General features: G+C 73.0%; 54 protein-coding genes (2 of these 54 only partly in view). 24 read left to right on the plus strand and 30 right to left on the minus strand.

What is annotated here, in order from left to right:
• On the minus strand, positions 1 to 1,804 hold the 5' portion of the coding sequence (locus ACFQRF_RS02340; protein ID WP_379868372.1) for a molybdopterin-dependent oxidoreductase. Its footprint begins 545 nt before the window's first position; only the first 1,804 of its 2,349 coding nucleotides appear in the window; the start codon lies at positions 1,802 to 1,804; its stop codon lies off the left edge, out of view.
• A 252-nt stretch (positions 1,805 to 2,056) separates the two neighbouring features.
• Here ACFQRF_RS02340 and ACFQRF_RS02345 point away from each other — a divergent pair, with 252 nt between their 5' ends.
• The gene (locus ACFQRF_RS02345; protein ID WP_379868373.1) at positions 2,057 to 3,013 is read left to right on the plus strand and encodes an HpcH/HpaI aldolase/citrate lyase family protein; all 957 of its coding nucleotides are present in this window, start codon (positions 2,057 to 2,059) and stop codon (positions 3,011 to 3,013) included.
• Here ACFQRF_RS02345 and ACFQRF_RS02350 read toward each other — a convergent pair.
• Positions 2,994 to 3,455, minus strand: coding sequence for a hypothetical protein (locus ACFQRF_RS02350; RefSeq protein WP_379868374.1), 462 nt, complete (start codon positions 3,453 to 3,455; stop codon positions 2,994 to 2,996). The genes ACFQRF_RS02345 and ACFQRF_RS02350 overlap by 20 nt on opposite strands.
• Positions 3,456 to 3,703: 248 nt before the next feature.
• On the opposite strand from ACFQRF_RS02350, the gene ACFQRF_RS02355 reads away from it, so the two are divergent.
• Together ACFQRF_RS02355 and ACFQRF_RS02360 are read left to right on the plus strand one after the other, a co-directional pair.
• Positions 3,704 to 4,402 carry a response regulator transcription factor gene (locus tag ACFQRF_RS02355; protein WP_379868375.1) on the plus strand — a complete coding sequence of 233 codons (699 nt, stop codon included), beginning with the start codon at positions 3,704 to 3,706 and terminating at the stop codon, positions 4,400 to 4,402.
• Between the two features lie 111 nt (positions 4,403 to 4,513).
• Entirely contained in the window at positions 4,514 to 5,890 is a 1,377-nt protein-coding gene (locus tag ACFQRF_RS02360) for a sensor histidine kinase (RefSeq protein ID WP_379869012.1), read from the plus strand.
• Between the two features lie 19 nt (positions 5,891 to 5,909).
• Here ACFQRF_RS02360 and mnhG read toward each other — a convergent pair whose 3' ends face one another.
• From mnhG to ACFQRF_RS02390, 6 genes are read right to left on the minus strand one after another with little or no spacing between them, the layout of a single operon-like run.
• On the minus strand, positions 5,910 to 6,266 hold the full coding sequence (gene mnhG / locus ACFQRF_RS02365; protein ID WP_379868376.1) for a monovalent cation/H(+) antiporter subunit G: 357 nt from the start codon (positions 6,264 to 6,266) through the stop codon (positions 5,910 to 5,912).
• Positions 6,263 to 6,610, minus strand: a complete 348-nt coding sequence (locus tag ACFQRF_RS02370) for a monovalent cation/H+ antiporter complex subunit F (protein ID WP_379868377.1) — start codon at positions 6,608 to 6,610, stop codon at positions 6,263 to 6,265. The genes mnhG and ACFQRF_RS02370 overlap by 4 nt, the downstream gene beginning before the upstream one ends.
• A complete protein-coding gene (locus ACFQRF_RS02375; protein WP_379868378.1) occupies positions 6,607 to 7,194 on the minus strand; it encodes a Na+/H+ antiporter subunit E in 588 nt (195 codons plus the stop codon). Before ACFQRF_RS02375 ends, ACFQRF_RS02370 begins: the two co-directional genes overlap by 4 nt.
• Positions 7,194 to 8,864 carry a Na+/H+ antiporter subunit D gene (locus ACFQRF_RS02380; protein WP_379868380.1) on the minus strand — a complete coding sequence of 557 codons (1,671 nt, stop codon included), beginning with the start codon at positions 8,862 to 8,864 and terminating at the stop codon, positions 7,194 to 7,196. The genes ACFQRF_RS02375 and ACFQRF_RS02380 overlap by 1 nt, the downstream gene beginning before the upstream one ends.
• A 3-nt stretch (positions 8,865 to 8,867) precedes the next feature.
• Positions 8,868 to 9,698 (minus strand): Na(+)/H(+) antiporter subunit C, encoded by an 831-nt coding sequence (locus ACFQRF_RS02385; protein WP_379868382.1) that lies wholly within the window; start codon positions 9,696 to 9,698, stop codon positions 8,868 to 8,870.
• Complete coding sequence (locus tag ACFQRF_RS02390; RefSeq protein WP_379868384.1) at positions 9,695 to 12,649, minus strand: Na+/H+ antiporter subunit A; 2,955 nt, start codon at positions 12,647 to 12,649, stop codon at positions 9,695 to 9,697. The genes ACFQRF_RS02385 and ACFQRF_RS02390 overlap by 4 nt, the downstream gene beginning before the upstream one ends.
• Positions 12,650 to 12,953: 304 nt before the next feature.
• Between ACFQRF_RS02390 and ACFQRF_RS02395 the strand changes: the two genes are divergently transcribed.
• Both ACFQRF_RS02395 and ACFQRF_RS02400 read left to right on the plus strand, forming a co-directional pair.
• On the plus strand, positions 12,954 to 13,400 hold the full coding sequence (locus tag ACFQRF_RS02395; RefSeq protein ID WP_379868386.1) for a MarR family winged helix-turn-helix transcriptional regulator: 447 nt from the start codon (positions 12,954 to 12,956) through the stop codon (positions 13,398 to 13,400).
• A gap of 327 nt (positions 13,401 to 13,727) precedes the next feature.
• The gene (locus ACFQRF_RS02400; protein ID WP_379868387.1) at positions 13,728 to 14,657 is read left to right on the plus strand and encodes a DMT family transporter; all 930 of its coding nucleotides are present in this window, start codon (positions 13,728 to 13,730) and stop codon (positions 14,655 to 14,657) included.
• Between the two features lie 34 nt (positions 14,658 to 14,691).
• On the opposite strand, the gene ACFQRF_RS02405 is transcribed toward ACFQRF_RS02400, so the two are convergent.
• From ACFQRF_RS02405 to ACFQRF_RS02420, 4 genes are all read right to left on the minus strand, one after another.
• A complete protein-coding gene (locus ACFQRF_RS02405) occupies positions 14,692 to 15,339 on the minus strand; it encodes a DUF6518 family protein (protein WP_379868389.1) in 648 nt (215 codons plus the stop codon).
• Positions 15,340 to 15,427: 88 nt separating this feature from the next.
• Positions 15,428 to 15,829 carry a nuclear transport factor 2 family protein gene (locus ACFQRF_RS02410; RefSeq protein ID WP_379868391.1) on the minus strand — a complete coding sequence of 134 codons (402 nt, stop codon included), beginning with the start codon at positions 15,827 to 15,829 and terminating at the stop codon, positions 15,428 to 15,430.
• A 487-nt stretch (positions 15,830 to 16,316) separates the two neighbouring features.
• On the minus strand, positions 16,317 to 18,188 hold the full coding sequence (locus tag ACFQRF_RS02415; protein ID WP_379868392.1) for a S1C family serine protease: 1,872 nt from the start codon (positions 18,186 to 18,188) through the stop codon (positions 16,317 to 16,319).
• A gap of 1,669 nt (positions 18,189 to 19,857) precedes the next feature.
• Positions 19,858 to 20,451 (minus strand): TetR/AcrR family transcriptional regulator, encoded by a 594-nt coding sequence (locus ACFQRF_RS02420; RefSeq protein WP_379868394.1) that lies wholly within the window; start codon positions 20,449 to 20,451, stop codon positions 19,858 to 19,860.
• Between the two features lie 238 nt (positions 20,452 to 20,689).
• Here ACFQRF_RS02420 and ACFQRF_RS02425 point away from each other — a divergent pair, with 238 nt between their 5' ends.
• Positions 20,690 to 21,895, plus strand: a complete 1,206-nt coding sequence (locus tag ACFQRF_RS02425; protein ID WP_379868396.1) for a DUF418 domain-containing protein — start codon at positions 20,690 to 20,692, stop codon at positions 21,893 to 21,895.
• A 380-nt stretch (positions 21,896 to 22,275) separates the two neighbouring features.
• Here ACFQRF_RS02425 and ACFQRF_RS02430 read toward each other — a convergent pair whose 3' ends face one another.
• On the minus strand, positions 22,276 to 23,142 hold the full coding sequence (locus tag ACFQRF_RS02430; protein ID WP_379868397.1) for a sulfurtransferase: 867 nt from the start codon (positions 23,140 to 23,142) through the stop codon (positions 22,276 to 22,278).
• A gap of 176 nt (positions 23,143 to 23,318) precedes the next feature.
• Here ACFQRF_RS02430 and ACFQRF_RS02435 point away from each other — a divergent pair, with 176 nt between their 5' ends.
• Positions 23,319 to 24,080, plus strand: a complete 762-nt coding sequence (locus ACFQRF_RS02435; RefSeq protein ID WP_379868399.1) for a DUF998 domain-containing protein — start codon at positions 23,319 to 23,321, stop codon at positions 24,078 to 24,080.
• On the opposite strand, the gene ACFQRF_RS02440 is transcribed toward ACFQRF_RS02435, so the two are convergent.
• Entirely contained in the window at positions 23,987 to 24,430 is a 444-nt protein-coding gene (locus ACFQRF_RS02440; protein WP_379868401.1) for a hypothetical protein, read from the minus strand. The genes ACFQRF_RS02435 and ACFQRF_RS02440 overlap by 94 nt on opposite strands.
• Positions 24,423 to 24,788 carry a hypothetical protein gene (locus tag ACFQRF_RS02445; RefSeq protein ID WP_379868402.1) on the minus strand — a complete coding sequence of 122 codons (366 nt, stop codon included), beginning with the start codon at positions 24,786 to 24,788 and terminating at the stop codon, positions 24,423 to 24,425. The genes ACFQRF_RS02440 and ACFQRF_RS02445 overlap by 8 nt, the downstream gene beginning before the upstream one ends.
• A 126-nt stretch (positions 24,789 to 24,914) precedes the next feature.
• Here ACFQRF_RS02445 and ACFQRF_RS02450 point away from each other — a divergent pair, with 126 nt between their 5' ends.
• The 3 genes from ACFQRF_RS02450 to ACFQRF_RS02460 all read left to right on the plus strand — a co-directional run bounded on the left by ACFQRF_RS02450 (position 24,915) and on the right by ACFQRF_RS02460 (position 25,968).
• Positions 24,915 to 25,157: a ribbon-helix-helix protein, CopG family gene (locus ACFQRF_RS02450; RefSeq protein WP_379868404.1), complete on the plus strand. Its 243-nt coding sequence runs from the start codon at positions 24,915 to 24,917 to the stop codon at positions 25,155 to 25,157.
• On the plus strand, positions 25,154 to 25,588 hold the full coding sequence (locus ACFQRF_RS02455; RefSeq protein WP_379868406.1) for a PIN domain-containing protein: 435 nt from the start codon (positions 25,154 to 25,156) through the stop codon (positions 25,586 to 25,588). The genes ACFQRF_RS02450 and ACFQRF_RS02455 overlap by 4 nt, the downstream gene beginning before the upstream one ends.
• Before the next feature lie 176 nt (positions 25,589 to 25,764).
• Complete coding sequence (locus ACFQRF_RS02460; protein ID WP_379868407.1) at positions 25,765 to 25,968, plus strand: hypothetical protein; 204 nt, start codon at positions 25,765 to 25,767, stop codon at positions 25,966 to 25,968.
• Positions 25,969 to 26,044: 76 nt separating this feature from the next.
• Here the strand turns inward: ACFQRF_RS02460 and ACFQRF_RS02465 are convergent, their stop codons facing one another.
• On the minus strand, positions 26,045 to 26,764 hold the full coding sequence (locus ACFQRF_RS02465) for an MIP/aquaporin family protein (RefSeq protein WP_379868409.1): 720 nt from the start codon (positions 26,762 to 26,764) through the stop codon (positions 26,045 to 26,047).
• A gap of 617 nt (positions 26,765 to 27,381) precedes the next feature.
• On the opposite strand from ACFQRF_RS02465, the gene ACFQRF_RS02470 reads away from it, so the two are divergent.
• Entirely contained in the window at positions 27,382 to 29,493 is a 2,112-nt protein-coding gene (locus ACFQRF_RS02470) for a HelD family protein (protein ID WP_379868410.1), read from the plus strand.
• A 128-nt stretch (positions 29,494 to 29,621) separates the two neighbouring features.
• Positions 29,622 to 30,206 (plus strand): DUF3800 domain-containing protein, encoded by a 585-nt coding sequence (locus ACFQRF_RS02475; protein ID WP_379868412.1) that lies wholly within the window; start codon positions 29,622 to 29,624, stop codon positions 30,204 to 30,206.
• Positions 30,207 to 30,693: 487 nt separating this feature from the next.
• On the opposite strand, the gene ACFQRF_RS02480 is transcribed toward ACFQRF_RS02475, so the two are convergent.
• Both ACFQRF_RS02480 and lysX read right to left on the minus strand, forming a co-directional pair.
• A complete protein-coding gene (locus ACFQRF_RS02480; protein WP_379868414.1) occupies positions 30,694 to 31,398 on the minus strand; it encodes a DUF998 domain-containing protein in 705 nt (234 codons plus the stop codon).
• A complete protein-coding gene (gene lysX, locus ACFQRF_RS02485) occupies positions 31,395 to 34,829 on the minus strand; it encodes a bifunctional lysylphosphatidylglycerol synthetase/lysine--tRNA ligase LysX (protein WP_379868415.1) in 3,435 nt (1,144 codons plus the stop codon). Before lysX ends, ACFQRF_RS02480 begins: the two co-directional genes overlap by 4 nt.
• Before the next feature lie 248 nt (positions 34,830 to 35,077).
• On the opposite strand from lysX, the gene ACFQRF_RS02490 reads away from it, so the two are divergent.
• Together ACFQRF_RS02490 and ACFQRF_RS02495 are read left to right on the plus strand one after the other, a co-directional pair.
• The gene (locus ACFQRF_RS02490) at positions 35,078 to 35,986 is read left to right on the plus strand and encodes a universal stress protein (RefSeq protein ID WP_379868417.1); all 909 of its coding nucleotides are present in this window, start codon (positions 35,078 to 35,080) and stop codon (positions 35,984 to 35,986) included.
• Between the two features lie 1,146 nt (positions 35,987 to 37,132).
• Complete coding sequence (locus ACFQRF_RS02495) at positions 37,133 to 37,945, plus strand: dioxygenase family protein (protein ID WP_379868418.1); 813 nt, start codon at positions 37,133 to 37,135, stop codon at positions 37,943 to 37,945.
• A 32-nt stretch (positions 37,946 to 37,977) separates the two neighbouring features.
• Here ACFQRF_RS02495 and ACFQRF_RS02500 read toward each other — a convergent pair whose 3' ends face one another.
• Positions 37,978 to 38,340, minus strand: a complete 363-nt coding sequence (locus ACFQRF_RS02500; protein ID WP_379868420.1) for a MerR family transcriptional regulator — start codon at positions 38,338 to 38,340, stop codon at positions 37,978 to 37,980.
• Between the two features lie 129 nt (positions 38,341 to 38,469).
• On the opposite strand from ACFQRF_RS02500, the gene ACFQRF_RS02505 reads away from it, so the two are divergent.
• Complete coding sequence (locus ACFQRF_RS02505; RefSeq protein ID WP_379868422.1) at positions 38,470 to 39,180, plus strand: SDR family oxidoreductase; 711 nt, start codon at positions 38,470 to 38,472, stop codon at positions 39,178 to 39,180.
• Between the two features lie 985 nt (positions 39,181 to 40,165).
• Here ACFQRF_RS02505 and ACFQRF_RS02510 read toward each other — a convergent pair.
• The 5 genes from ACFQRF_RS02510 to ACFQRF_RS02530 form a co-directional block, all read right to left on the minus strand.
• Complete coding sequence (locus ACFQRF_RS02510) at positions 40,166 to 41,791, minus strand: peptide chain release factor 3 (RefSeq protein WP_379868424.1); 1,626 nt, start codon at positions 41,789 to 41,791, stop codon at positions 40,166 to 40,168.
• A 159-nt stretch (positions 41,792 to 41,950) separates the two neighbouring features.
• Positions 41,951 to 42,259 (minus strand): hypothetical protein, encoded by a 309-nt coding sequence (locus ACFQRF_RS02515; protein ID WP_379868425.1) that lies wholly within the window; start codon positions 42,257 to 42,259, stop codon positions 41,951 to 41,953.
• 231 nt (positions 42,260 to 42,490) lie between these two features.
• Positions 42,491 to 43,054, minus strand: coding sequence for an ester cyclase (locus ACFQRF_RS02520; RefSeq protein ID WP_379868427.1), 564 nt, complete (start codon positions 43,052 to 43,054; stop codon positions 42,491 to 42,493).
• Positions 43,055 to 43,260: 206 nt separating this feature from the next.
• Positions 43,261 to 43,599 (minus strand): hypothetical protein, encoded by a 339-nt coding sequence (locus tag ACFQRF_RS02525; protein ID WP_379868429.1) that lies wholly within the window; start codon positions 43,597 to 43,599, stop codon positions 43,261 to 43,263.
• Positions 43,600 to 43,703: 104 nt separating this feature from the next.
• Positions 43,704 to 44,174 (minus strand): ATP-binding protein, encoded by a 471-nt coding sequence (locus tag ACFQRF_RS02530; RefSeq protein WP_379868430.1) that lies wholly within the window; start codon positions 44,172 to 44,174, stop codon positions 43,704 to 43,706.
• A gap of 174 nt (positions 44,175 to 44,348) precedes the next feature.
• On the opposite strand from ACFQRF_RS02530, the gene ACFQRF_RS02535 reads away from it, so the two are divergent.
• From ACFQRF_RS02535 to ACFQRF_RS02555, 5 genes are all read left to right on the plus strand, one after another.
• Positions 44,349 to 45,221, plus strand: a complete 873-nt coding sequence (locus ACFQRF_RS02535; protein ID WP_379868432.1) for a helix-turn-helix domain-containing protein — start codon at positions 44,349 to 44,351, stop codon at positions 45,219 to 45,221.
• Entirely contained in the window at positions 45,218 to 45,403 is a 186-nt protein-coding gene (locus tag ACFQRF_RS02540; RefSeq protein ID WP_379868434.1) for a DUF397 domain-containing protein, read from the plus strand. Before ACFQRF_RS02535 ends, ACFQRF_RS02540 begins: the two co-directional genes overlap by 4 nt.
• A gap of 63 nt (positions 45,404 to 45,466) precedes the next feature.
• On the plus strand, positions 45,467 to 45,700 hold the full coding sequence (locus ACFQRF_RS02545) for a DUF397 domain-containing protein (RefSeq protein WP_379868436.1): 234 nt from the start codon (positions 45,467 to 45,469) through the stop codon (positions 45,698 to 45,700).
• Entirely contained in the window at positions 45,697 to 45,957 is a 261-nt protein-coding gene (locus tag ACFQRF_RS02550; RefSeq protein ID WP_379868437.1) for a DUF397 domain-containing protein, read from the plus strand. The genes ACFQRF_RS02545 and ACFQRF_RS02550 overlap by 4 nt, the downstream gene beginning before the upstream one ends.
• The gene (locus ACFQRF_RS02555; protein ID WP_379868439.1) at positions 45,954 to 47,120 is read left to right on the plus strand and encodes an anhydro-N-acetylmuramic acid kinase; all 1,167 of its coding nucleotides are present in this window, start codon (positions 45,954 to 45,956) and stop codon (positions 47,118 to 47,120) included. Before ACFQRF_RS02550 ends, ACFQRF_RS02555 begins: the two co-directional genes overlap by 4 nt.
• A 44-nt stretch (positions 47,121 to 47,164) precedes the next feature.
• Here the strand turns inward: ACFQRF_RS02555 and ACFQRF_RS02560 are convergent, their stop codons facing one another.
• Entirely contained in the window at positions 47,165 to 48,181 is a 1,017-nt protein-coding gene (locus ACFQRF_RS02560; RefSeq protein WP_379868440.1) for a 1-aminocyclopropane-1-carboxylate deaminase, read from the minus strand.
• Between the two features lie 30 nt (positions 48,182 to 48,211).
• On the minus strand, positions 48,212 to 48,937 hold the full coding sequence (locus tag ACFQRF_RS02565) for a GntR family transcriptional regulator (protein ID WP_379868442.1): 726 nt from the start codon (positions 48,935 to 48,937) through the stop codon (positions 48,212 to 48,214).
• A 67-nt stretch (positions 48,938 to 49,004) separates the two neighbouring features.
• Between ACFQRF_RS02565 and ACFQRF_RS02570 the strand changes: the two genes are divergently transcribed.
• Complete coding sequence (locus ACFQRF_RS02570) at positions 49,005 to 49,463, plus strand: TIGR03668 family PPOX class F420-dependent oxidoreductase (RefSeq protein ID WP_379868444.1); 459 nt, start codon at positions 49,005 to 49,007, stop codon at positions 49,461 to 49,463.
• On the opposite strand, the gene ACFQRF_RS02575 is transcribed toward ACFQRF_RS02570, so the two are convergent.
• A complete protein-coding gene (locus tag ACFQRF_RS02575; RefSeq protein WP_379868446.1) occupies positions 49,358 to 50,440 on the minus strand; it encodes a helix-turn-helix transcriptional regulator in 1,083 nt (360 codons plus the stop codon). The two genes, ACFQRF_RS02570 and ACFQRF_RS02575, sit on opposite strands and share 106 nt — an antisense overlap.
• Positions 50,441 to 50,576: 136 nt before the next feature.
• On the opposite strand from ACFQRF_RS02575, the gene ACFQRF_RS02580 reads away from it, so the two are divergent.
• Positions 50,577 to 50,972, plus strand: a complete 396-nt coding sequence (locus ACFQRF_RS02580; RefSeq protein WP_379869013.1) for a RidA family protein — start codon at positions 50,577 to 50,579, stop codon at positions 50,970 to 50,972.
• Between the two features lie 344 nt (positions 50,973 to 51,316).
• Complete coding sequence (locus ACFQRF_RS02585) at positions 51,317 to 51,877, plus strand: carboxymuconolactone decarboxylase family protein (protein WP_379868448.1); 561 nt, start codon at positions 51,317 to 51,319, stop codon at positions 51,875 to 51,877.
• Positions 51,878 to 52,042: 165 nt separating this feature from the next.
• Here ACFQRF_RS02585 and ACFQRF_RS02590 read toward each other — a convergent pair whose 3' ends face one another.
• Together ACFQRF_RS02590 and ACFQRF_RS02595 are read right to left on the minus strand one after the other, a co-directional pair.
• Positions 52,043 to 52,408 (minus strand): DUF742 domain-containing protein, encoded by a 366-nt coding sequence (locus ACFQRF_RS02590; protein ID WP_379868450.1) that lies wholly within the window; start codon positions 52,406 to 52,408, stop codon positions 52,043 to 52,045.
• Positions 52,409 to 53,199: 791 nt separating this feature from the next.
• A complete protein-coding gene (locus tag ACFQRF_RS02595; RefSeq protein ID WP_379869015.1) occupies positions 53,200 to 53,856 on the minus strand; it encodes a response regulator in 657 nt (218 codons plus the stop codon).
• A 134-nt stretch (positions 53,857 to 53,990) separates the two neighbouring features.
• On the opposite strand from ACFQRF_RS02595, the gene ACFQRF_RS02600 reads away from it, so the two are divergent.
• Entirely contained in the window at positions 53,991 to 54,122 is a 132-nt protein-coding gene (locus ACFQRF_RS02600; RefSeq protein ID WP_379868452.1) for a hypothetical protein, read from the plus strand.
• 12 nt (positions 54,123 to 54,134) lie between these two features.
• On the opposite strand, the gene ACFQRF_RS02605 is transcribed toward ACFQRF_RS02600, so the two are convergent.
• A protein-coding gene (locus ACFQRF_RS02605; protein WP_379868454.1) for a sensor histidine kinase crosses the window boundary here: on the minus strand, positions 54,135 to 55,168 show its 3' portion. The gene runs 199 nt beyond the window's last position; the window shows 1,034 of its 1,233 coding nt (coding positions 200–1,233); the start codon falls outside the window, past its right edge — the gene reads right to left on this strand; the stop codon is at positions 54,135 to 54,137.

Below are 55,168 nucleotides of genomic sequence, written 5' to 3' on the forward strand. Positions count from 1 at the left end.
AGTACAGCTCGATCCGGCCGCTCGGCGTGCCCAGCGGGTGGGCACCGGGGTCGGCGCGGAACTCGCCGAACAGCGTGGTGGGCTCGATCCGCCCGGGCATCGGCACGCCACCGGCCGCCCAGAACTCGGCGAACGGCGGCGGCACCTCCACCCCCGACGCGCGCAACCGGCCGCGCCACTCCTCGTACAGGTGCGTCAGCCACTCGGCCGACGTGCGCCCCTCGGTGAACTCCTTGCCGACGCCGAGCCGTTCGGCCAGCCCGGCGAACATGTCGTACTCGTCGCGGGCCGCGCCGTGCGGCGGCACCGCCCGCGGCATCGCGCGCAGCCGCAGGTCCCCCTGGCTGGCGGCGATGTCGTCCCGCTCCAGGGAGGTGGTCGAGGGCAGCACGATGTCGGCGTGCCGGGCGGTCGCCGTCCAGTGCGTCTCGTGCACCACCACCGTCTCGGGGCGGCCGAACGCGCGGCTCAGCCGGTTCAGGTCCTGGTGGTGGTGGAACGGGTTGCCGCCGGACCAGTACACCAGCCGGATGTCGGGGTAGCGGAGCCGGCGGCCGTCGAAGTCGAACGGCGCGCCGGGGTGCAGCAGCATGTCGGAGACCCGGGCGACCGGGATGACCGAGTCCACCGGATTTGCGCCCTGCGGCAGCGTGGGGAGCGCGTCCGGCGTGGCACCGCCGCCGTAGCTGCCCATCGACCCGTACCCGGTGGCGAAACCGCCACCGGGCAGGCCGATCTGGCCGAGGCAGGCGGCGAGCGCGATCCCGGCCCACAGCGGCTGCTCGCCGTGCCGGGCCCGCTGCACCGACCAGCCGACGTTGACCAGGGTGCGCCCGGCCGCCATCCGGCGGGCCAGGTCGCGGAGCGCGTCCGCGGGCAGGCCGCTCAGCTCCGCGGCCCACTCCGGGCTCTTGGCGATCCCGTCCACGTCGCCCGTCACGTACCCGCGCAGCTCGGCCGCGCCCACCGTGTAGCGGTCGAGGAAACCGGTGTCGGCCAGCCCCTCCTCGAACAGCGTGTGCATCAGGGCGAGCAGGACCGCGGTGTCGGTCCCCGGCGAGATGGGCAGCCACTCGGCCGCCGCCCCCGCGGGTGTGTCGTCCCGCAGCGGGCTCACCGAGACCATCCGCACGCCGCCCCGGGCCGCCACCAGCAGTTCGGGTTCGGCCGTGTGCGCCGCGCGGCCGCCCGAGGCGTTCCACATGTTCGAGACCCGCAGCCCGCCGAAGGAGACGAGCAGGTCGGTGTGCTCGGCGATGGCCCGCCACGTCGGCGGTCGCCGCAGCAGCTCGTAGCCGCCGCGCGCTCCCACCACGTGCGGGAACAGCACCTCGACCGCCGCGTGGCTGTAGGTGTTCCGGGACCGGGTGTAACCGCCGATGATGTTGAGGAAGCGGTGCAGCTGGCTCTGCGAGTGGTGCAGGCGGCCCGCGCTCGCCCACCCGTAGGAGCCGCCGTAGATCGCGGTGTTGCCGTGCTCGCGCCGCACCCGGTCGAGTTCGGCGGCGAGCAGGTCCAGTGCCGTCTCCCAGCCGACCGCCACGTACTCGTCATCGGGGTCGCCGCGCCGGTCGTCGGGGCCGGGGCCGTTCTCCAGCCAGCGCCGCCGGACCACCGGCTGCGCCACCCGGGTCGCGTGGTGCTGCGCCGCCGGCGCGTTGCGGATCATCGGCGAGGGGGCCGGGTCGGCGGGGTCCGGCCGGACGTCCACCACCGTGCCGTCGCGCACCAGCACCTCGTAGGTGCCCCAGTGCGAACTGGTCGGGTACGCGGTGACAGCGGAACGGTCCTCCCGGTGCGCCATTGCGGGTCCTCCTCAGGCCGGCTCAGCGCCAGCCTACGCGGGGCACCGCCGCACCCAGGGCGCGCCTTTGGGAGACTGGAGCCTCCGTGGCGAGTGAACGGAGAGGTGTGCTCCGTGGCGAGTGAACGGAGAGGTGTGCTCCGTGGCGAGTGAACGGAGAGGTGTGCTCCGTGGCGAGTGAACGGGGTGTGCCCCGTGGCGAGTCAATGGAGGAAAGCGGATTCGTGTCCGGCAACGGGGAGGGAACGGTCGATGAGTAGGGTGGCGTCGCGGTCGCGCAGGTCGGTGCTCGCGGTCCCCGGGTCGAACCCCCGGTTCATCGAGAAGGCGCGCGGGCTGCCGGTCGACGCGTTCTTCCTCGATCTGGAGGACGCCGTCGCCCCGCTGGAGAAGGAACGGGCGCGTGACGCGGTGGTCGCCGCGCTGAACGAGGGCGGCTGGGGCGACAAGGTGCGCACGGTGCGCGTGAACGACCTCAGTACCCAATGGACCTACCGCGACGTCATCGCCGTGGTGGAGGCCGCCGGCGGCAACCTCGACTGCCTCGTGCTGCCCAAGGTCGCCGACGCCGGGCATGTGCGGTGGCTGGACACCCTGCTCACCCAGATCGAGCGCTCCGTCGGCCTGGAGCCCGGCCGTATCGGCATCGAGGCGCAGATCGAGGACGCGCGCGGCCTGGTCAACGTCGACGAGATCGCCGCCGCGTCACCGCGCCTGGAGAGCCTGGTCTACGGCCCGGCCGACTTCATGGCGTCCGTCAACATGAAGACGCTGGTCGTCGGCGAGCAGCCGCCCGGCTACGACGTCGGTGACGCCTACCACTACGTCCTCATGCGGATCCTCATGGCCGCCCGCGCCAACGGCCTCCAGGCCATCGACGGCCCCTACCTGCAGGTGCGCGACGTCCCGGCGTTCACCCGCTCCGCCCGGCGCACCGCGGCGCTCGGCTACGACGGCAAGTGGGTCCTGCACCCGGCCCAGGTCGACGCGGCCAACGCGGTCTTCTCCCCGAGCCAGGACGACTACGACCACGCCGAACTCATCCTGGACGCCTACGAGCACGCCACCACGGTGCGGCGGCGCGGTGCGGTCATGCTCGGCGATGAGATGCTCGACGAGGCCTCGCGCAAGATGGCGCTCGTCGTCGCCGCCAAGGGCCGCGCCGCCGGTCTGCGCCGCACCCGCACCTTCACCCCCGACCTGGAGTGAGCCGCCACGACCGGGGTTCCCCCGCCACGCGTGGCCGCGACCGGTCCACCAGCAGGCTGAGCCCGATCGCCAGCAGCCAGCTGTCCTTCGCCAGCGCGATGCCCTGCTGGCTCGGCCGGATGCCGTCCTTCTCGCGGGCCTCCGGATCGGTGAAGTACAGCCCGAGCAGCCCCGCCGCGAACCCGGTCAGCCCGGCCCCCGCCAGCGCCGCGGGCACGGCGGGCACCAGCAACGCGGTACCGAGTGCGATCTCGGCCGAACCGAGCAGCTTGGTGAACCGCTGCGGATCGATCCCCTTAAGGAAGGGGTAGGCGCGCGCCGCCTCGCCGTGCACGTACTCGGCGGTGGCGTCGTCGGCCCGGCGCTTGCCGAGCCCGGAGTTGAGGATGAACGCGCCCGTGATCAGGCGCAGCGGAAGCTGGTGTGGGCGGTTGACTCCCATGAGCGCCGTCCCTTCGTGTCGTCGACGTCGCCCGGTCCGGACGGACCGGCGAGGGCGCCCGAGCACGGACGCCCGGAAAGGAACTACCCGCTGTCGGGGGGACAACCGCGCGCCGGCTGCCCACCGGCCGCGCGGGCCGCGGCTCCCGCGGGTCCTCGCACCGTTCGGGCATGGGGATGGGCGCCCACACTCCTGACATGGCATGTCCTCTTACCGATCACTTACCGACATGCGTCACGATGGTCGACATGAACGCTCCCAACCGCGTCCTGCTCGCCGACGACGACCGCGCCATCCGCGAGTCTCTCGAACGCGCCCTGCAGCTTGAGGGGTACGAGGTCCGTACCGCCGCGGACGGCGTGCAGGCGCTGGCGTTGGCCCACCGGGAGCCGGTGGACCTGCTGGTGCTGGACGTGATGATGCCGGGCGTCGACGGTCTCGGGGTGTGCCGGGTGCTGCGGGCCGAGGGGGACCGCACGCCGATTCTCATGCTCACGGCACGGGTGGAGACACCGGACCGGGTCGCCGGGCTGGACGCGGGGGCCGACGACTACCTGCCCAAGCCGTTCGATCTGGACGAACTGCTCGCGCGGCTGCGCGCGCTGCTGCGCAGGGCCGCGCCGGTGGCCGAGGGGGAGGGGGCCGAACCGCCCATCCGGGTCGGCGACCTGCGGATCGAGCCGGGCGCCCGGCGGGTGTGGCGGGGCGAACGGGAGATCGACCTGTCCAAGACCGAGTTCGACCTGCTGGAACTGCTGGCTCGTAACGCCGGAATCGTGCTGGACCACGCCACGATCTATGACCGCATCTGGGGGTACGACTTCGGTCCGGAGTCCAAGAACCTCGCGGTCTACATCAGCTATCTGCGCCGCAAGCTGGAGCCGGCCGGTTCCACGCCCCTGATCCAGACGGTGCGCGGGGTCGGGTACACCGTCCGGCCGCAGTAGGGAGCCCCGCAGGACATGATCGGTACCACCGCCGCCTCCGGCGGGCCCGCGGACGGCAGCCCCGGGCGGGGCGTGCCGGGGCGGCCGGCGTGGCCGCGCCGCTTCGCGGACATGTCGCTGGGCACCCGGTTCGCGCTGTCGTTCGCGCTCGTCGCCGCCGCGGTCATCATCGTGGTCGGCTCGCTCGCCTACAACGCCGCCGCCCTGCTCATCCGCACCGACGCCCAGCAGGAGTTCGACTCCACCGTCGCCGGTCTCGCCGGCGACCTGCGCTCCTCGGCGCTCGGCGAGGGCGGCATCGGCCAGCTCGGCCTGCTGCACTCGGAGACCTTCACCTTCCAGCTGCTCTCGCCGACCGGGAACGTGTCCGTCCCCGTCAACGACCGCAATCAGATCGAGGTCCTCCCGGTCAACGGCTCCGATCGCGCCGTGGCCGCCGAGTCGCCCGCGGGTATCGTGCGGACCCGCGAGGATCACGCCAACGGCGAGACGTACCGGATCGCCACCATCTCCTATGGCGGCGGACGCGGCGCCGTGCAGATCGGCCAGCGGCTCTCACCGATGGAGCGCATGCTCGACTCGATGGCCTGGCAGATGGTCGCGGTGGGCACCGTCGTCCTGCTGTGCGCCGGAGGCGCCGGGTGGCTCATCGCCCGGCGGGTCACCGGCCGTCTGGTGCGGCTGACCGAGGCAGCGGAGTACGTCGGCTCCACCGGGCGGATCGACGTGGACGCCACGGACACGCGCGACGGCGCGCGCGACGAGGTGGGCCGGCTGGGACGGGCGTTCGGCGCCATGCTGTCCCGTCTCGCCGCCGCCAAGGAGGATCAGCGCCGCCTGGTGCAGAACGCCTCCCATGAGCTGCGCACGCCGCTGACCAGCCTGCGCACCAACGTCAGCGTCATGAAGCGGTTCGAGCAGCTGTCACCGGACGCCCGGCGGCGGCTGATCGACGACCTGCAGGGCGAGACACGGGAGCTCACCGACCTCGTCAACGAGCTGGTGGAGCTGGCCACCGAGACCCGGGAGGACGAGCCGCCGCAGGAGGTCGCGCTGCGTGAACTCGCGCGGGCCGTCGCCGCGCGCACCGGGCGGCGGACCGGCCGGGAGATCGTCGTGGACGCCGACGACAGCGTCGTGTTCGGCCGCGCGCACGCGCTGGAGCGCGCGCTGTCCAACCCAGTGGAGAACGCCGCGAAGTTCGACACCGGGCGCGTCGCCCCCATCGAGATCTGGATCCGGGCCGGCCGGGTTGAGGTCCGCGACCGCGGCCCCGGCATCGACCCCGACGAGCTCGGGCACATCTTCGAGCGCTTCTACCGCGCCACGTCGGCCCGCAGCATGCCCGGCTCGGGGCTCGGGCTCTCGATGGTGCACGATATCGCCACGGCGCACGGCGGCCACGTCTTCGCCCACAACCGGCCGGGCGGGGGTGCCGTGGTCGGCTTCCAGGTGCCGGTCGTGCACCCCGGCGGCGCGCACCGGTGAGGCCGGGACGGCGGAACGGTCAGCGGCCCGGGCCGGGCTCCTCCGCCAGTTCGTCCCGCAGCTCGTCGATCGCCAGCAGGTCCCGGCGCACCCGGCCGGTGCGGTAGGCGGCCCGCCCGGCGATGTGCCCGGCAACGGGCACGGTGAGGATCTGGAACACCGCCACCAGCACCAGGACGCCCACCCGTGGGTCGGGCGCCATCCGCAGCCCGATCCCGACGAGGATGAGCAGCAGCCCCAGGATCTGCGGCTTGGCGGCGGTGTGCATGCGCGACAGCAGGTCGGGGAACCGGACCAGCCCGACCCCCGCCGCGAACGACAACAGCGCACCGATGAGCAGGCAGCCCAGCGCGATCCAGTCCAGCACGGCGGTCACCGGCCGCTCCCTCTCTCGTTCTCCGGCCCGGACTCCGGCCCGGGACCGGCCGCCGGGTGCGGCGCCTCCGCCGGCGGTTCCGGCTCGGGCGTGCGCCGGGAGACGAACCTGGCCACGCTGACCGAGCCGACGAACCCCAGCAGCGACACCACGAGCAGGACCGGCAGCAGCGTGGGGTCGCGGTGGAACGCCGCGAACGTGCCGACACCGGCGATCGTCGCGGCGAGCACGACGTCCACCGACAGCGCCCGGTCCAGGATGGACGGCCCCATCACCAGCCGCGCCATGCTGAGCAGCGCCGCCGCCCCGAGCAGCACCTCGACCGCGATCCAGATGGCCGTCATCGGGCACCTCGCTCTCCGCCGGCCGCCTCCAGGCTCCGGATGTCCTCGCGGGTCCCGAACGCGCGGACCACTCGCTCCTCCAGCCGCAGCACGTCGGCGCGGGCGGCGTCCGCGGCGGCGGCGTCGGCCGCCCCCAGCACGTGGACGAACAGCGTCCGCGTCGCGTAGCGGACCTCCACCAGCACACTGCCCGGCACCACCGACAGCGCCACGGCGGTGCCGGTCAGCATCAGGTCGGACTCGGTGCGCAACGGCACCCGGATGACCGAGCTGCGCGGCACCCGGCCGAACGCGAACGCCTGCAGGATCACCCGGGCGCTCGCCACCACGATGTCCACCGCCATGCCGGCCAGCAGCCGCACGCACGCCCATGGGCGCGGACGCAGGGCGGCGTCCACCGGCGGCATCGGGAACGCCAGCAGTACGGCCAGAGCGGCCAGCACGCCCGACGCGAGCACGCCCGCCGAGACCTCGCCGTACAGCATCGTCCACACCACGACCAGGACGGCCAGCGTCGGCAGGTGCACCGCCCGGCGGGCGGTCCGCGGCCGGTCGCGGCGGCGGGGCGTTGCGGACGGCGCCATCATGACGTTCCTCCCGGGAAGACCGCGGTGATGTAAGGGGTGCGCGCGAGCAGTTCGGCCGCGGCGCGGTCGCAGTACCCGATCAGCGGCCCGGCCAGCAGCGTGAACGCGAGCCCCATGACGACCAGGCCCGCGGTGGCGCCCACCATGGTCGCCGGCAGGGTGGCCGAGGTGACGATCGTCCGCCCGCCGAGGGTCGCCGCCCGCGCCACGGGCCGCGCGACCGGCGCGCGCACCCGCGACGACGGGCCCACGGCCTCGCCGGGCCCGAACGCCGAGGTCGGCGACTCCTCCTCCGCCTCCTCCAGGACGGTCCCCGGCTCGGCGACCGCGCCCGCGATCGGCGTCCGCCAGAACGCGTGGTTCCACACGCGGGCGATCGCGTACAGCGTCAGCAGGCTGGTCAGCACCGACCCCGCCACCAGCGTGTACGCCAGCGGCGTCCCGGCCTGTACCCCGGCCTGCATGAGCCCGAGCTTGCCGAGGAACCCCGACAGCGGCGGGATGCCGGCCAGGTTCATGGCCGGGATGAAGAACAGGACGGCGACCAGCGGCGACAGCCGGGCCAGCCCGCCCAGGTCCGTCATCGAACTGCTGCCCCCGCGCCGCTCGATCAGCCCGGTCACCAGGAACAGGCCGGTCTGCACCGTGATGTGGTGCGCCACGTAGTAGACGGCCCCGGCCATCCCGTGCGCACTGCCCAGCGCGATCCCGAACACCATGTAGCCGATATGGCTGACCAGCGTGAACGACAGCAGCCGCTTGATGTCGGTCTGCGCGACCGCGCCGAGGATGCCGATCACCATCGTGGCCAGCGCCGCCCACATGAGCACGTCGTCCACCCGGCCCTCCGGGAACAGCAGGGTCTGGGTGCGGATCATCGCGTACACGCCCACCTTGGTCAGCAGGCCGGCGAACACCGCGGTCACCGGCGCCGGGGCGGTGGGGTAGGAGTCCGGCAGCCACGCCGACAGTGGGAACACCGCGGCCTTGATCGCGAACGCCGCCAGCAGCAGCACCTGGAGCACCAGCCGCAGCTCCTCGGGCACTCCCGGAAGCCGGACCGCCAGTTGCGCCATGTTCACCGTGCCCGCCGCGGCGTAGGTGAGGCCGACCGCGATGAGGAAGACCAGCGACGACAGCAGCGACACCACCACGTAGGTGGCGCCCGCGCGGATGCGCGCCTGCGTGCCGCCGATGGTCAGCAGCACGTAGCTCGCCGTCAGCAGGATCTCGAACCCGACGTAGACGTTGAACAGGTCACCGGCCAGGAAGGCGTTCGACACCCCCGCCACCAGGATCAGGTAGGTGGGGTGGAAGACCGCGAGCGGCGCCACCTCGTCCTCGTCGGCGAGGCCCTGGCCGATGGAGTAGACGAGCACGCCCAGCGTGATCGCCGCGGAGACCGTCACCATCAGCGCCGACAGCCGGTCGGCCACCAGCGCGATCCCGATCGGGGCGCCCCAGCCCCCGATGTGCACGACCTGCGGGCCGTAGGCGTCCACGCCGAACAGCAGCACCAGGCCGATCACCAGCACCACCGAGAGCGCGATGACGCTCATCGCGCGCTGCAGTCGCGTCAGCCGGGTGCCGATGGCGAGCTTGAGGCCCGCGGTGAACAGCGGCAGCACGACCGGGAGGGGGACCAGGTAGTGCAGGAAGTCGGCCATCTGCTACTCGCTCCCCTGGAGGTCGCTGTCCTCGGCGCGGGCCAGCCGTTCGCGCTCGGCCCGGATCGCGGCACGCAGCCGCCGCTTCTGCGAGCGGATCCGCCGCCGCAGCTCGCGGCGCATCTCCCGCTCGGTCTCCCGGTCGATCCGGCGGTGCTCGCGCAGGCCCTGACGGCAGCTCTCGACCTCCCGGCGCAGCTCCTCGACGCCCTCGATGTGCGCCTGACGCGCGTCCCGGAACCGCCGCGCCATCTCCGCGTCGTCGGCGCCCGCGCCGCCCTCGGTACCGCTGCGCAGCCAGGCGCGCAGCTCGCGGTCGGCGGCCAGCATCCGGGACCGCAGCTCGGCGCGCTCCGCCGCCTCCTTGCGGTCCTGTGCCGCCATCCGGTCGCGCAGGTCGGCGCGCTGCGCCCGGATCTCGGCGCGGAGTTCCCGCCGCTGCCGCCGGATCTCCGCGCGCAGCTCCCGCCGCCCGCCGCCGAAGGCGATACGCCGGTCCTCCGCGTCGTCCTGCACATCGTCGTTGCCCTGGAGCTGCCAGCTCCGGTACGCCATGGCGAGCAGGAACGCCGTGACCCCCAGCGTGATGACGATCGCGGTGAGGATCATCGCCTGGGGCAGCGGGTCGGACATCTCCGGTTCCGGGGTGAGCCCCAGCAGCGGCGGCCGGCCGGCGGTGCCCCCGGTGGACAGGATCATCAGGTTGACCCCGTTGCCCATCAGGATCACGCCGAGCAGGATCCGGGTGAGGCTGCGTTCCAGCAGCAGCACCACGCCCACCGCCACCAGCACGCCGGTGACCGCGATGAGGAGCAGGGTCGGGGTGTCGTTCACGGGGTGATCTCCTCGGCCTGCCGCTCGCTCACGATCTCCTTCTCCAGCTGTTCGTCGACCCGCGCCCCCAGACTGCGCAGGATGTCGAGCACCAGGCCGATCACCAGCAGGTAGACGCCGAAGTCGAAGAGCAGCGCCGATGTCAGATGCACGTCCCCGACCAGCGGGACGTGCAGGTCGAGCGCGCCACCGGCCAGGATCTCGGTGCCGAACAGCGCGCCGGCCAGCGCCGTCCCGGTGGCCGTCACCAGCCCCAGCCCGATGAGCGCGCCCGGCTGCGCCCGCACGGCCGCGTACAGCTCATACCGGCCACCGGCCAGGTAGCGCACCATGAGGCCGAGCCCCGCGACGATGCCGCCGGCGAACCCGCCGCCCACGTAGCTGTGGCCGACCAGCAGCAGGTAGATGGAGAGCAGCATGACCACGGGGAACAGCGCCCGGGCGATCACCTCGAAGACGATGGAGCGCCGTTCCCGGGACAGCGCCTGCGCCCCGGGCAGCCAGAGCGGGTTCCAGCGCGGCTGCACCCGCAACTGCCGCGGCGCGGTGGCCAGCGCGGTCGGCTGCCAACCGGCGCCGGTCCCGGTGGCGGCCGTGCCCCCGTTCGGCGACGGCCCGGCCGTCGGCAGCGGCACGGCGCGCTCGCCGACCCGGCCGCGGACCGGCTGCGTGCGGCGGCGCAGGAACATCAGGCTGGCCACGCCCGCCGCGGCGACCGCCAGCACCGAGATCTCGCCCATCGTGTCCCAGGCCCGCAGGTCCACCAGGATGACGCTGATGATGTTCTTCCCACCGGCTTCCCGCGCGGCGTCGGGGAACCCGGCCGAGATCGTCTCGGCGCGGCGGCCCGCCAGCGCGAAGTAGGCCATGGCCGCCACCAGCAGCCCCGTCGCCGCGCCGATCAGCAGGTTGCCCAGCCGACGGCCGCGCAGCGCCGGGGTGCTGAACCTGCTCGGGAACCGGCGCAGCACGAGCACGAACACCACCATGCTGACCGTCTCGACGAGGAACTGGGTGAGCGCGAGGTCCGGGGCGCCCTGCAGCGCGAACAACGTCGCGGTCCCGTAGCCGGTCAGCCCCACCAGCACCACCGCGAACAGCCGGCGGCGCACCGCCAGCACCCCGAGCGCCGCCACGATGATGACGATGGCCGGCACGATCTGCACGGGGGAGTCCCACACCCGGATCGGCGGTGCCTCGATCGTCCACAGCTCACCGCGGATGATCGGGACGGCGCTGACGACCACGACGGTGACCAGGGTCGTGCCGAGGTAGAGCGGCAGGGAGCCGCGCTGGGTGAAGCCGGTGACCTGGAGGGCGAAGGAGTCGACGGCGGCCAGCGCGCGCCGGTACACGCGGTCGGCGTCCACGAGCGCGAGCCGGTGGCCGAGCCACGCCACCCGCTCGCGGGCGGCGAACAGCAGCAGGCCGCCGGCGACGCAGAACAGGGACAGGACGAGCGGGAGGCCGAGCCCGTGCCACAGCGCCAGGTGCTGCGGCTCCCCGCCGGTGGTCCAGCGGACCGTGTCGGCGTATCCGGCCAGGACGGGGTCGGCCGCGGCGGCCAGCGGGCCGCCGGCCAGGCCGGCCAGCGCGAGCAGCGCCGCCGGGGCGACGAACAGCGGGCCGGGCCGGTGCACCGGAGTGGGCGGGACGTCCCGCTTGTCGGCGAAGGCGCCCCACAGGAACCGCAGGCTGTAGCCGACCGTGCACACCGACCCCAGGACCACCCCGGCCAGGACGATCGTCCAGGGCGCGCCGCCGTGCTCCAGCGCCGCGAACGCCGCCTCCTTGGCGGCGAACCCGGCGGTCGGCGGGAGCCCCGCCATGGAGGCCAGTGCCAGCACCGAGATCCAGAACACCACGGGGAGCCGGCGGCGCAGTCCGGAGAGGTCGCGCAGGTCCCGGGTGCCGGTGCTGTGGTCGATGATGCCCACCACCAGGAACAGCGGCGCCTTGAACAGCGCGTGGGCGGCCAGCATCGCCAGACCGGCCAGCGCGGCGTCGCGGGTTCCGGCGCCGAGCAGCACGGTGAGGAAGCCGAGCTGGCTCACCGTGCCGTAGGCGAGCAGCAGCTTCAGGTCGTACTCGCGCAGCGCCCGCCAGCCGGCGAGCACCATGGTCGCCGTGCCCACGGTCACCGCGACGACCTGCCAGAGGGCGACGTCGCCGAAGGCCGGGGTGAGCCGTGCGACCAGGTAGACGCCGGCCTTGACCATGGCGGCGGCGTGCAGGTAGCCGCTCACGGGGGTGGGCGCCTGCATCGCGGCGGGCAGCCACAGACTGAACGGCAGCAGCGCCGACTTGGAGAGGGCGCCGACGAGGATGAGCGCCAGGGCGGCGGTCACCATCGCTCCGCGCGGCGGGTCGGCGAGGATGTCGGAGATCAGGTAGCTGCCGGCCGCCTCGCCGAGCATGATGAGGCCGACGAGCATCGCGAGCCCGCCGAGCGTGGTGACGACGAGCGCGGTCATGGCCGCCCGGCGGCTCTCCCGCAGTTCGGCGCGGTGGCCGATCAGCAGGTAGGAGAAGACCGTGGTCAGCTCCCAGTAGACGAAGAGCTGGATCAGGTCGTCGGCCAGCACGAGGCCGAGCATCGCCCCGGCGAAGGCGGTCAGCACACCGGCGAACCGGCCGAGGCCCGGCTCGTCGTCGGCGAAGTAGCGGGCGCAGTAGACGAGGATGAGCGTCCCGATCCCGGCCGCGATCAGCGTCATGACCAGGCCGAGCACGTCCATCCGGAACGCGAGGGTGAGCGAGAACTCCGGCGCCCACGGGACGGCCACCTCGACCGGGTGGCCGGCGACGACGCCGGGTGCCCGCAGCAGCGCCCAGACGGTGGCGGCCCCGGGGACCGCGGCGAGCGGGAGGAAGGCGTTCCGGCCCCAGCGGCGCACCAGGAGCGGTGCCGCGAGGGCTGCGACGAGGTGCGCGACCAGAAGCGCTACCACGCCGCCCCCGGCCGGGACGCTCGGACGGCCGGCGGCACCTCCACGGGCACGGTCGACTGGGACCCCACCTTGCTCCTTCCTCCGCACACGCGGCGGCGATCGCTCTCCTCGGCGCCGCGCGACGCGCTCGCCAGACCGACCCTAGGCACGGCGCGCCGGGATTCGGCGGCGGCGCGGGGCGGGTGGCCGGGGGAGCGCCCCTGGGTTTACTCGGAATTTATGTGTTGTCACTATTAGATGTACATGCTACTTAAGTGTCGAAGGCCGGGAACAGGCGGGGTGGGACTGCCGGATGGAACGGGACGTGGAACAGGACTCGGCGGCGACGTTCGCCGAGTTCACGGCCGCCTGGGGTGACCTCGTCGGCGCGGTCGTCCGTGCCCGCGGCCGGGAGACGCATCTGGGCGAGGACGGTCTCACCATGGCGCAGGCCATGCTCATGCGGGCCGTCGCCGCACTGGACCGCCCTACGGTCGGCGCCATCGCGCACGCGCTGCACATCGCCTCCCCGTCGGCCACCCGGATGCTCCAGCAGCTCGAACGCAAGGGAATGGTCGAACGCCACCGCGACCCGGAGGACGAGCGCACGATCCTCGTCACCGTCACCCCGCGCGGGGAACAGACCCTGACGCGGTGGCGCGCCCACGTCACCGAACGGCAGCGCCGGCTCTTCGACCGGATCGACCCGGCACAGCGTCCGTTGCTCATCGCCCTGCTGCGCGAGATGGGCGCGGCGATCGAGGACTCCTGACGGCGCCGCCCTCCCGCGCCGACCCGTACCGTGGGCGGCGGCACCGGGCCGGTGCCGGGAACGGCCGGCCCGGAGGCGGCGCCGTCCCGTGGCACCGAGGCGGCGCCGGTGCCGCCCGCCCTGGCTACCCGCGCCTTTGCTCTGAGACGGCCACACGGTTACCGGACGGGCAGTAATCTCGGTTCGGCCCGTTCCGGAGTCCGGCCGGTTCCGGCCACGGGCGGCCCGACATGCCGTCCCGCCCGGCGGGCGGGACGGTGCCGGCCGCCGGAGCACGGACACCGCGGGCGACGCGGAGCGCACATGGTCCGGCGAAGGGGCTGATACATGACGTGGGCCATTGTCGCGGGCGTGGCGGGAGCACTGGCGTTCGCCGCGGGAGCCGCGCTGCAGCAGCGCAGCGTGCTGCACCTCTCGGCGGGCGGCACCGGCCAGGCGCGGCTGCTGCTGCGGCTGGTGCGGGACCCGGTGTGGCTGACCGGAACGCTGCTGACGGGCTGTGGCCTCGCCGGGCACCTGCTGGCCCTCAGCCACGCCCCGCTCACCATCGTCCAGCCCATCGGCGTCAGCGGGCTGCTCTTCGCGGTGCTGCTCTCGGCCCTCTTCCACCGGCGCCGGCCGCTGCCGGCCCAGATCTGGGGATCCCTCGCGATCACCGGCGGCCTCGTCGCACTGCTGAGCGCCCTGCCCTTCGATCCCCACGAGCCGGAACCGTCCGGCCGCGCCCTCGTGTCGCTGCCGGTCCTGGCCGTGGCGATCATGCTCGCCTGCGCGTGGATCGCCCGGCGCGCCGGTGACGCGGCACGCGCGCTGATGCTCGCGGTGGCCGGCGGGGTGGGGTACGCGGTCACCTCGGCGCTGGCCCGGATCGTCGGCGTCGACGCGCTGGCGCACCCGGTGAGCGTGCTGCGCCCGCTCACTTTCGTGGCCATCGCCATGGCCCTGATCGGCGCGGTCGTCATCCAGAACGCCTACCGGACGGACCATTTCACGCTCGCCTACGCCACGCTCCTGATCAGCGATCCGGTCGCGGCAACGGTGATCGGGGTCCTCTATCTTGACGAACCACTGCCCTCGCACCCCGGCGCGGCGGCCGTCGCCGTCCTGGCGGCGGTGCTGGTCGGAGTCGGCACCGGGATTCTGGCCCGCTACTCCCGGCCACGCGCCGCCCGCACGGAAACGGGGCCGCCCCCATCCGGGGCAGCGGACCGCCGTGCCGGGGACGGCGCGCGCGAGACGGAGCCCGTGACGCGCTGACCTCCGGTGCGGCACCGGCGAGGACCGGCGCAGGTCAGATGGCCAGCAGCACGAGCGGGGCCGCGGTGTAGGCCACGACGAACCCACCGGCGACGAGCGCCGTGGTCCCCACCGCCACGAGGGCGGGGCGCACCCAGGGGAATCGGCGGACGACCGCCCACGCCGGCACCCCGACGCCCACGGCGATCGAAGCCCACCAGTACTCCGGCGAGGTGGTGTCCGCGATCACGGTGAGCCCGTACACGCCCTCGCCCACGAGCACCCCGCTGATCGCGCCGATCGCGGCCGGAGCCATCCGGGAACGGGTGCGGACCGCGTTCCCGCCCAGGCCGAGGAAGGGGCCCACCACGACCGCGGCGACCAGCCAGAAGGCCGAACTGGCCAGCGACGTGGCGTAGCCGCGCAGTTCGGAGGCGACGTCGTAGCCGGCCACCATCGCGAGCAGCGTGACCACGCCCATCACGGCGGCCACACGCGGCCGTGGACAGAGCATGGCCAGCAGGAACGCGATCAGGCTCCAGGAGCCGGAGGAGTTCGCGAGCGAGTGCAGGATGCCGGGGAGCAGTCCCTGGGCGACGGATGTCGCCATGCCGACGAGCAGACCGCCGGCCAGTGCGACCCCGGGGTACACCAGTGGGGATCGGGTCGTCACCTCGTCGGTCGAGGTGGCCGCCGTCGGCATAGGGGTCCCTTCCGGGCAGGGGCACGGTCGCCGCACACCGTACCGGACTCGGGACCGTCCGCAGCCGCGGCTGCGCCGCACTGCGGTGTCACGCCGCGCGCTGGAAGGCGACCGCGATGTGGGCGGTGTCGAAGCGCCAGCCGTCCGGCGTGCGGACGGCCGTGTAGCGCAGCCGCACGCCGGACTCGCGGTGCGGAGGCCGCCCGTCCCGGTAGAAGTAGACGAGCTGGTTCGCCGAGGCCGACGCGTGGTCGCCGTCGACGGTCACGAGGATGTCGCCGTGCACGTGCTGGGTGCGTTCGCCCGGCAGCTGGTGGGCGCGCAGGTGGGCCGTCACCTCGTCGACGCCGCGCAGCAGGCCGCGCGGCGAGCGCACCACCACGTCGTCGGTGTAGACGGTGCCGGCGTCGTCGTGGCGGGCCTCGTCAAGGAGCCGGGACAGCCGGGCGAAGAGCTCGGCGATCTCCAGGCGGTCGGTGATCTCGGACATGCGGCGACCTCTTTCATTGGCGTATCCAATGTTGGCGCGACCAATTATATGGGTTCGTGGGTGCGGCCAACAGTCCGGTGAGGCTCGCCGCGGTCCAGAACGCGCGACGCTCGCGCCGTCTGTTCGGAGAACCGTCGGTGCCTGGGGGTACCGTCTCCGGCGAGCGGTCGGTCAGGTGTCCACCGGGGCCCGCGACCAGGGGGGCGGGCTGGGAAGGGTCCCGCAGGGCCGGATCCGGAGTGCGTAAGCGTGACCCCCGCCCCCTCGACCGCTCCGAGCCGCCCGGCCCGGACACGAAACACCCCGGGTGGCGACCGTGCAGTGGGAAGGTTCGCACGGGCACCACCCGGGGCGGCCCTGGCGGGGTCCCTGAGATCGGGATCCCGGGTTCGTCATCGTCGTCGGGTCATGGTCCGCGGGCCGATCACCCGCGAGGTAGGCGCCCCCGTCCTCCGCATCCCCCACACGGAGGACGGGGACGGGTCCGTCATCCGCCGATGCTGTCGGCGGACTGCGCCGAGAGCGTCACCTCCGCCTCGTGGGTCCGGCCATCCCGTTCGTAGGTGATGGTGACGGTGTCGCCCGGTTGGTGGGAGCGTATCGCGGCGATGAGCACATCGGGGTCGGTCACGGTGCGGTCGTCCACCTTGGTGATGACGTCGCCCTCGCGCAGCCCCGCCTCGGCCGCCGCGCCGTTCGAGCCGACCTGGACGATCCCGGCGCCCTGGCCCTCGTCGGCCGTCCGGGCGGCGGTGATCGTCGCGTCGATTGCGGCGTAGTCCGCCCGTCCGTCCTCGATCAGCTGCTCGGCGATCGGCCGGGCCTGGTTGATCGGGATGGCGAAACCCAGCCCGATCGACCCCGACTGGCCGCCGGCCGGGTCGCCGGTGCCGGCGATCGCGGTGTTGATCCCGATGACCTCGCCGTCCATGTTCATCAGCGGACCACCGGAGTTGCCGGGGTTGATGGGCGCGTCGGTCTGGATCGCGTTGATGACGGTCGAGGTCTGCGCCGAGGTGGGACCCTGCTGCCCCTGCAAGCCCTGTCCGTCCTGCTCACCGGGCAACCCGAACGGCAGTCCGCGCTGCTGCTGTTCCGGCTGCTGCTCCTCGGAGACGCCGGTGTTGACCGGCCGGTCGACGGCGCTCACCACACCCGACGTCACGGTGCCGGAGAGGCCGAGCGGCGAGCCGATCGCGACGACGTCCGCGCCCACCTCGACCTTGTCGGAGTCGCCGAACTCGGCCGGGGTGAGACCCGTCTTGTCCACCTTGATGACCGCCAGGTCGGACACCGGGTCGGCTCCGAGCACGGTGGCGGTGGCCTCGCTGCCGTCGTTGAACTGCACGTTGATCTCGTTATCGCGGGCACCGGCGACCACGTGGTTGTTGGTCAGGATCTGGCCGTCCGAGCTGATGATCACGCCGCTGCCGCCGCTGCCCGTGCTGGTGGAGATGGAGACCACGCTGGGCAGCGTCTTGGAGGCCACCGTGCTCACCGAACCGCTGGAGACCGAGCCGGACGGCTGGGCGGTCAGCGAGCTGGAGGTGCTGCTCCCGTCGCCGGACAGCACCTGGGTGGTGATCACCGCCGCGGCCGGGCCGACGATGAGGCTGGTGACGAGCGCGGTCGCGCCGGCCACGAGCAGCAGCCGTTGCTGCCCGGGGCGCTTGCCGGCCGGTGGCTCGGGCGGTCCCGCGGCGAACGCCCCGTGCGCGTGGAAGGGCGGCTGGCCGTGTCCGCCGCCGGAATGCCCGCCCGCCGGGTGGGCGCCGAAGCCGTAGGGGTCGGTCGGCTGCGACGACGGGTCCGCGCCCGCGGCACCGGGATGGCCGGGGGCCGCCGCGGCGAAGACGCCCGGCCCGCCCGGATCCGGGCGGCCGGTGGGCGCGTCGGGCCAGTGTCCCGGCGGCTGCGAGGGGGACGCGGCCGGTCCGCTCCAGGCGGCCGCCGCCGGGGCGGCGTCCGGCTCGGCCGGCCGCCGCTCGCCCGCGGAGCGGCCGAACAGCCGGCGCCAGCGCGGCCGGCTCGGCAGGGACGACCGCTGGAGAAACGGTGCCGCCGGAGACTCGGGCGCCGTTGCGGGCCGCTGTCCCGCGTCGCCCGCACCGGTGGCGGTGGGATCGGCGAAGGCCGGGCCGGGCACCGGGTCCGTGGCCGCCGGGCGCTCGCTCTCGGGGGCGCCGGACGCGGGGGCGTGGGGGAAGGGGTCGGTCTGCTCGGCGTCGGCCCTGGAGGGGGACGCGGCGCCGGCCGGGGTGGGGACGGCACCGGCGGCTTCGATCCGCGTCTCGTCGGCGCGGTCGCCGCCCTGCGGCCCCTCGCTGGAAGTTCCGCTGGTGGGATCGGTTGCGCTCATGTGCTCCTCCGGGCGGGGCTCGGTTCCGGTGGGCGGAGCCTCCTGGGGATCCGCCCTCGGCGGAGGACGTCGCCCGCCGATATCTCGTGGTTCGCCAACAAGACTCGGCGTGGAAGGTTAGAGTGCGGTGAGACGGCGGATAGGCCGGGTTTCGAGTTGAAGGAGGCTGTTGCCGGCCGGTCCGCGACGATCACCCGTAACGCGGCGTACGAGCCGGTCGCGCCCGTCTGACGAGGAACAACGCGAACGTCCTCGAACGCCCTCCCCGCCGGTCGCGCGGCCGAGGGATACGCCGGCCCGACGGGTCACCGTGCCGGTCGCCCCGACCGGCAGCCCCCACGATCCGCACCTCGGACCGTGGCTCCTCACGCCGACGCGCGGACTCCGCCGGTCGCCCTGATACGGCGCGTCGCCCACCTTCCGGTCCCGGCGTGCCGCACCATTGAGCCGTGCCGACCCACGCCTCTCACACGAACCCACCGCGTGGCCGCCCACTAACCCAAGTCCGCAGGCCACGCGGTGTCCAGCCAGGGTAACCCTTGGTCCCGCGCGCCCACCCACCGGTCCGCGCGTGCCGGCCCTTCGAGGCGACACGCGCGGTCCTCGGTGATCCGGCTGGCCGCGCGAGCGGAGATCCGGCGATGGCGTCCCGTGCCGGTTCGCACCGGCTCCCACGGCCGGAACGGGACCGGCCCGGAGCCGCGACGTCGCTGGAAGCCGGACCGGCCGGACTCGTGCGGTACTCGGCGAGGGCGCGACCGGCGTTGGCGCCACCGGGGCCGTGGCGGGCGTTCGGGCACCGCGGCGCTCCGGACGCAGGTCGGGGAGCACACCAACGGCCGGGAGGGCCGTATGGTCGACGATGCCGGGGGCGCCCAGCGGTCCGCCGGTGGCGGAGCGCTTGATGAGGGCGGGCGGGCGCTGGGCCGGTCGAGGGGGCGAGCCCACCACCAAGACGCGTCCGCTGATGGAGGATCACGGCGGCCGGTGCCGGTGCTCCGCCCGGTGGGCGGTGTCGGCGACTCCGTGGATTCGAGCCGGTCACGAACCAGGCACGCACGGCCCGTTTGGGCGGTGGGCGCCCGCGCGGCACGTCATCCGTGTGCGGCCGGATTCCCGGCGCTTGGTCGCCCCCGGGCATCGAAGCCGCCCTCAGCGCTGTGCCCGATGATCGGCGTGCGTCGGGTCATGACCTGTGCTGATGTTCGCGCCGTGCGGCCTGGTCCAGCACGCGCCGGTCCTCGGTTAGCCGATGTCCGCCGCCACGGCGATGGGCCGCCACCCGGCCCCGAAGACTCGGTCGAACGGCCCCTCTGCCGGCCCCGGCCACTCGTGATCGTCCGGCCGGCGGCCACCGCGCTACGGCTCCGCCTACGGGGAGATGACGGCCACCGATCGCCACGCTGCAGCGCGTGCGCCATGGCGCTGCCGCCTTCTCGGCCACAGGCGCGACCGGCGTCGCCGCGACGATGCCGTGGGGCGGTCACGCTGGCGGCGATCGCACGCCTGCGAGCCGCCGCCCCGCGACCATTGGCCACTGGTCGCCGCGTAGGTGGCCCTGGTTGCGCGGGACGCGTCTCCTCGGGGGAGGTGGCGGCCGTCCCGGCTCATGCGGAGACGACTCGGCCGAACGGCTCTTCCACCGGTCCGGCGTGCGGGTCGCGTTCGGTCATGGCCGTCGCAACGTGTGCGGTGGTCGACCCTCCGGACGCCGGTCGGGGAGCATGCCGACGGCCGGGAGGATCGCCTGGTCGACGATGGCGGTGATCACGGTGTCATCCGGCAGTTCCCCGGTGTCGTTGAAGCGCTTGATCACCAGGGCTTCGCCGATGTCCTCCACCACGGCCGTGACCAGCGCCGGGTCGATGGCGCCGCGTTCGGCGTAGTGCCGTAGCACGGTCCGGGTGAACCGGCCGCCGCGCGGCTCGAAGACGCGCTCGAAGAGTTCCTCCGCCAGTCCGGGGTGCAGGTCGCGTTCGGTCATGATGGCGGCCACCGCCCGCGCCTGTGGGCTGCCCAGCCACACGACCATGCGCCGCAGGGCGCCGATCAGGTCGCGGCGCAGGTCGTCGGTCGCGGGGGACGGCTCCTCCTGCGGGAAGGTGGCGTGCAGCGCGTCCAGTAGCAGGTCGTGCGGCGATGACCAGCGCCGGTACAGCGAGGTCTTGGCCGCTCCGGCGCGGCGGGAGATGCCCTCCATCGTCATGCGGCCGAGGCCGACCTCCGTGACCTCCGCAATGGCCGCCTCGTGGATCGCCGCCACGAGCGCCGCTCCCCGGCGGCGTCGGCCCCCCGGGCGCGGTCCGGCAGGGTCTTCGGTCTCGCCTTCCACGCGAATCCTCTCTTAGATACGGGGACGTTGCTTATAATGGGCACGCTGTTGGATACGTTCACGTATCTATAGGCAGGGTAATGCGGCGCCTTGTGCGGTGCGTCTGGGGCCACCCCTGCCCGGCGTTCCGTTAAATCTCCCGCTTTTCCGGACAGAAGGCGAGACCCCCTTGTCCACCTCTTCCACCGCGGCCGATCCGGTCGCCGGGTCCGCCGGAGCACCCCGGCGCTCCCTCGCCCCTGACCTGGCGCGCGGCCTTATGCTGCTGGTCATCGCGGTCGTCCACGCCCACATGTACGTCAACGCCACTGCGTATCTCCCCGCCGGCTATCCCACGGAGGGCGGACCGCTCGACCGGCTCGCCGCCGGGGCGCTCACCCTGCTGGCCGACGGCCGCGGCTACCCGATGTTCGCCGCCCTGTTCGGCTACGGCCTGGCCCGGATCCTGGTCCGGGAGGAGGCACGGGGCCGCGGCTGGCCCGCCGTCCGGCGCCTGCTGCGCCGGCGCGCCTGGTGGCTGCTCGTCTTCGGCGCCTGCCACGGCGTGCTGCTGTTCGGCGGCGACATCCTCGGTCCCTACGGTCTGCTCTCGCTGCTGTTCGTGAGCGCGCTGCGCCTGTCCGACCGGTCGCTGCTGCGGCTCGCCGTCTGCTGCGCGGTCGTGCTGCCGGTGCTGTACAACGCGGTGTACGTCGGCCTCGTGACGGCCACCGGGGCGGGAGCCTCCTCGGCCCAGGGATCCGGCGACTACCTCGCCGACATGCTGCTCCGGGTGGGGTCCTGGCCGTTCACCACCGTGCTGTTCGCGATCGGAGGTGCCGCTCCGCTTCTCGTCGGGATGTGGGCCGGCCGTCGCGGACTGCTCGACCACCCCGAGCGCCACCGGACGCTGCTGCGCCGTACGGCCGCCGTCGGCCTCGGCGCCGCCGTGGCCGGCGGACTGCCCCTCGCGCTGGTCAACGCACTGGTGTGGGACGACGCGTCCACTGTCGCCATGACGGTGGCCAGCGTGCTGCACACCGTCTCGGGGTATCTGGGCGGCTTCGGCTACGCGGCGCTGGTCGGTCTGCTGGCCGCCCGGCTCGCCGACCGGCGCGGCCCGGTCGTCACCGCGCTGGCCGGCTGCGGCCAGCGCTCGATGACCTGCTATCTGCTGCAGTCGGTGGCGTGGCTGGTGCTGTTCGCGCCGTTCGCCCTCGGGCTCGCCGGCCACATCGGCGTTGCGTCGTCCCTCCTGGTCGGGGCGGCGGTCTGGCTGACCGGAATCGCCGTGGCCGAACTCCTCCGGCACGCGAACCGGCGCGGCCCGGCCGAGGCCCTCATCCGCCGCCTCACTTACGGAAGGCGGTCGGCCACGCCCACCCCCACCGGGTGAGCCGGAGCCGGGGGCGATGGGGCGGTCCGTCCGCATGGCCCCCGGCGCTCGCGTCCGGGCCGGATGGGGCGTGCGATCACCGGTCGAGGGCTCCGAGGCGGCACGGCGGGCCGCTTCGCGACGCTCCTCTGCGAGGTCCCACCGAGGGGTGTTGCCGCACGAGTCCGGCGATCGTCGGCTCCAGGCGTTCCTCGTCGGTCATGGCGTCCGGCTCCTGGTCGAACCGGGCTGGCTTCTCCGCCGTGCGTCGTGCCGTTCGAGCATCGACGGCGGCCGCGTCTATGGCATGAGCGTGCCGTCGGCCCCCAGGAAGAGGCCACTGACCACCCTGGCGATCGCGGTCGCCAGGGCCGGCACCGGGAGCGGCGCGTCCGGCCGGTTCACGCCTGCCCTGACGTCTCGCCCGACTCCACGGGAAGGTCCGGATCGGCACCCCAGGCGCTCCACGAGCCCGGGTACAGCCGGGCGCCGGTGAACCCCGCGAGCTCGAGCGCGAGCAGGTCGTGGCAGGCGGTGACCCCGGAGCCGCAGTAGGCCGTGACGGTGCCGGCCCGCGCGGCGCCGAGTCCCTCGAACCGCTCGCGCAACCGCTCCGGGGGCGCGAACCGGCCGTCCGGGCCCAGGTTGTCCTGCCAGAAGGCGCTGCGCGCGCCGGGAATGTGCCCCGGGCGCGCGTCGACCGGGGCGGGCTGCGCGCCGGTGAACCGGCCATGGGTCCGGGCGTCGAGCAGCAGCTGGCCGTCGTCGGCGGTCGCGGCGAGCACGGCTGCGGTGTCGACCACCCGGTCGGCCGGCCACGCCACCGGGGTGCGCGGGCGCGGCGCCGGGCGCACCGGGTCGCGCGGCAGCGCGCCGGTCCAGGACTGGATGCCGCCGTCCAGCAGAGCGGCGGGCGAGCCGAGGGTGCGCAGCATCCACACCAGGCGCGCCGCGACGGACCCACCGGCGTCGTCGTAGGCGACGACCGCGGTGTCGTCGCCGATCCCGAGCGCGCCCAGCGCCACGGCGAACGCCTCCGGGCTCGGCAGCGGATGCCGGCCGCCTTCGGGGGTCCCCGGGGCGGCGAGATCGGTGTCCACGTCGACGAACACCGCGCCCGGCAGGTGGCCCCCGAGATAGGCGTCCCGGCCCGACCGGCCGTCAAGGTACCAGCGCACGTCCGCCACCAGCACGTCGTCGAGGTGGTCGGCCAGCCACTCGGTGCTGACGGCGACGGGCAGGTGGGACGACCGCTCCGGATGCGACATGGCCGCAGGATACAACGCGGACCCCCGGCGCACGCCGCAGGCGCCGGGCGGCCGTTTGCGCTTTCCATACCGGCTCTGTACCCGACACGTCCGAACGGTCGGCCGGGCGGTCCGCAGGGGCTGCCTAGGGTGCTTCCCGGACGCCGAGCGGTGTCCGGGAAGCGACGGTCGATGCCATGCGTGAGGTCACGCCGACCTGGCCGGAGCGCGCCCAGGCGGCCGCACTCGGCAGGTTCGCCTCGTCCGCCCTCATCCTGGCGGTGGTGGCGATCCTCGTCGTGCACGCCGACGGGGAGATGGACCCGGTGAACCAGGTGGTGAGCTCCTTCGCCTTCTCCCGCTACGGGGTGCTGGTCGGACCGGCCATCGCGGCGCTCAGTGTGGCGTCGGCGGCGGCCTTCGCGGCCCTGCGGGTCCGGTACGGCCCTCTGGGCGGACTCACGTGGACGCTGGCGGGCGTCTGGTGCGCGGGGCTGCTGGTGGCCGCGCTCGTGCCCACCGACCCGTTGGGGCACGGGGGGCTGTCGGTCGGCGGCGAGATCCACCGCTGGGCGACGCTGGGCAGCTTCTGCTGCCTGCCGGTGGCGTCGTGGCACCTCGCGCCGCGGCTGTCCGCCGTGAACCCGGCCGCCCCGGCCGGCGCGCTGCGCCGGCTCGCGCTGGCCAGCCTGCTCATGCTCGGGGTGATGCTCGTGATCACGCTGTACTGCCAGCGCACCGGGATCGGGATGGCGCAGCGGATCATGCTGGTGACCGAGGTGGGGATCATCGCGGTCCTGCTCCGCAGCGCCGCGGCCGGCCCGCCTCCTGCACGGCCACCGGCCGGTCGGGGCGCGGTTGCGCCTCAGGCGCTGCGCTCCGCCGCCCGGTCCAGCCGGGCGACGTGCCGCAACCACAGCAGGCCCAGCACCGGCAGCACCAGCGGGATGAACAGGTAGCCGCTGCCGAACCTCGACCACACGGTGTCGTCCGGGAACGCGGCCGGGTCGAGCAGGCTGAACGAGCCGACCACCAGGACGCCCGCCAGTTCCACCGCGCACGACACCATGGCCACCCGGTGCGAGGTCCGCCCGCTGCGCGCGATGCCCACCGTGGCCACGATGTAGACGACACCGGCCAGCGCCGAGAGCAGGTAGGCGAGCGGCGCCTCGTCGAACCTGGTGAGGATCTGCACGGCGGCTCGGGCCGTGGCCGCGAGTGCGAACACGGCGTACACCGCGACCAGCACCCTGCCCGGGCCGGTGCGGCTGGCCGACGTCGCGGTGGTCTGTGGCGCTGACTCAGGCAAGGCTCGGATCCCAGATCTGTTCGAGCCGGACCATCATCACCGGCAGGATGAAACAGGCGAACGCGATCACCGCCGGCCCCCAGCGGCTGCGCTCCATGAACCCCCACACGGCGCACGCCGGTGGGATGAGCACGACGGTGGCCAGGTACCCCACGAACGTGATCATCTCGGCGGGCCGCTCTCCGCCCACCATCAGCACCGTGGAGACCACCGCCTGGCCGATCAGCAGGAGTTCCAGCACCGCCATGGCGACCAGATGCGGCACCACCATGGGCTGATCGCGGAAGGTCGAGATCAGGCACCACACGGCGAGGGCCAGCGAGGCGATCTCGATCGTCGTGGTCAGGCCGTCAACCACGCGTGCCTCCGCGCATCATGCCGCACCTCCGGGGATCGCTCCATCCAGCACTACGCAATGTAGTACGTGGTGTGAAGCGCCGGAAACCCGCCTGGTGAAACGTATGGCGGGTGGTAGCATGCACCCATGCATAAGACCACGGTTTACCTGCCCAGTGAACTGCAGGCACGTCTCGACGCCGAGGCCGCCGCGACGGGTGTGACCAAGGCGGAGCTCATCCGGCGAGCGGTGGGGCTGCTGCTGGAGGACTCTGGGCGTAAGCCCCTGCGGCGGGAGCTGCCGGTCATCCACGGAGATCGTCCGAAGACCGTTGAGGAGATGGACAACTCCATATACGAACACATCAAGGAGCGGGCGGCTCGACGTTGATCATCGTTGCCGATACGTCCGCTCTCTACGCGGCGTTCTACAGCGCGGCTGCTGAGTATGTTGCTGCGGCGCAAATCGTTGCAACGGAAGCTCTTGTGATCTCCCCGCTCGTCGTGGCTGAGCTCGACCACCTTGTGCATCGGGATCACGGCTTTCCGACCGCGATGCGGGTCTTGGAAGCCCTGATCGCGCGTATGGAGGAGGGACAGTACCGACTCGCCGAGGTGAAGCCTGTCGATCTTCGCCGTGCGCTTGAGGTGCGGCAGAAGTACGAGGGGCTACGGCTCGACGTCGCCGACGCTGTCGGTGTCGTGCTCGCAGACCGGTACAAAACAGACCGGATATTCACCTTGGACCAGCGTGATTTTCGCGCGATCGCGCCATTGACGCCGGGATTCGACGCCTTCCGAATTCTGCCGGCCGACTGCTGAATCCAGCCGGACATGGAGATCACTCCACTATTCCGGGCAAAGACCTGGCAACTACGCGGCCACTTCGCCTCTGACCCGCAGAGATAACCGGCAGAGTTGCAGAGGGTCATCGGCTGTTCGCTGTGCGCCGATGGCCGGATGGATCCTGTTGAAGAGAAAGGTGTCCCATGCGCGCCATGGCGAAGATCGCGACTGTCGGTGCGGTGAGCGCCGCCCTGCTCGGCTTCGGGGGGAGCCCCGCGCTCGCCTTCGGGCACGAGGAAGAGGAAGAGGTCGCTCAGACCATCGAGCAGTGTCTGCAGGAGGCAGAGGCCGGTCCGGCGCTGATCAACCTCAACCTCAACCTGAACCTGCTGGCCCAGTGCCTCGCGAACGCCTAACGGCCGGCTCCGGTTCCCGGACGTGAGTCCGCCCCGCCGTGATCCAACGGCGGGGCGGGCTTCGGCCCGGTGCGAGTCAGACGAGCGAGTACACCGCCATACCCAGGCCGCCGCCGACCAGACCGCCGATGACGGGCCCGACGACCGGGATCCAGGCGTAGCCCCAGTCGGAGCCGCCCTTACCGGCGATGGGCAGCAACTGGTGCATGATCCGCGGGCCGAGGTCGCGCGCCGGGTTGATGGCGTACCCGGTCGGGCCGCCCAGCGAGAGCCCGATGCCGACCACCAGCAGCGCGACGATGAGCACCCCGGTGCCCGACATCGCCAGTCCGGTGTTCTGCCCGGTCGCCACGACCACGAACACCAGCGCGAAGGTGCCGACGATCTCGGTCAGCAGGTTCTGTGCCGGGTTGCGGATCTCGGGCTCGGTGGAGAAGACACCGAGGAACGGCCCCTGCGACGCACGGAACTGGCCGAGATAGGTGAGCCAGACCAGCGTGGCGCCGAGCATCGAGCCGAGGATCTGCCCCGCGAAGTAGACCGGCACCAGCGGCCAGTCGCCGCTCTCCAGGGCGAGGCCGAGCGTGACCGCCGGGTTGAGGTGCCCGCCCGAGAGCGGCAGCGCCATGTAGGCGCCGGCCATCACACCGAACCCCCAGCCGAACGCGATCGCCACCCAGCCGGCGCCCTTCGCCTTGGAGCGGTTGAGGGTGACGGCGGCGCACACGCCGCCGCCGAACAGGACGAGGATCGCCGTCCCGAACAACTCCCCGACGAAGATCGATGCCGGTGTCATGAGGGCCTCCGATCGGCATGGTGGAACAGGATCGAAATACCGATCGCATACCCCTCAGGGGCCGGGACTATGACGGTCCGCTGAAACGTGTTTCACAAATGCGTCCGGCGCCGTGGAACACGACCATGGCGCTCCGCGCCGCCGGCCGCCGGAGAACCCGCTCGCACCTGGGCACCGGCGCAGGCCGGCGATCCGCCGTCGGGCAGCGGCGGAGTCGTCATGCCGGCCGTGATGACGCGGCGGCCGTCGCGGCACCGAGACGGCGTTCGCACGTGAACGTGGTTCTCCCTCGCGGGGAACGGGAACGACCCGGGGACGCCGGAGCTCCATCCGGCCCGGATCGCGGCCACGGGCCGGTCGCCCGGCCCGTGCCGAGCGGCGACCGAATCGCCCGGCCCGCCGTCAGGACGCGTTCCACCGGCGACGTGGGCCCCACCCGGCCCCTTCCGCGAATCCGATTGCGGCTCCGGACCGGCCGCGCTAGCATTCCCGAATCGTTCTGGCGGCGTCACACCATCGCGCGCTGAGGATCGGCACGAACCGGGGGCAGCCCGGGGCGGGACCCACGCACCCGCCGCCTGCCGTCCGTCCCCGCCGAAAGCCGAGGCTGCCGTCCCATGGCCGAACCCGATTCCGGGCTGCTCGCCGCCCCCGAACCCGAACCCGACGCCGAAATCCGGGCCGAGCGCGCCCATCTGGCCACCGCCCGCGCCGCGCTGCGCGCCATGCGCGCCGACGTCCTGAGCACCGAGACCGCGCTCGGCGACATCGTCGGCGACAAGGTCACCAACGAGGTGCTCCGCCGCGCCCGCGCCCGGCGGGCCGAAGAACTGGCCGACCTTCCCGACGTGCCACTGTTCTTCGGCCGCCTCGACTTCGAACCGGGCGTGGTCGCCGACCCCGACCCGGACACCGGCCCCGCCACCGAACCCGACCGCCTCCATATCGGCCGCCGGCACGTGCACGACGAGCACGGAACCCCGCTGGTCCTCGACTGGCGGGCCCCCATCTCGGTGGCCTTCTACCGGGCCACCCCGGAATCCCCCATGGGCGTGCGGGTCCGCCGCCGGTACGGGTTCGGCCCCGACGCGGAACTGACCGCCTTCGAGGACGAGCACCTGGCGGGACCGGGCGGCGACGGCGGCGGGCGCGCCGGCGAACTGCTGGCCGCCGAGATCGAACGTCCCCGCTCGGGCCCCATGCGCGACATCGTCGCCACCATCCAGCCCGAACAGGACGACCTCGTCCGCGCGCCGCTGGAGCAGACCCTGTGCGTCCAGGGCGCCCCCGGCACCGGCAAGACGGCGGTCGGCCTGCACCGCATCGCCTACCTCCTGTACCACGAGCGCCAGCGCCTCTCCCGTGGCGGTGTCGCCATCGTCGGCCCCAACCGCTCCTTCCTCAGCTACATCCGCAACGTGCTCCCCGCGCTGGGAGAGGTCGACGTCACCCAGACCACGGTCGACGACCTGCTCGGCCACGTCGAGGTGCGCGGTACCGACTCCGAGACCGCCGCCCGCGTCAAGGGCGACGCCCGCATGGCCAAGGTGATCCGCCGCGACCTGTGGTCGCTGCCCCATCCGCCGGCCGAACCGGTCGTCGTGCGGCGCGGCGCCCGCCGCTGGCGGCTGTACCCCGACGAGCTGACCGACCTGCTCGCCGAACTGCGCACCCGAGGCGTCTCCTACGGCGCCGGTCGCGAACTCCTCGCGCACCGCATCGCGCACGCCGTCCTCTCCCGGATGGAGAGCGCCGGCGAGGTCTGCGACGACCGAACCCACAACCAGGTCCGCCGCGACCGTGCCGTCCGCGCCGCCGTCACCGAGATGTGGCCGAAAGCCGACCCCGTCCGCCTGGTGTTCGGCCTGCTCACCGACCCCGAGCGCCTGGCCCGTGCCGCCGGCGGCCTGCTGTCCGCCGAGGAGCAGGCCGAGGTCCGGCTCCCTGGCCGCCCCCGCGGGCCGAAGTCGGCGCGGTGGTCGATCGCCGACCTGGCGCTCATCGACGAGGCGGCCGGGCTGATCGAACGCCCGCCCGCCCTCGGGCACATCGTGGTGGACGAGGCCCAGGACCTCAGCCCCATGCAGGCCCGCGCCGTCGCCCGCCGCGCCGGTACCGGCTCCCTCACCGTCCTCGGCGACATCGCCCAGGCCACCACTCCGTGGGCCGCGCCCGACTGGCCGTCCCTGCTCGCCCACCTCGGCAAGCCCGACGCCCGGCTCGCCGTCCTGGACCGCGGATTCCGGGTCCCCGCACAGATCATCGACTACGCGGCCCGCCTGCTCCCCGGCATCGCCCCCGGCCTGGGCGCCCCCGTGGCGGTCCGCCGGTCCGCGGGTTCGCTCCGCATCACCGACTGCCCACCCGCCGACGTGACGGACACGCTGATCCACGCCTGCCGCACCGAACTCGCCGGAGTGGGCTCCATCGGCCTGATCGCCGCCGACGCGGAACTGCCCGCCCTGCACGCCGCCCTGCTGGCCGCCGGCCTCCCGGCGGCCGACCTCACCGAACGCGCCGACGCCCTGGAGACCGAGCGCCTGGTGTGCGTCCCCGCGACGCTGGCCAAGGGCCTGGAGTTCGACGCCGTGATCGTGGCCGAACCCGCCAGGATCGTCGCTGCGGAGACACGGGGGCTGCACCGGCTGTACGTGGTCCTCACCCGCGCGGTGAGCACCTTGCACGTTGTGCACAGTGAGCCACTGCCCGAGATTTTGCGTGCGGGGTGAGGGAACGGACCAGTTCCTGAATTCCGGTCGCCTTAAGCGCATTTTGGGCGGAAGAACGACCACTCACCGGCCGAACGAAGATCCGCTGGATTCCTCGGAAAGGACGTTGAGCTGGCAATCTCTTCGGCATGAACCATGAGCCCCCTCGCGTGGCGTACGCGGACGAGTCGTTTCACGAGGCCGATAGCGGCGGCTTTTACGTGTTGGCGGCCGCCGTCTTTGATGGCGACCCCGACAATGCCCGCGAAACGATCCGCACGATTCATGGTAGTCACCGCACCTACAAGAGCCACTGGACCAAGATGGACGCGCATCGGCGCAAACTCGTCGCCGCTGAAGTCGCCGACCTTTGCGGGGTGTATCTGGTCGCTATGGGGGCTCCCTGCCCGCGAGGACGTCAAGAACGCGCGCGCGCCAAGTGTCTGCACGCGCTGGTTCCTGAGCTTCATGGATACGGTGTTGAGGTCCTGTGCTGTGAGGCCCGGACCCCGGCTCTGGACCAACGGGATGTGCGTACTGTTATTGACGCCCGTTTCGCCTTGGTAAAGGGCAGCCGGTTCGAGGTCCGCCACGTTCTCGGTCACCAAGAGCCGCTGCTGTGGGTGGCGGATGTTGTAGCCGGAGCGGTGCGGGCCCGCCTTCATGGCGCCGAAGAGTACTACGAAATCATCAAGGCATCCGTTTATGAGATCGAAGTCGCTACAGGATGCTGACACGTCCAGAAATGCGCCGAGCCACGTGCCCGGTCTACACCAGGATACGTGGCTCCACGTCTTCCGCGCCCCCGCGGGGCTCGGCATCTGCGAAGAACTCTATCTCGAACGTCTGCGAGATGCAACGGCGAACCACATGGTCAGGCACCCTCTGACGGATCCGTGCTTTTGGGCGCCACAGAACCAAGAATCTAATTTGGTGCCGAAATGCTGACATGTCCAGAAATGCGCCGAGCCAGACGCCCGGTCTGCCCCAGGTCATCTGGCTCCACGTCTTCCGTGCCCCCACGGGGCACGGCGGATGTCACCGAGTGTATCCGGCCTGTGTGCGACGCGCGACATTCGATCTGTTGGAGCGAAAGCACCGCAGAAACGCGCCGAGCCACGTGCCCGGTCTGCCCCAGGATACGTGGCTCCACGTCTTCCACGCCCCCACGGGGCGCGGCGTCCGCGACAGAGTGTATCCGGACGGAGGCAGATCGCAACCTCAATGCGCTGGAGCGGGCGACTCCCCGCCGGGCCCTCGTGTTCGGCCATCCCACAGCGCCGGCAGCACCCCCACCGCCAGCAGCCACAGCGCGATCGCCGACACGTGCACCCGCTGTGCCGTGCCGAAGCCCGGGACCGGTTCGCCGAAGCCGAGGGCCAGCAGCACCAGCGACACCGCGAGCGCCAGCGCCTCCACCACCAGCAGCGCGCACAGCGCCGCGAACGCCCGCACCGCGACCGGGCGGACCGCCAGGGTGAGCGCGGCGCCTCCCACCAGGGCCGCCGCCCCGGCGACGGAGCTGCTGTAGGTGTGCGTGGTCGTGAACTCGTGCGCGCGGTCCAGTGCCGCGCAGCGGGCGCTCACCGACACCGCGCAGTCCATCGGGACGGACGCGTCGACGACGGTCGCGGCGCCGAAGACGACCAGCGCGAGTCCGGTGACCCGCGGCCACCGGCCCGGGGCGCCGGCCGCCAGGCAGGCCGCGCCGGCGGCGATGGACAGCGCCCCGGATATCAGGTCGCCGACCCGGAAGAACCCGGCGTACGGGCGGTCGCGCGCCTGGAGTTCGCTCACGAAGCTCACCGTGGCGTCCAGCCCGGTGGGCAGGACGAACTCCAGCGCCCACAGGGTGTACACCGGCGCGGCGAGCAGCGCGGCGATCCGGCCCGCCCACCGCACCGCGTCCCACGGCGAGGGCTTCACCGCACCCCCGGACGGACCAGCGGGAACGGCAGGGTCTCACGGATGGTCCGGCCGGTCACCAGCATCACCAGCCGGTCGACGCCGAGCCCGAGCCCGCCCGTGGGCGGCATGGCGTACTCCAGCGCCTCCAGGAAGTCCTCGTCCAGCTCCATCGCCTCCGGGTCGCCCGCAGCCGCGGCGAGGGACTGCGCGGTGAGCCTGCGGCGCTGCTCCACCGGGTCGACCAGCTCGGAGTAGGCGGTGCCCAGCTCCATGCCGAAGGCGACCAGGTCCCACCGCTCGGCGAGCCGTGGGTCGTCGCGGTGCGGGCGGGTCAGCGGGCACACGTCGGACGGGAAGTCGGTGTAGAAGGTCGGCAGCTCGGTGCGGGCCTCCACCAGGCGTTCGTACAGCTCCAGCAGGACGCCGCCGCGGGTGCCGCCGGGCCGGAGCGCGATACCGGCGCGGTCGGCGAGTGCGCGCAGCCGCGCCTCGGAGGTGTCGGCGGTGACCTCCCCGCCCACCGCCGCGGAGACGGCCTCGTTGACGGTGACCACCGGCCAGTCGCCGCCGATGTCCACCTCGCGGATGCCGCCGTCCGCCCGGCGCCGGCGCACCACGGGAGCACCGTGCGCCGCCGTCGCGGCCCGCTGGATCAGCTCCTGGGTCAGCGCGCGCATGTCGTGGTAGTCGGCGTAGGCCTGGTACGCCTCCAGGAGGGTGAACTCGGGATTGTGGCGAGCGGACACCCCCTCGTTGCGGAACGCCCGTCCCAGCTCGAAGACCCGGTCCACTCCGCCCACGCACAATCGCTTCAGGTACAGCTCCGGCGCGATGCGCAGGTAGAGGTCCATGTCGTAGGCGTTGACGTGCGTGACGAACGGCCGCGCGTGCGCGCCACCGTGCACCGGCTGCAGGATCGGGGTCTCCACCTCGACGAACCCGCGTTCCACGAGCGTGCGGCGCAGGCTGAGCGTGAGGGCGCTGCGCACCCGCAGCGCGTCGCGGGCGTCCGGGTCGACCACGAGGTCGAGGTGGCGCCGCCGGACCCTGGCCTCCGGGTCGGCCAGTCCGCGCCGCTTGTCGGGCAGCGGACGCAGGCACTTGGCGGTCAGCCGCCACTCGGCCGCGGCGAGCGACGGTTCACCGGTGCGGCTGGTCGCGACCGTGCCGCGCACGCCGACGTGGTCGCCCAGGTCCACTTCGGCCCGCCACCGGCGCAGGGCCGCCGGGCCGACTCCGCTCTCGCTCAGCAGCACCTGGAGGTCGCCGCTCCAGTCCCGCAGCGTCGCGAAGCACACGCCCCCGTGGTCCCGGACCAGCACCACCCGGCCGCCCACCGCGGCGGGGTCCGCCGTGACGGTGCCGGGCGGCAGTTCGCGGGCGCGGGACCGCACTTCGGCGCAGGTGCCGGTGCGCGCGAACCCGGGCGGGTAGGGGTCCCGTCCGGCCGCGCGAACGGCCTCGGCCTTGGCCAGGCGTACCCGGGTCTGTTCGGGGACGGCCGGGCGGTCGCCCGGAGGCGGCCCGGCGCCGTCGGTCTCCAGTGCCGCCGCCTCGGGAGGGCCACCCGCCGGTTCCGGCGGACGCGCGGCGGGGACGACCGGCGCGGGAACGGTTCGCGGCCGGCGCGCCGGGGCGCCGCGCAGCAGCCGGACCGGGCTCGGCGCGGTCACGAAGCCCTCGGCGATGCCTGAGGCGAGCGCCACCCTGGCGAGGTCCCGGGCATCGCCGAAGCAGAGGAAACGCGGGATCCATTCGGGGTGGTACTTGACGTTGGACCGGTACAGCGCCTCAAGCTGCCACCAGCGTGACAGGAACAGCAGCAGCCCACGCCAGGCGCGCAGCACGGGACCCGCGCCGATCCGGGCGCCCTCTTCGAACGCCGAGCGGAAGACCGCGAAGTTCAGCGATACCCGGGCGACCCCGAGCCGCGGCGCGGCCCGCACCAGCTCGGCCACCATGAACTCCATGAGCCCGTTGTCCGACGCCCGGTCCCGCCGCATCACGTCGAGGGACAGCCCGTGCCGTCCCCACGGGACGAACGAGAGCACCCCGGCCAGCCGGCCGTCGGCGTCGCGCGCCTCCACCAGGACGCAGGCGCCGTCCGCCGGGTCGCCGAGCCGTCCCAGCGCCATGGAGAAGCCGCGCTCGGTCTCGGTGTCCCGCCAGGCCGCGGCGCGGTCGACGATGTCGGCCATCTCGGCCGGGGCGATCTCGGCGTGCCGGCGGACCCGCACGGTGTAGCCGGCGCGTGCCACACGGTGCGCGGCCTGGCGCACCACCCGCATGGCGCGCCCTTCCAGGGTGAAGGAGGGCACGTGCAGGACGGCCTCGTCGCCGAGTTGCAGCACCCGCAGCCCGGCCCGCGCGTAGGCGCGGGCGCCGTCCTCCCCGGCGCCCATCACGGCGGGGTGCCACGCGTGCCGTTCGGCCTCGTCCAGCCAGGCGGCGACCGCGCCGCCCCACGCCTCCGGGTCGCCGATGGGGTCGCCGCTGGCCAGGCTCACCCCGGCCACCACGCGGTAGGTGATCGCGGCCTTGCGGCTGGGGGAGAAGCACGCGGACTTGTCGCGGCGGGTCGCGAAGTAGCCGAGCGAATCGCGTTCACCGTGCCGGTCCAGCAGCGCCCGCAGTTCGGCCTCCTCGGCCGGGGTGATCTCCGCCTTGGCCCGCTGGGACCGGAACAGCGCGAGCATCGCCGCGAACAGCGCGAGCGCGCCGAACAGCCCCAGCGCGAGGTTCACCCAGCCCGGCGCCTCGCCCGCGCGGCCCACGGTGAGCCGGAACGCCCCGCCCAGGACCTTCTCCGCCGACCACAGCAGCCGGTCCCACCCGGGGGCGAGGGTGCCCGGGGCCAGCGACACTAGCCCCCAGCCGAGCAGGATCCCGGCGGCCAGCCCGCAGACGAGAACGAGCAGCGCCCGCCCGAACGAGAAAGGCTGCACCGCCGCCCGGAACTCGCGGCGGGCGGCGACGAGGAGCACCAGCAGCAGGACGGTGATGGCCGTGTTGGGCACCACCCACCACAGCGCCCAGTCCCGCAGGTGCTCCTCGGCGGGGTGGAGGGGGGCCACCACGATGCCGACCAGCGCGACGACGTCGATCGCCGTCACCAGAAGGAGATAGCCGAGCGCGACGGTGTACGCGGGACGTTTGCGGGCGGCGAGCGCCCCGGCCAGCAGCGACAGGAAGACGGCGTACGCGAGGTTCGCGGGGGCGGGGACGAAGACGATCTCCAGCAGGTGGGCGATCGGCTGGGTCAGCACCCGCAGTGGGTAGAAGATCGCGCGCAGGGCCGACACCAGGGCGATCACGGCCAGCGCCCAGGCGAGGACGGCCGGCAGGCGGTGGATGACGCGCGGCCAGAGCGCGGGCCGGGGCCGTTCGTCCTCCCCGGTCCGGCGCGGCGTCGGCCGCCCCGGTGCGGTGGCGCGTGCCGTGGTGCTCACGTGACTCCTCGTCGTCGCTGCTGGCCATCCGGTATCTACCCAGCTGGGGAGGTGTGTCCCGGTGCGTGACGGGCGTCGGCCGGCGGTGACGAACCGGACAGGATCCGTGCGCCTGAGGGGGATCGAGGCGGGTATCACCAGAAACATCCGCATTGATTACGGTTCGTCGATCGGTCGGGCGGAACGGTGGCGCCGCGGCCCGTCACGACCGCCCGGCACCGGTGGGCGAGCGAGAGCGAGGCAGATCGATGAACGGCACGTCGTCGGCCCGCTGGATCATCGTCGGCGTGGACGGCTCCGACTCCAGCCGGTACGCGCTCGAATGGTCCGGAAACGAGGCGCGGCTGCGCGGCATGGGACTGCGCATCGTCAGCGCGGTCCTGCCGTACGAGAAGGAGGGGCCGTTCAGCGAGATCGTCGTCCGCGGCCGGAACGAGGACGAGTCCCCACGGGCGGCGGACGCCCGGGCGCTGCTGGAGTACGCCCGCGAGTGGATCATCCGGATCTACCCGGAGCTGACGGTCGAGACCCGGCTGGTCCAGCAACGGCCCGCCGAGGCACTGCTGCGCGAGGCCGCCGAGGGGGACGTGGCGACCGTCGTCGTCGGCTCCCGAGGGCTGGGCAGCTTCGCGTCGGCGTTCGTTGGCTCCGTCGGCGTCGAGGTGTCGGCGCACTCGCCCGTTCCGGTGGTGGTGCTGCCCAAGAAGCACGAGACGGCCCAGGGGGTCAGGGGACGGATCGTCGTCGGCGTCGACGGCTCGGAGCACGGGCAGCGCGCGGCGCGGTTCGCGTTCGACGAGGCGCGGGTCCGCGAGACCCGGCTCGTCGCCATCTGCGCCTGGCAGCCCATCACGGCGTTCGCCTCGTCCATGGGCCCGGTGCCGGCCGAGGTCTTCAACGACGAGTCGGTGGCGGAGGCCGCCCGCACCACCCTCGACGAGGCGCTCGCCGACCTCCGGGACGCGTATCCCGGCGTCGACGTCCAGGCCCGCGTGGTCCGGGGCCACCCGGTGGTGGCGCTCCTGGAGGAGAGCACGCCGGCCGACCTCATCGTCGTGGGCTCGCGCGGCCGCGGCGGCTTCCGCGGGCTGCTGCTGGGCTCGGTCAGCCAATCGGTCCTGCACGGCGCGCACGGTCCGGTCGCGGTCGTGCACTGAGACCCGTCGAAGGCGCGAACCCGGTGCCGGGCGTCCGTGCGGGGATCGGGCGGCCGGTCGTTGCAATGTGGTGGATCCGAGACCGGCCGGGGCGAGCCGACACGGACTGATGTGTCCCGTCGCCCGGCCGGGGACGCGACCGGAACGCCCCGGGGAACGCCACCGGACGGTGAGTCCGGCGCCGGGTGCGAAGTGCCGGTGTGCGCCACTTCGCGGCGGTGAACCCGGCCGGGGCCGTCTCGTGCGGGTGGCGCTCGTACTCGAACCGGTACGGTGCGCGGGGCGGAGGTGCCCGATCGGCCGATCCTGATCGGGGCTGTGCGTGGCCACCGGCGTTCGGGGCCGTGGCCGGGCAGGACGTGTTCGCGGTGTCGTCCGCGTGCGGGCGGGACGCGGTCGTCCGGATGGACGCGGTGAGAAGGGCGGCAAGGCAGGGCACCACCAGCCGGTCCGCGGCGCCCGTCGCCGCGCCCGAGGTCGGTTCAGCGCACCCCCACCGACGGTCCCGATGCGGGATCGGCAACGCCGCACGGGGAGAGCGGAACCTCGTGGTCGCGTAGTGACCGCCGCGGAAGAGCGGACCGCCGGTCGTGCCGGTGACGCCGGGTGGCCCGCCGCGCCCGCGTCGCCCGGCCGGGGACGCTGTCACGTCAGGCCATGGAGTGCGGCCGGGCGGCACTCCGTGCCGTCCGCGCTTCCCCGCCGACCGGCCCCCGAAGGGGGCGCCCGGTGCCGGTCGGGCCGGTGGGGTCGGCGACCTCCGGTGGGCAGGCCGGGCGGAGCACGCCGGGTCGGATGTTCGCCCCTGCTTCCGGCGGCCCGTCGTCCGTCCTCGCAAGGCCGGTCACCGGAACCCGCCGGCTCCGAATCCGTCCCCGGACGTCACCAGAGGCCCGATACCCGTACTGGCCGCCGGGTGCGCCCGGGCATGGGTGACCGTGGACGGCATTCCGTCCGACGTCTGCGGTGCCGGCAGCGGCGGTGTCCTCGGGCACGGATGCTGGGACGCGTACCGGGAGCCCACGGGGCGTCGCGCGTTCTCCGCCGCCCACCGGCCTGGCGCCGGGACCGCAGCCGGTCTACTCTCTTCCTGGGAAACAATTTTCTGCGAAGTTGCTGCGGAACACCGCCGCGGAAGGGGCCCAGATGACTAGCGCGCTCGAACCCGAATCCGCCGCACCCACCGGACGGCTCCCCGTCCTCTACTTCGGCCACGGCGCGCCGCCGCTGGCCGACGACGAGCTGTGGACCGGGCAGTTCGCCGCCTGGGCCCGGGACCTCCCGCGCCCCCGTGCGGTCCTCATCGTGTCCGCGCACTGGGAGGCGGAGCCGGTCACCATCGGCGCCACCGGCACGGTGCCGCTCGTGTACGACTTCTGGGGCTTCCCGCAGCGCTACTACGAAGTCCGCTACCCCGCCCCGGGCGCCCCGTGGCTCGCCGCGCGCGTCCGCCGCCTGCTCGGCGGCACGGCGCCGGTCGCCGACGCACCCGATCGCGGGCTCGACCACGGCGCCTACGTGCCGCTGAAGGAGATGTACCCCGACGCTGACGTCCCCGTCCTGCAGGTCTCGCTGCCCACCCTCGACCCGCGCGACCTGTTCGAGGTCGGCCGCCGGCTCGCCCCCCTGCGCGAGGAAGGGGTGCTCATCATGGGCAGCGGATTCCTCACCCACAACCTGTCGTGCGTGGACCTGCGCCGAGCCCCCGACCAGGCCCCGCCGCAGTGGTCCGCGGAGTTCGACGACTGGGCGCACCGTGCCGCCGAGGCAGGGGACGTCGACGCGCTGCTGGACTGGCGGGTCAAGGGCCCGGCCGCCGACATCGCGCACCCGCGCAGCGAACACCTCGCCCCGCTGTTCGTCTCGCTCGGCGCCGGCGCCGTCACCAGCGAGCGGGCCCGCAGCGTCATCGACGGCTTCTGGTACGGGCTCGCCAAGCGCGCCTTCCAGTTCGACTGAGCCGGGCGGCCAGGGCGGCCAGGACGGCCGGATCAGTCGTATCGGCAGTCGGGTCCGGGCCGCTCGGCCGCGGCGATCACGCCGTCGAGACGGTCGCGCGTGGCCAGCAGCTCCTGGACCTGCCGGTCGATGCGGTCGCGCTCCTCGGCCAGCCTGTCCAGCATCTCCGGAGCCGCCGCCCCGGAGTCGATGCAGGGCAGCAGCTCCAGGATGGCGCGGCTCGTGAGCCCCGCCGCGTAGAAGTGCTGGATCAGCCGGACCCGGTCGACCGCGCTCTCCGGATACGAGCGCTGCCCGGCGGGCGTGCGGGACGGCATGAGGAGGCCCTGCTCCTCGTAATAGCGCAGCGCTCGCACGCTCACACCCGCCTTCGCGGCGACCTCGCCGATCCGCACGGGGATCTCCTTTCGATCGGGTGGACGCGGGCTTGCACCTCACGCCGACGTGAGGTCCTAGCGTAGGCGCGGGTGCGCTCCCGAGCCCACCGCGTCCTGCGGAAACTCCGTCAGCGAAGGACCCAACGTATGAAGATCGCCAACTCGGTCGCCCTCGTCACCGGCGCCGGCCGCGGCATCGGGCGGCACCTTGCCGGACAGCTGGTGCAGCGGGGCGCGGCGAAGGTGTACGCGACCGCGCGGCACCCGGAGAGAGTCGCCGTCCCCGGAGCCGAGACGCTGCGGCTGGACATCACCGACCCCGCCTCCGTGGCCGCGGCGGCGGCCGTGGCCACCGACGTCACCCTGCTCGTCAACAACGCCGGCGTCGCGACCGGCGCCGATCTGGTCTCCGGTGACATGGCCGCGATCCGGCTGGAGATGGACACCCACTTCTACGGCACCCTGGGGATGGTCCGCGCCTTCGCCCCGATCCTCGCGGCCAACGGAGGCGGCGCGATCGTCAACGTGCTGTCCGCGCGGTCATGGTTCTCCGGCGGCGAGGGCGACGCCTACTCCGCCGCCAAGGCCGCCGCGTGGAGCCTCACCAACGGCGTCCGTCTCGAACTCGCCCGGCAGGGCACCCTGGTCACCGGCGTCGTCCTGGCCGCCGCCGACACCGACATGATGGCCGGGTACGACTTCGACAAACCGGACCCCGCCGACGTCGCACGCGCGGCACTCGACGGCGTCGAGGCGGGCCGGCTGGAAGTCCTGGTCGATGAGTGGAGCGCCATGGTCAAGGCGTCGCTGGCCGAGGACCCCGCCCGGTTCTACCGCGAGACGGCGCACCCGGGCTGATCCGGCGGTCCCGCGGAGGCGGTGCGGGGATCCGTCCCCGTTCGCCCTCCCGTCTCGGGGCGTTCGGCGCTGTTCGCCGACGCGGGACGCACCGCCGTGTCCGGCACGCGGCCATGGCGCTGGCGGGCATCGAACTCGGCGAGAACGGGCTCGGCGACTCCCTGCCGGAAACGGCTGGAACAGGTCGCCGCGGGAGAAGACCCCCTGGCTCGGACCGTTGGCCGCGGTGATGCTCGCACCCGTCTTCCAGACGTACACGGACGGCGACCGAGTCCTCTTCGACGGCATCGCGCCCAACTCACCGGCGATCCGGACAAGGCCCGGGACGGGTTCGACCACGCCGTCGGCGCCGGCACGGAGACGGAGATCGGGGACCTCGTCGGCCTGTCCCTCGGCAATCTCCTGATCCAGAACGGCGACCCGGCCACGGCCCTCAAGCTTCTGACGAACGCACGCCGGAGGTGCGCCCCCTGTTCGCGGGCTATGCGGGCTCCCTCGAAGGGCACGTACTCATCGGGTAGGGCGCCGCGAACCGTGCCGGCGAGGTCCTGGACCACGCGCACGGCCGGTCCCATCGGGCCACGAGCGGGAGCAACGGCCTGTACCCCTGGGGGCCGTCCGGTTCGGCGAACCGCTGGCCGGGGACACGTTCGCCGTGGACCTCGTATACGACCAGCTGGCGGAGAGCGGCGTGAGCGAGGGCGTGGTGGTGCGGGAGCCCTTCGAATCCGCCTGCACCACAAGGCGGTCAGCCGTCCCGCGCTCGCCGACATCGGCCTGTTCCTGTTCCCCGCGAAGTTCGAGCCGGTGCACGCGGCCTTGGAACACCTGAAGACCTGGAGCGACGAACGGTACGAGCGCGGGCGACGACTCGCCCTCGCGCCGCACACCTTCGTCGAGGACTCCCGCGACGACCAGCGCACACGGGGACTGGCGGAGCCGTGGAGGAGGCTGCGGACTCCGAACGGCCCGGCCCCGCCCGGCTTCAGCTGGTCTCCGCCACACCGCCCGCCAGCAGCGGCTCCAGCACCAGGTTCGGGTGGTCGCGCTCGATCACCCGCAGCCGCCACTTGTTGTGCACGAGCACCAGCAGCTCGCCGTCCAGCCGCCGGTTGAGCACCTCGGCGCCGGACAGGCCGCGCAGCACGTCCGCCGACTCGGCCTCGGTCCGCCGGGCCAGGTTGTAGTCCAGGTGGGACAACTCGATCGGCGCGCGGAACTCGTGCTCCATCCGGTGCCGGACCACGTCGAACTGCAGCGGGCCCACCGCCGCGAGCACCGGCGCCTGCTCGCCGCGCAGGTCGGAGACGAGCACCTGGACCACGCCCTCGGTGTCCAGCTGCTCGATCCCGCGCCGGAACTGCTTGTACCGGCCGGCGTCCACCGCCCGCGCCACCGCGAAGTGCTCCGGCGCGAAGCTCGGGATCGGCGGGAACTCCACCGGCTCGCCGTCGAACAGCGTGTCGCCGACGCGCAGCGCGTTGGCGTTGACCAGCGCGATCACGTCACCGGGGAACGCGGTGTCGATGGTGTGCCGCTCGCTGCCGAAGACGGCCTGGGAGTACTTGGTCGCGAACGGCCGCCCGGTCGCGGCGTGCGTGAGCACCATGCCCCGGTCGAACCGCCCCGAGCAGACCCGCACGAACGCCATCCGGTCCCGGTGCTGCTTGTCCATGTTGGCCTGCATCTTGAAGACCAGACCCGAGAACGGCGCCTCGACCGGACGCGGCCGGCCGGCCGCGTCCAGATGCGCCGACGGGGCCGGGGCGAGCCGGACGAGCGTCTCCAGCAGCGCCGAGACCCCGAAATTGGGCAGCGCGGCGCCGAACAGCACCGGCGAGGACTCACCGGCCAGGAACGACTCCTCGTCATAGTCCGCGCCGATCTCGCCCAGCAGCTCGATCTCCTCCTGTGCCTGCCGCCAGGCGGCCCCCTCCACCTCGGCGGCGCGCTCCGCGTCCATCAGCTCCTCTTCGGCGCGGGTGGCGCCGCCGGGAGTGCGGTGCAGCTTGGTGTATCCGCCGGAGGCGCGGTCGATCAGGCCCCGGAAATCGCCCGCGATGCCCACCGGCCAGTTCAGCGGCGTGGGGCGCAGGCCGATGCGCTGCTCGATCTCGTCCAGCAGCTCCAGCGGCTCCCGGCCCGGGCGGTCCCACTTGTTGACGAACGTGATGACCGGGATCTTGCGGGACCGGCAGACGTCGAACAGCTTCAGGGTCTGCGGCTCCAGGCCCTTGGCCGAGTCCAGCAGCATGATGGCGCTGTCCACCGCGGCCAGCACCCGGTAGGTGTCCTCGGAGAAGTCGGCGTGGCCGGGGGTGTCGAGCAGGTTGAGCACCCGGTCGGAGTAGTCGATGCGCAATGCCGCGGAGGTGATGGAGATGCCGCGGCTGCGCTCCATCTCCATCCAGTCCGAGGTGACGCCCCGCCGGTCGCCCTTGCCGTGCACGGCGCCGGCCGAGGTGATGGCCGCGGCGTGCAGCGCCAGCGCCTCGGTCAACGTGGACTTACCGGCGTCGGGGTGCGAAATCACCGCGAACGTCCGGCGCCGCGCGGCCTCGGCCGCCGCCTCCGAACCCTTGCGCGTCGGGGTCTCCGCTGCCGCAGTCACCGGAATGTCTCTCCTCGCTCAGGCACTGGCCCGTTCTGCTCTTCCCCCGCCAGTGCCATGCCGCTCACTCCGGCGCAGACCCACGGCGGCCTCCGCCCATGCTAGGGCGTGTCCGGCGGTGGCCGTTCGTCCCCGGCCCGCCGCCGGACACCCCGTGCCCTATCCGCGGTACTGGACGTCGACGAGCTGCACCACCGTCGGGACCGGGCAGTAGGCGCTCGACCGGGTCTGGCCGTCGGCCGCCCGCCACGGGCCGTAAACCGTGGTGAAGTTGCCGCAGGTGAGCTTGACCCGGTGGGTGCCGCCCCCTCCACAGACCGAGAAGCCGCCGCCGTTGCCGATCAGCCCGACCTGGCAGGGCGGGGCCGCGGACGGTGCGTCGGTCGCGGCGGCGGCCACTCCCGGCACGGCGGCGACCCCCAGCACCGCCGCCGACGCCGCCGTGACCAGCATTCTCTTCAGACCCATGGCATCTCCTTCGGGCTCGAATTCCGTCCGGCCGGCACCGCAGCGCCTCAAGCCTGGGCAGGTCCGCCCGTGGCGGGCGCGGCCGGTGACGGCCGGGTCGCTCTTCTCCACCGTGCGTGTCGCCCGGAGGGATGTCATTGGCCAGGAGTCGCCGGTTCGCTTGACGATCCGTGCACCGGTATCACGGAGTCCAGGCCGGGAGGACACCGCGGCATCCCTGTGGCCGGTCCGTCAGACGGGCTGGAGGTCCGGCTCGGTGGTGTCGAGCAGCCGCGGGTCGGGACGCTCGCCCGACATGGCCAGCAGGCCGCGGGCGACCCTGACGAGCAGCGGCCAGTTCTTCGGGTTCTTCTTGTCCACTCCGCCGAGGAGCTGCTTGAGCATCGAGAGCGTGTCGAAGTAGACGCGTTCGCACACCAGGTTCTCGTCGGCGTCGAAGATGAAGGAGGCCGTCATGCGAACCCGGAACCGGGACCCGGTCGCCGGGATCTTCCCGAACGGCCCGAGGTGCGTGCCCATCAGCCAGAACTCGACGATGACCGCGTCCGCGCTGTGCCGCAGCGCGATCAGCTCGTGGTGCTGGTCGGGGAACGCGGTGCGGGTGTCGTGGTAGTAGCCGCGGACGGCGCCGTCGCCGTCGTGCACGGTCATGGTGGCGATCAGCTCGTAGTGCGGGTGCGGGAACGTCGACAGGGTGGCGTCCCAGTCCTGGGCGACCTCGTCGCGGAAGTGGTCGAGGACCAGCTTCTGCCGGGCCTTGAGGGTTTCGGTGTCCGGGATGTCGAACTCGGTCATCGCTGGGCCGCTCGTTTCCTGACGGGGATGGGGGAAGGTACGGCGCCCTCGGCCGGGCGGTCCGCCCCCCTCGGAGGCGGAGCACGCCGAAGGCGTCCCCATTAAACCTTCGGCGTGCGGCCTCGTGTCACGCAGCGTGCTCGCACCCATCGAACCGTTCGCGGATCGCATGGCGGGAGAACGCGTCGGCTCGACACCGGTGGGCGTCAGCCGAGGAGGCGGCCGATCTCCGGGCCGAACAGCACGGCGGCCATGGCGAGGACGAACACGGCCGAGGTGCGCACGGTCGCCTTGAGCTGGTCGCCGTGGTCCGCCAGCCACCATTGCCAGCGACGCCGCAGCGAGGGAGCGGGCCGCTTGGCCGCACGCCGCGGCCAGTAGTCGAGGCCGTTGGCGAGGGCGCGCAGCCGCGCGATGTCGTGGGCGGTGATCACGCGCGTGGGCGTGCCCGACCTCGGGGGCCGGGCGGCGGCAACGGTCACCCAGTGTGGGAGGACGCTCGGGGCCTCGCCCGGCGGGGTCAGGGTGCTGGTCGGGGCGGTCATGCGGGTTCTCCTTCAACTCGATTGCGGTGTCCGGTCGTGCGCTAGATTCGGGGTGCCGCGCCGGCCCTGCTAGGTCCAGGGCCGGCGCGGCCGTCTTTCGGCGGTCATGCGGCGGGAACGGCAGCGGCCGGGCGGCGGAGCAGTGTGAACCACACCTGCCGGTAGGAGTGGTCGCCGTCGGTGCCCCAGTCGTGGGAGAGGTCTTCGACAAGGGCGAGCCCACGGCCGGTCTCGTCCCAGTCTCGCTCGCGGCGAGGACGGATGACGGCCGTCCGCGAGCCCATGCCACGGACCCGGACGCGGATTTCGCTGATCCAGACCTCGACGGCGACGGAGAACGGCCGAGGCGCGACGAGGGTGGGCGGCTGCCCGGGGCGCAGGTTGGCGGTGTCGCCGTGGATCAGGGCGTTCGTCGCGAGTTCGCTGGTCAGCAGCGTAGCGGTGGTGGCGAGGTCGGCGGGTTCGTTTCGGAGGATTGCGCCGACGCTGTCGCGGGCGATCCGGACGTCTTCCAGGTGGAGGCCGGAAAGACGGACGGTGACGACGGTGCGGAGGCAGTTGACGGGAGAGGTCATCGAAGGGCCTCCGTGATGAGGCGGAGGCATGGCAAAGACGACATGTGGGACGCTCACCTACTTCTTCGCGAAGTTGGAGTTGCTCAGCTCGCATCCATGATTACCGTGGGTGATCAACTTTCGCAATAGAAAATCGGAGAATCTACGATTCCTCTGCGCCAGTAGACTCCTTCTATGCCGCGTCCGCATCCCTACTCGCCGTCCGTACGACGACGCCGTCTTGGCGCTCAACTCCGCCGACTCCGCGAACAGGCAGGTCTCACGCTCGCCGAGACGGCCGCGCAGCTCGGCTGGGCCCGCGCCAAGGTCGGCAAGCTCGAAACCTCCGAGCTGAAGACCGTCAAACCTGCGGACCTCGATGCCCTGCTAACGGTGTTCAAGGTGGAGGAGGACGGTCTTCGGGAGGAGCTGCACCAGCTCGCCCGCGACGCCAAACACCGAGGATGGTGGTGGAAGTACCGCGACGTGTTCGGGCCCGAGCCGCTGCCCGACTTCGAAGCCGAGGCGTCGCTGATTCGGACGTACCAGGTGGCCGCCATCCCCGGTCTGTTGCAGACGCCCGAGTACGCCGAAGCGGTCTTCCGCGGCGGACGGTACACCTCGCCGGAGCACATCCAACGACAGGTTGACGCACGTATGGAGCGGCGGGACATCCTGAACCGCTTCGACAGTCCTCCCAGGTTGTGGGCGGTCGTCGATGAAGCCGCCCTACGGCGACCGGTCGGCGGGCCGGACGTGATGCGTGGCCAACTTGAGTACCTGCTGCGCATCGCGCAGTTGCCGCACATCGATGTGCAGGTGCTGCCGTTCGCGGTGGGGGCTCACGCGGCGCTGGGGATGTCGTTCACGATCTTGGAGTTCCCAGAGCGGGTTGACCCGACGATCGTCTATTCCGACAATCTTGGCAGTGGTCTGTTCGAGGAATCTGCGGAAGAAGTCGCGACCAGCGTCTCGGTCTTCAGCGAACTACAGGCCACTTCGCTGAGTACCGTGCAGAGCGCCCGGTTCATAGAAGGCATCCTGTCCGAAGAGAGTGAGTCGTCGTGACCACGTCACCTGAGTTCCGCAAGAGCAGTTACAGCAACCGTAGCCAGGACTGCGTGGAGGTCGCTGACCTGCCAGGTGGCGTCGCGGTCCGGGATAGTCGGTATCCGGATGCGGGGTTCCTCGTGTTTCCGGCCGTTGAGATGGCGGCCTTCATCGCCGATGTAAAGCGCGAGCGGTTGTGATTTCCTAGGCTGAAGGTCGGCGACCTGCCTCGTGATCCGCCGACTGATCAAGGGAGGAAGACGATGAACTTGACCTTCCGCAGGAGCAGCTACTCCGGGTCGCGTAACAACTGCGTGGAGGTGGCATTCCGCAAGTCCAGCTACAGCCAGGGCAAGACGCAGAACTGCGTGGAGGTTGCGGACCTTCCTGGCGGTGCTGCGGTCCGCGACAGTCAGCACCCGGATGCCGGGTTTCTTGTGTTCCCGGTCGCCGAGATGGCGGCGTTCCTCGCGGATGTGAAGCGCGAGCGGCTGTGATCCCCCGTCGGCAGGCCCTCGACCTGGCCTTCCGCAAGAGCAGCTACAGCAACCGCAATCAGAACTGCGTGGAGGTCGCGTTCCGCAAGAGCAGTTACAGCAACCGCAGTCAGAACTGCCTGGAGGTCGCCGACCTCCCCACCGGCCACTCGGCGATCCGTGACTCCAAGCACCCCCACGCCGGCCACCTCGCCTTCCCCGCCGCAGAGTGGTCCGCCTTCATCGCCACCATCACCCGGAACATCACCACCCGGTGATCGTCATCGGCCTGTCCTCCGGCACCTCCGTGGACGGCATCGACATCGCCGTCGCCGATCTCCGCCTCGACGGTGACACCGTGCACCTGACCCCGCTCGGGCACCGCGAGGTCGGCTATCCGTCCGGTCTGCGGGCGGACGTGCTCGCCGCGCTTCCGCCCGCCGCCACCACCATGGCCGACGTCTGCCGCCTGGACACCCGGATCGGGCAGGCGTTCGCGGACGCGGCGCGGCTGGCGCAGGCCGAGCTGTGCCCCGGCGGGCGGGCCGATCTCGTCGTCTCGCACGGGCAGACCGTCTACCACTGGGTCGAGGACGGCGCGGTGCGCGGCACCCTGCAACTCGGCCAGCCCGCGTGGATCGCCGAGGCGACCGGCCTGCCGGTCGTCTCGGATCCGCGGGCCCGCGACGTCGCGGCGGGTGGGCAGGGCGCGCCGCTCGCCAGCACGCTCGACGTGCTGTGGCTGTCCGGCCGCGACGCGCCGGCCGCCGCGCTGAACCTCGGTGGGATCGCCAACCTGACGGTGGTCGCGCCCGGACACCGCCCGGTCGCCTTCGACGTCGGCCCGGCCAACGCGCTGCTCGACGCCGCCGTGGCCCGCGCCACCGGCGGCCGGGACCGCCTGGACCGCGACGGCGCCGGGGCGCGGCGCGGCCGGGTGCACCCGGACCTGCTCGCCCGGCTCCGGGCCGACCCCTACTACGCCCGTCCGGCGCCCAAGTCCACCGGCAAGGAACTGTTCCACGCCGGTTATCTGGAGTCCGCCCTCACCGGCCTCGCCGTATCCCACGACGACCTGCTCGCCACATTGGTCGCCCTCACCGCGAGCACGGTCGCCGACGCCTGCCGCGCCTACGGCGTCACCGAGGTGGTCGCCTCGGGCGGCGGGATGCGCAACCCGGCCCTGGTGGACGCCCTCCGTACCGCGCTGGCCCCGGCCCGGCTGCGCACCGCGCGCGACCTCGGCATCGACCCCGACGCCAAGGAGGCGTACCTGTTCGCGCTGCTGGGCTTCCTCACCTGGCACGGCGTCCCCGCGACCGTCCCGTCCTGCACGGGAGCGAGCCGCGCCACGCTGGCCGGCCGGATCAGCCCCGCCCCCGGAGCGTCCCCGGCCGCGGCGCCCACACGGCTGCGGATCACGCCCGTACCCGGCGCCTAGACCGAGCGGCCCGGCCACGCGCGCAACGGACGGATGGGCCCCGGCTAACGCTCCGCGCCCACCACGGTGCTGTACCCGTTGATCGCGGGCTGCCCGCCCAGGTGCACGTACAGGACCGTGGAGTCCGGCCCGATCTCGCCGCGGCGGACCAGATCGATCAGCCCCGCCATGGACTTGCCCTCGTACACCGGGTCGGTGATCATCCCCTCCAGGCGGGCGGCGGTGTGGATGGCGTCGACGGTGGTGGTGTCGGGGATGCCGTAGACACCGGCGTGGTAGCGCTCGTCCAGGATGATCTCGGCGTCGGTGATCTCCCGGCCGACGCCCACCAGGTCGGCGGTGTGCCGGGCGATGCGGGCCACCTGGTCGCGGGTCTCGGTCGGCTTGGCCGAGGCGTCGATGCCGATGATCCGGCGGTCGCGCTCGCCCAGCGCGGCGCCCGCGATCATCCCGGCCTGGGTGCTGCCGGTGACCGAGCAGACCACGATCGTGTCGAAGAAGACGCCGAGCTCGGCTTCCTGCCGCTCCAGTTCCTCCACCCAGGCGGCGAAGCCGAGGCCACCGAGCCGGTGATCCGAGGCGCCGGCCGGGATGGCGTACGGGGTGCCGCCCGCGGCGGCGACCTCGTCCAGGGCGCGCTCCCAGCTCTCCTTGACGCCGATGCCGAATCCGGCCCGCACCAGGCGGACGTCCGCGCCGAGGATGCGGGACAGCTGGATGTTGCCCACCCGGTCGTAGACGCTGTCCGGCCAGTCGACCCAGCTCTCCTGCACCAGCACCGCGCGCAGGCCGGCGCGGGCGGCGGCAGCGGCCACCTGGCGGGTGTGGTTGGACTGCACTCCGCCGATGGAGACGAGGGTGTCGGCGCCCTGGGCGAGGGCATCGGCCACGAGGTACTCCAGCTTGCGGGTCTTGTTGCCGCCGAACGCCAGACCGGAGTTGACGTCCTCCCGCTTGGCCCAGATCGCGGGGTGGCCGAGGTGCGCGCCGAGCCGGTCCAGGCGGTGCACCGGGGACGGGCCGAACAGCAGCGGGAAGCGGGTGAAGGAGCCGAGGGACATCGGCGGGCACCTTTCGTTACGGGGACCGGGTCAGGACGGCGGCTGCCGGGCGCCCGGAGCGGCGGAAGCGGTGTCGGCGTGAGCGTGGGTGTCGGCGTCGATCAGGTCGGCCAGTTCCGCCCAGATGCGGCGGGTGACCTCGGCGGCGCGGTCGACGTCGCCGGCGGCGCAGGCGGCGATGAGTTCGCCGTGCCGCCGGACGGACCTCCGGCCCGGCAGCGTTGCGAAGCGCTGCCGTTCCAGTCGGCGCAGCCGGGGCGTGTAGCGGTCGATGGTCTCGGCGAGCGCGGTGTTCGCGCACACCTCGACGGGCACGTCGTGGAAGGCGTCGTCGGCGTCGATCGCGTCGCCGACCGCTCCGGCGCGGACCGCGGCGGCGAAGCGCTCGTTGGCCGCCCGCATGCGGTCGAGGTGGTCGGCGGACATCCGTGGCACCGCCGCGCGTACGGCCGTCTCGTGCAGCGCGCGGACCACCTCCAGCGCGTCGCGCACGTCCCCCAGGTCCAGCGGCGCCACCCGCGTGTAGCTCTGCGGCTTGGACACCACGAGCCCTTCGGCGGTGAGCCGGGCGAGCGCGTGGCGGACCGGTGCCCGCGACAGGCCCATGCGCTCGGCGAGGTCGGCGTCGCGGAGCACCTGTCCGGGGGCGAGGTCACCGGACACGATGGCGGTCCGCAGGTGGACGTAGACCTCGTCGCGGAGCAACCGGCGGCCGATGGGGCGCAGGGGGCGGGCGGTATCGGAGGCGTCGGGCACGACTGAAATGTTAGATGTCAGATTCCGGCATCGGCAAGCGCGCGCCCCGAACTGCGAGACTGGGGCCATGCGCCTGAGCACCGACCAGGCCCGCGCCCGGTTCGCCGCGAGCCGGGTCGCCCGCCTGGCGACCGCCGACGCCGCCGGCCGGCCGCACCTGGTGCCGCTGGTCTTCGCCACCGGTCTCGACGGGGACGCCGACACCATCGTCACCGCCGTCGACCGTAAACCGAAGACCACGCGCGCGCTGAAGCGGCTGGCCAACATCGCGGAGAACCCGCGAGTGTGCCTTCTCGCCGACGGTTACCACGAGGACTGGGACCGCCTGTGGTGGAGCCGCGCGGACGGCGAAGCCGAGGTCGTCCGCTCCGGGCCGCTCCGGGCCGCCGCACTGCGGTTGCTCGCCCGCCGCTACCGGCCCTACGTCGACGACCCACCTGACGGTCCGGTGATCGTCGTGCGCGTGACCCGCTGGTCCGGCTGGTCCGCCCGCCCACCGGGTGCGGACGTGCAAGAGGGGGACTGAGCACAGGACGGCCCCCCGTAGCAGGCGGCGATCGCGGCGGCACGGTCGCGCAGGGAGATGCGCAACCACTGCGGGGCGAGGGCTTCCGCGTTCGTGGCGAGCTGCCATAGCGCCCATTCGGCGTGCCTCGGGTCCTGGAAGGTCACCTCCAGCCGTAGCCGGCCGTCCGCGTCGGTCTCTTCGGCGTGGACGGCCAGCACCGTGCCCACCAGCTCTTCTCGCCGCGCCGGGTCCACCCGTACCAGCACGGTGACCTGGTCGCCGCCGGTCCGGAACCGCGTACCGCGTTCCTGCCAGGCTCGGTCCAGATCGACCCGGTCGGGTCGCTGTGCGGGTTCGTCGAGTTCCTCGGCGGCCAGCACCCGGGCCAGCCGGTAGGTGCGGTCCGCGCCGGACCTCGTGGCCAGCAAATAGCCCTGGCCGCGTACGGTGACCAGGCCGATCGGGTCCACGGTGCGCCACTTCGCGGTCTGGCCCACGGCCGCGTAGTGGATGCGCAGCTTGTGCCCGGCGAGCACCGCGCGCCGGATCTCGGCCACTACGGTCTCGGGCACCTCCTCGTCGGCCACGCGCCGCGAGAGGAGGTCGGTCTCCGGGTCGATGAGCAACCGCTGCGCCGCGCCGACCGCGGTGTCCCGATAGCCGTCGGGCAGCGCGTCGACCACCTTGAGCATGGCCGAAGCGAGCGCCGAGCCGAGGCCGAACACCTGCGCGCCGCGCCGCGATCCCGCGACCAGCAGGGCGAGCGCCTCGTCGTGGTTCAGCCCGGTGAGTTCTGTCTGGAAACCGGGCAGCAACGCGAAACCGCCGTGCCGACCGCGTTCGGAGTAGACCGGCACGCCGGCCGCGGACAGCGCCTCGATGTCCCGCAGCACGGTGCGGGTGGACACCTCCAGTTCGCGGGCCAGCGTGGCCGCGGACAGCCGACCGCGCTGGCGCAGCAGCAGCACCAGCGAGACCAACCGATCGGCGCGCATCCGAGAACACTATCGAGATACACGACAAAAGACGTCGTGATTCGTTGGCAGGCTCGCAACGCAGCATCAAGGACGGGCGGTTACCGAGCCGATGGACCCGGGGCCGCCCAGCGAATCGAATGGAGCCGATGTGGCACTGCAACGAACCGCGGTCAACCCGGTGACGTGGTCCGTGGAGATGGGATTCAATCAGGGGGAGATCGTCTCCGGGCACACCCGCACCCTGTACTGCTCCGGGCAGACCGCGATGAGCGGCGACGGTGAGCCCCGGCATGACGGCGACATGGCGGCCCAACTTGCGCTGAGCCTCGACAACCTGGAGGCCGTGCTCGGAGAGGCCGGCATGTCCCTCCAGAACCTCGTGCGGCTCAACGTCTACACCACCGACGTCGATCTGCTCTTCCGGCACTACGGCGTGCTGGCGTCGCGGTTGGGCGCCGCCGGGGTGGCGCCGGCCACCACGATGCTCGAGGTCACACGGCTGGCGATCCGCGGCCAGATGGTCGAGCTCGAGGGAACCGCCGTCGCGTGATCCGACCTCGCCGCTGTCGCCCGTGCCGGTCGAACCGGCACGGGCGGCCGGCAGCCGGTGCTTTCCGGTGCCCGGAACGGTGCCGGTCCGCGTTCACGGCTTCGGGTTCCGTGCGACCGAGACCGGGTCGACGAGCCGGTCGGCCCCTTCCGCCGGCTCCGCTGAACGTCCGGCACGTGGCAGCGGACCGGCGGGGCGGGCTCGGCCGGAGGGGAGGGCCTGCGCAGACCGCTGCACAGTGAAGCGGAGGCGGCCTCGGGCGCGGGGGTGCGTTGACGGGCGGCTCGCCGAGCCGGTAGATCGTCGGGAATGACCCATGACCACCAGGAGACGGGAGCCGGAACGTGAGCAGGATCCCCAGGCTCCGCCCCGACGAGCTCGACGAGCGGCAGCGCGCCCTCTACGCCGACATCACCGGCGGCCCGCGCGCGGACGGCCCGCAACTGTTCCGGCTCACCGACGACGACGGCGGCCTGGAGGGGCCGTTCAACGCGATGCTGCTGGCCCCGGCGCTCGGCGACGCCCTCCAGCGGCTCGGCACGGCGATCCGGTACGAGGGCGGCCTGTCCGGCCGGGCCCGCGAACTCGCCATCCTCGTGGTGGCGGCGCACTGGGACAGCGCGTTCGAACGCCACGCGCACGAGGCGGTGGGCGCGCACGTCGGCCTCACCGAGGCCGAACTCGCGGCCGTCCGTACCGGCGGCGATCCCCGCCTGGACGATCCGGTGGAGGCGACGGTGGTCCGCACCGCCCGGCTGCTCACCGCGCGCGCCGACCTCACCGACGAGGAGTACGCCGCGGCGGAGCGGGTGCTCGGCCGGGCCGGGCTGTTCGAGCTGACCACGCTGGTGGGCTACTACGCGACCCTGGCCCTGCACCTGCGGGTGTTCGGCGTGGACCGCTGACCGCGCCCGGGAGGAGGCGCCGCGGCGGGCCATCCTGACGACCGGAAAGCCGTCGGCCCTCGCCCAGGCCGGCGTGCACGTCGAGTGGGACCCCGGGCGGTCGCCGCGCGGCCGAACGGCCGTCCCGGCTCCGGAGCCGGGACGGCCGCGTGTCTCGGGGCCGGGCTACTCGAACAGCCGCTCGAGCCCGCGCAGCGCGCGGCGCAGCACCTGGTCGCTGGACGGACTGTACCCGGTGACGGTCGGGTGGATGTAGACGAGATCCCGGTCGGCGAGGTCGCTCAGCAGGACCTGGGTCACGCCGAGCGGGATGCGCAGCTCCGCCGAGACCTCGGCGACCGAGCGCACCTCGCGGCACAGCGACAGGATGTTCCGCGACTCCGGCAGGAGGTTGCTCGGCGGCTCGGCGGTGGGGTCGGTGGCCGAAACGAGGGTCTGCACCATGAGCGGATGACGCGAGCGCGTGCGTCCGCCGGTGAAGGTGTAGGGGCGGATCCGCCCGCCTCGGCGCCTGCGCGTAGTTGTTGCCACGACGACCTCTTCCGGAGTCGGATAACGGCCTACCGAACCGCTCGGCCTCACGACCGGCTCACAACGAGCGACGGGGACCGGCCGGGCGCGGTCGGCGGCGGCGATGGCGGGACGGCGGGGGAACGCTCCGGTGACGCTGTGCTTGTCACAACACGACTCCTCATTGGGGCGGCAGCGAGGACGTACCCGACATGCCCACGACGCGCGAAGCGCGCGGGAATCCGGGGTGCGTGCCATGTCCGAGCGGTGAGGCGGGGACCGCGTCGGTCACGCGAGAGGACGGAGACGGGGCCACGGTCGTGGCCGCTCGTCCCGGACGGTGGCCGGGCCACCGACCGATCACTCACGGTAATGGACGTGATCTCGCAGACCATATCTGGCTTCCCGGTGCCGGTGGCTCGGCGAAAAGAGCCACGAGTTGGCAACGACGTGAACGCAGCCTAGCGCAGGAGGCCCGCCAACGCAGGGGACCGAGGTTACCAGCGGGACCGGGCGATTCCGTGTCGACCGGGGCGCGCGTCCGAAGTGAACATCGACGTTCGTGGTCCTTCCACACGGAAAATGTGATTTGTCGACTTTCGCGATCAATGTGGTTTTTCTCCGCCTATTCGGATGACCCCGCAGGTCGTGCGCCGACCGTCCGTGGACGGGCTCCCGTTACGGTGCGTCATCAATGTGGGAGAGGTCATAGGGGGACACCGTCACGCAGTGCCCCTTTCCCGCGCGACCGGCGGCCGGATCCGGCCATGCGCCCGCACGGGCCGTCCCACGGATCCCTCGGGCGGGTCCGGTCACTCCTCCTCCATGACCCCGGCTCGGTACGCCCACGCCGCGATCTCGACCCGGTTGCGCACGCCCAGTTTCTGCTGGGCGCTCGCCAGGTGGGTCTTGACGGTGCTGAGCGACACGAACAGCCGACGGGCGATCTCCGGATTGGTCAGCCCGAGCGCCGCCGCCCGGACCACGTCCAGTTCTCGCCCCGTCAGTCCCCGCAGGTCAGGGCTGCGGCGGCGGGCGGCGGCCGCGGTGAAGTGGCGGAGCAGCCGCACCGTGACGCGTGGGGACACCAGCGCGTCACCCCGGGCGGCCGCCCGGACCGCCTCGACGAGCTGCTCGGGACCGGCGTCCTTGAGCAGGAAGCCGACCGCGCCGCCGGACAGCGCCGCGTGGACGTACTCGTCCAGGTCGAACGTGGTGACGACCACCACCCGCGCGGGCTCCACGACATCGGGCCCGGCGAGCCGCCGGGTGACCTCCAGCCCGTCCAGACCGGGCATCCGGATGTCCAGCAGACTCACGTCCGGGCGCACCTCCCGGGCCAGCCGAAGGGCGGTCACCCCGTCGCCGGCCTCGGCCACGACCTCGATGTCGGGCTCGGCGTTGAGCATGTACCGGAATCCGGTGCGCACCATCTGCTGGTCGTCGGCGAGGAGTACCCGGATGGCCATGGTGTTCATTCTCCACAGGGTGCCGGTCACCCTGTCGGGCGGGAGGGCGCGCCCCGGGCCGTGGTGAGGCCGCGCCCGAGGCGCTGCACCCCCGGGTCGCGGCCACACCGGCGGCGCTCCTGCGCAACGAGTACGTGACGCGCGGCGTCCCGGCCGTGCCGGACGTCCTGCTCATCGAGATCGTGGACGAGGTCTTCCTGCCGCTGGTCCACGGCCGGGGTCCGGCCGGCCGCGCGTCGGCCCGCTCCGGCCCCGGCCGGACGTGAACCGCGCCGCCGCTACCGTCCCTCCTCGGGCCCGGCGAGCGGTATCTCCAGTTCCACCCGCCAGCCGGTCCCGCCCGGCGCCGGGCCGGCGGTGAACATGCCGCCCAGCAGTTCGGCCCGCTCCGCCATCCCCGCGATCCCGTAGCCGCCGCCCGCGGTGAACAGCGAGCCGCCGCCGCGGCCGTCGTCATGGACCGTCAGCCGGACATGGTCGGACCGGACGTCGAGGTCGACCAGCGCCCGGGTGGCGTGACGCGCGTGGCGGTCGACATTGGTCACCGCCTCCCGGGCGACGCGCAGCGCGGCGGTCGCCACCACGTCGGGCAGCCGGTCGGGCTCGCCGGTCACCCGGACCACCACCTCGGGGCGACCCGGTGCCGCCGGGCGGGAGAGCGACCGCAGCGCCGCCGCGATGTCCCGCGCGTCAAGGGGCGGCGGCGAGGCCGCACGGAGGGAGGCGACGATCCGCCGCATCGCCGTCAGCGACCGCAGGCCGGCCTCCTCGATCTCCGGCAGCGCCTCGGCCACCAGTTCGGGGTTGCGGGCGGCACCGTGCCGCAGCGCCTGCGCCTGCACGACCATCCCCGTCACCTGGTGCGCGACGAGGTCGTGCAGGTCGCGGGCCAGGGTCAGCCGTTCCTCGCGGCGGGCCTGCTCCAGCCGCCAGCGGCGGCGCTCCTGGGACCACCGGTGGTAGAGGCCGGGCGCGAACAGCAGGGCCGTCAGCAGCAGCACGTTGCTGACCGTCGCGTCCGCCACCCCGCCTCGCAGGGTGTCCGACCAGATGACGACGGCGCAGGCCGGCGCGAACGCCACGGCGACCCACGGCCGGCAGCGGTAGGCGATCAGCGACATGACGACGAGCAGCGCCGCTGCCTCCGGGACCGTGAGGGAGAACCCGAACGCGCCCTTCGGGCGGGGCAGCAGCGCCAGCGAGGTGCCGAGCAGTACGGCGATGGTGAGCAGCCCGATCACCCAGGTGCGGCTCGGGCCGGTGCCCTGCCGGGCCGCCAGCACAGCGAGCACGGACACGACCAGACCGGAGA

Source organism: Marinactinospora rubrisoli (assembly GCF_042664915.1).
In the GTDB taxonomy this organism is placed as follows: Bacteria; Actinomycetota; Actinomycetes; order Streptosporangiales; family Streptosporangiaceae; genus Marinitenerispora; species Marinitenerispora rubrisoli.

What these genes read in the sequence shown, in the direction of transcription:
- ACFQRF_RS02430 (WP_379868397.1), bottom strand. Translation starts at nt 23,142, where the DNA reads ATGTCGCATCCGGAGCGGTCGTCCCACCTGCCCGTCGCCGTCAGCACC.
- ACFQRF_RS02530 (WP_379868430.1), bottom strand. Translation starts at nt 44,174, where the DNA reads ATGACCTCTCCCGTCAACTGCCTCCGCACCGTCGTCACCGTCCGTCTT.
- ACFQRF_RS02410 (WP_379868391.1), bottom strand. Translation starts at nt 15,829, where the DNA reads ATGTCCGAGATCACCGACCGCCTGGAGATCGCCGAGCTCTTCGCCCGG.
- ACFQRF_RS02575 (WP_379868446.1), bottom strand. Translation starts at nt 50,440, where the DNA reads ATGCGCGCCGATCGGTTGGTCTCGCTGGTGCTGCTGCTGCGCCAGCGC.
- ACFQRF_RS02345 (WP_379868373.1), top strand. Translation starts at nt 2,057, where the DNA reads ATGAGTAGGGTGGCGTCGCGGTCGCGCAGGTCGGTGCTCGCGGTCCCC.
- ACFQRF_RS02515 (WP_379868425.1), bottom strand. Translation starts at nt 42,259, where the DNA reads ATGGGTCTGAAGAGAATGCTGGTCACGGCGGCGTCGGCGGCGGTGCTG.
- ACFQRF_RS02520 (WP_379868427.1), bottom strand. Translation starts at nt 43,054, where the DNA reads ATGACCGAGTTCGACATCCCGGACACCGAAACCCTCAAGGCCCGGCAG.
- ACFQRF_RS02545 (WP_379868436.1), top strand. Translation starts at nt 45,467, where the DNA reads ATGAACTTGACCTTCCGCAGGAGCAGCTACTCCGGGTCGCGTAACAAC.
- ACFQRF_RS02505 (WP_379868422.1), top strand. Translation starts at nt 38,470, where the DNA reads ATGAAGATCGCCAACTCGGTCGCCCTCGTCACCGGCGCCGGCCGCGGC.
- ACFQRF_RS02475 (WP_379868412.1), top strand. Translation starts at nt 29,622, where the DNA reads ATGAACCATGAGCCCCCTCGCGTGGCGTACGCGGACGAGTCGTTTCAC.
- ACFQRF_RS02490 (WP_379868417.1), top strand. Translation starts at nt 35,078, where the DNA reads ATGAACGGCACGTCGTCGGCCCGCTGGATCATCGTCGGCGTGGACGGC.
- ACFQRF_RS02595 (WP_379869015.1), bottom strand. Translation starts at nt 53,856, where the DNA reads ATGGCCATCCGGGTACTCCTCGCCGACGACCAGCAGATGGTGCGCACC.
- ACFQRF_RS02470 (WP_379868410.1), top strand. Translation starts at nt 27,382, where the DNA reads ATGGCCGAACCCGATTCCGGGCTGCTCGCCGCCCCCGAACCCGAACCC.
- ACFQRF_RS02560 (WP_379868440.1), bottom strand. Translation starts at nt 48,181, where the DNA reads ATGTCCCTCGGCTCCTTCACCCGCTTCCCGCTGCTGTTCGGCCCGTCC.
- ACFQRF_RS02415 (WP_379868392.1), bottom strand. Translation starts at nt 18,188, where the DNA reads ATGAGCGCAACCGATCCCACCAGCGGAACTTCCAGCGAGGGGCCGCAG.
- ACFQRF_RS02380 (WP_379868380.1), bottom strand. Translation starts at nt 8,864, where the DNA reads ATGGCCGACTTCCTGCACTACCTGGTCCCCCTCCCGGTCGTGCTGCCG.
- ACFQRF_RS02355 (WP_379868375.1), top strand. Translation starts at nt 3,704, where the DNA reads ATGAACGCTCCCAACCGCGTCCTGCTCGCCGACGACGACCGCGCCATC.
- ACFQRF_RS02360 (WP_379869012.1), top strand. Translation starts at nt 4,514, where the DNA reads ATGTCGCTGGGCACCCGGTTCGCGCTGTCGTTCGCGCTCGTCGCCGCC.
- ACFQRF_RS02535 (WP_379868432.1), top strand. Translation starts at nt 44,349, where the DNA reads ATGCCGCGTCCGCATCCCTACTCGCCGTCCGTACGACGACGCCGTCTT.
- ACFQRF_RS02405 (WP_379868389.1), bottom strand. Translation starts at nt 15,339, where the DNA reads ATGCCGACGGCGGCCACCTCGACCGACGAGGTGACGACCCGATCCCCA.
- ACFQRF_RS02495 (WP_379868418.1), top strand. Translation starts at nt 37,133, where the DNA reads ATGACTAGCGCGCTCGAACCCGAATCCGCCGCACCCACCGGACGGCTC.
- ACFQRF_RS02375 (WP_379868378.1), bottom strand. Translation starts at nt 7,194, where the DNA reads ATGGCGCCGTCCGCAACGCCCCGCCGCCGCGACCGGCCGCGGACCGCC.
- ACFQRF_RS02400 (WP_379868387.1), top strand. Translation starts at nt 13,728, where the DNA reads ATGACGTGGGCCATTGTCGCGGGCGTGGCGGGAGCACTGGCGTTCGCC.
- ACFQRF_RS02525 (WP_379868429.1), bottom strand. Translation starts at nt 43,599, where the DNA reads ATGACCGCCCCGACCAGCACCCTGACCCCGCCGGGCGAGGCCCCGAGC.
- ACFQRF_RS02465 (WP_379868409.1), bottom strand. Translation starts at nt 26,764, where the DNA reads ATGACACCGGCATCGATCTTCGTCGGGGAGTTGTTCGGGACGGCGATC.
- ACFQRF_RS02370 (WP_379868377.1), bottom strand. Translation starts at nt 6,610, where the DNA reads ATGACGGCCATCTGGATCGCGGTCGAGGTGCTGCTCGGGGCGGCGGCG.
- ACFQRF_RS02450 (WP_379868404.1), top strand. Translation starts at nt 24,915, where the DNA reads ATGCATAAGACCACGGTTTACCTGCCCAGTGAACTGCAGGCACGTCTC.
- ACFQRF_RS02435 (WP_379868399.1), top strand. Translation starts at nt 23,319, where the DNA reads ATGCGTGAGGTCACGCCGACCTGGCCGGAGCGCGCCCAGGCGGCCGCA.
- ACFQRF_RS02350 (WP_379868374.1), bottom strand. Translation starts at nt 3,455, where the DNA reads ATGGGAGTCAACCGCCCACACCAGCTTCCGCTGCGCCTGATCACGGGC.
- ACFQRF_RS02570 (WP_379868444.1), top strand. Translation starts at nt 49,005, where the DNA reads ATGCGCCTGAGCACCGACCAGGCCCGCGCCCGGTTCGCCGCGAGCCGG.
- ACFQRF_RS02460 (WP_379868407.1), top strand. Translation starts at nt 25,765, where the DNA reads ATGGCGAAGATCGCGACTGTCGGTGCGGTGAGCGCCGCCCTGCTCGGC.